Genomic DNA, 56778 nt, shown 5'->3' on the forward strand with positions numbered 1-56778 from the left:
ATCTGTTCGAGAAGAAGCTCTTCGCCACCGGGCGCCATACCTACATTCTGGATGGCGACAACGTCCGTCACGGCCTCAACCGCGATCTCGGCTTCACCGACGCCGATCGCGTCGAGAACATTCGCCGCGTCGCCGAAGTGGCGCGCCTGATGGCCGACGCCGGGCTGATCGTCATCGTGTCGTTCATTTCGCCGTTCAGCGCCGAGCGGCGCATGGCGCGCGAACTGCTGGCCGACGGCGAATTCATCGAGGTGTTTGTCGACACACCCTTCGAGGAATGTGCCAGGCGCGATCCGAAGGGCCTCTATGCGCGGGCGTTGAACGGCGAAATCAAGAATTTCACCGGCGTCGATTCACCGTATGAGGTGCCGGAAAAGCCCGAAATCCATCTTAAGACACTCGGCAGATCGGCCGAGGAGATGGTGGACGCCCTTGAACACTGGCTGAACGAGCGGGACATTGCCGAAGACCAATATGATAGCGGCGGCGGTATCTGACGACGAAGCGATGCTCGCCGTCTTCGAGCACCTTGCCTTGGCGGCGGGGCGCGAGGTGATGCGCGTCTTTCGTGCCGGCTGTGCGGTCGACAGCAAATCGGACAGTTCGCCAGTGACGGAGGCGGATCGCGAGAGCGAAAAGATTATCCTTACCGGGCTGCGCGCCGCATTTCCGGAGATTCCATGCGTGGCAGAGGAGGAAGCGTCGGCCGGCATCATGGCGCCGCACCTCGGCGACGCCTTCTTCCTCATCGATCCGCTCGACGGCACCAAGGAGTTCGTCAACCGGCGGACCGATTTCACCGTCAACATCGCACTGGTTCGCCATGGCGTGCCGGAGATCGGCGTCGTTTTCGCACCTTGCACCGGCCGCTTCTTTTCCGGCCGGCCGGGCAAAGCGGAAACGATCGAGATCAATGACGACTACGAGATCGTCGATCGCCAGCCGATTTCGGCGAGGGCCGGCATGGTGCCGCTGACCGTCGTTGCCAGCCGGTCCCACAACACGCCGGAAACCGACGCCTATATCCGCGCGCTTGGCGCTGCCGAGATCGTCTCGGTCGGCTCCTCGCTGAAATTCTGCCTCGTCGCCGGCGCCGAGGCCGACGTGTATCCACGCTTCGGCCGCACCATGGAGTGGGATACGGCCGCGGGTGACGCTGTGCTACGCGCCGCCGGCGGCATGACGCGCACGCTGGATGGTGAGCCGCTCGCCTACGGCAAGCGCAACCAGAGCGACGACGAGGATTTCGCCAACCCGCATTTTATAGCCAGCGGCAAGGCTGCTGGATTTGGCTAGACGATGACTGCGCAGTTCCAGACCCGTACGAAAGTGCGGATGTACCAGTGGACTTATGGAAGCGACCTCAGATACTGCTCGAGGTCTGTAAACACAACGGTACGATCCCCATCCAGCCTACAGTTGGGTCGGCGTGGCCGGTTCGCTTCGTGTCCGGTCGATACTGCGGGGCCTTCACTCGGTGTATCCAAATTGCTGTATACCGATACACTTGAACGGCTATACGAGCGAGTGATGGCGTTCCACATCAAGAATCCCGAGACCGACGCGCTAGCCCGCCGGGTCGCCGCGCTTAAGAGGACTGGTCTGACAGAGGCCGTTCATCCCGCGCTCAAGCATGAGCTTGAGAGCGAACAGGCTAGACCGTCCCTGGTGGAGATCGGCGTCAGGTTCTGCCGTGATCTGCGAGCCCGGGGCAAGCCTGATCACGGCAGGCCCGCCGACAAGGCGTTTCGCGACAGCCTGTACGAGAATGACTGATGTTCATCGACGCCTCGGCCCTGACGGGGCTGATGACCAACGAGGATGATGCGCGCGAACTCCTGGCCGGCACCCGGCGCGGCTGAACGGCATTGAATCCGACTTTATGTGGCTGGCCACGGTCTAGATTGCATCACGTTCAAGAACCTAAAATGCGGCGGGCTTGCTTCGGATGGTTAAGGCCAGGAGCGCCTCCGAAAGTCGTTTCTTCGCCCGCTCGACCCCGTTCTCGTCGATTGCCTCAACATCGAGGAACAAGTCGAGGCCAGTCGCGTGCTCGCTGATGACCTGAGGGCGCTGGGCGAGTTCACCCAGGAGGCCCTCGACTTCGTAGGGGACAACCTCCCGGCTGATCCCCTTCATGGCAATCGGTGCTAACGGACGCGCCCGGACAAGGTCGCGCACGAGCGCGTAAGTCTCATAGCTGAGGCAGATGCCGCCGGGCTCGGCAATCGACTGCAGACGGGCCGCCAAGTTCGCTTCGGCTCCAATGATCGTGTAGTCCATCCGATCATCGGAACCGAAGTTCCCAACATTGCAATAGCCCGTGTTGATGCCCATGCGAGCTCGGAAGGGCCGTTCAACTCCGCGGTCACGCCACACCCTGTTCAACTGCTCCACCCGACGCTGCATGTCGACGGCCATGCGCAAGCAGGCTCTCGCGTCTTCCTCGACGCCTTGCGTCTCGGGGTCTCCGAAGAACACAAGAAGCGCGTCGCCGATGAACTTGTCGACGGTGCCGCCGTGTTTGAGCGCGATCGTCGACATCTCGGTGAAGTACTCGTTGAGGAGAAGCGTCAAGTCCTCGGGCTGGAGCCGTTCCACGATCGCGGTGAAATCCTTGACGTCGGAGAAAAAGATCGTGAGCTTCTTGCGCTCGGTCGCGATGGTGACGTCCTTCTGGCCGCTGAAGATGCTTTTGTAAATTTGAGGCGAAAGGTATTTGGCGATCTTCAATGAAATCGCGGCCAGGAAGTCGTTTGCCTCGGAAAGCTCCTTGTTGATGCCTTGAATCAACGCGGACTGCCGACGCTGCAGGAGAATGAACGTCAGGCCCGCCGCCGCCGCGAAGCCGAAATATAGGAGCAGATACTTGAAGGTGAGGACGTTCGCAGCAATAGGCTGATTGACTGATATCTCCTGGATCCCTCGGACATCCCCTACCTTCCAGTCCGTCTTGGGGCTGTCCGGGTGTGAGTTATGGCAGGTCACGCAGACTTGTCCCATTACAACAGGGGCCGCCGCGCGGACCTGCCGGTCAAACAGTGAACCCGAGACTTCGATGATCGGCTCCCTCGGGTTGGCGCGCAAAGCAAGGATTGCATTCCGCTCGAACGCATCGAGCTGGTGGGGGGCGCGACCTTTGAAAGGCAGATCCGAGACGAACCGATATTTGACCGACCCGTCATGAGCGCTGATGCGCTTGCCGAGTTCGATCGAGAGGGTTGCTGGAATAGGGATCGCACCTGGCACGTCCCGGTAGTTGTGCGTCGCAGTCACGGCGCCGTCTGCTTGCAGCACGCGTCCCACGACGTCGCTGCCGTAGAATCCGCGCATTTCGTCGATGATCCGGCTGATTTCGCTGGCTTGCCTGCGCAGCATCCGTTCGGATAGGTCTCGGAGGTCGAGCCAGGCTGCGACGGGCAGACCGATAAGACCGATGACCACTGCCGCCACCAGGAGCGGCCCCATGGTGCGCTGCTGACGCGCAATCTGTTCACCCAGTCCAGCCATTGTGCAAGCGCCCGGCCGTCACAGTATCTGAACTATAGCTCATTCCCGGCACGGTGCTAGAGTCAGTCTTGGCTCGATGAAAACACGTCAGCCCTGCAACGTCGGACCGACCTTGAGCGGTTGGTGCTAAGCCCCGACCCTCACAGCGGATTTCGCATTCTAGCGCTAGACGGGCGGTGAATCAGTGAAGGGGATGTCGCAAAGTCGGTGGCCCGGAATGCGCTCCGCGATAACCGCTCAGGGGTCAAAAATTCACCTCTGGCAAGGTTGAGACTTCTGCGGCCGGAGAGCGCGTCGGAAAAGAAAGTGTCCCGCGAAGCGTATCCGCGTTTCGGCCGCACTATGGAATGGGACACCGCGGCGGGTGACGCGGTGCTGCGCGCTGCCGGCGGCATGACGCGTACGCTGGACGGTCAGCCGCTCCCTGCGGTAAGCGCAGGTTGGATTGGAATGCTCTGGATCGCTTGCACGAGAAGGGGCTGATCGCGAATCCGGAAAACAAGGCGAAGTCAGTGGTTCTGACAGATGAAGGACTGCGGCGTGCTGAGGAGCTATTCCAAACCCTGTTCACTCGCGCGGCGCCGTGAGCCAGAGCGCTGGACGGGGCGCCTGCGAGCTGATAGCGCACGTGGCTGAATTTCGACACCGGCGGCGCGCCGACCGCAGGCGGGACGGCCAGTGCTCTCGTCGTGACGGCCAATTGGTATTCGTCACCTACGCCAACGGGCGCATCCGGTCTGTTAAGGCAGTGGAAGAGAACACCGCAGCCGCCGCCCTCAATGTCAACGGCAGCGGCGCGAAGTCCATCCGCAAAATGCTTTCTGCCGGCGAATCGGCGCTCCCGGTCTGAGTTGCAGCCAGCAGCGGGTCGGCGCCCGCTGCTGACACATGGGATGTTAGTGGGGCAGATTGCCACTGGCGATGCGAAATCCCTATGGCTGCGGATTTCCTAGGGTGGGTTTCTCAAGCACCAGCACATGACTTCCAAGAGGCGACGTGTGAGTGCTCTTGACCTGGAAACCTTCGTCCGAAAGCGTCTCGATGAATTCGCCATCCGTTCCAGGCGGAACGCGGGCGACGACGTTTGAGGTGCGCCTCACAATATTGGAAAGCACCCTTCGCGCCTTGCCTGGGCCGATGTTGCGCTGCATGTGCTGGTAGACGGCCAGCAGCAGGACGATATCGTATTTCGGTAGAAGGATATTGCCGAGGCGCCGGCTGCCAAGATTCAGGCGATCGAACCGGGCATGCACCGGGGAGCCGCTCAATAACATTTTTGCAGTCTCGATGTGCGGCTTAGCAATGTCGATCCCGTGGATCGAGCTGGGTTTCAGTTTGGATATCTCATAGGCGACAACACCCATATTGCAGCCAACATCGAGAATGGATTTTCCGGCGTAGTCGACCTTTGCGGAGAATAGCCCGTCCAGTCTGTCATCCCACGTTCCGGCAAAACCCCTTTTGAATCTTGACCACCACAAATCATCAGCTCCTTTGAGAAGAGCCCCCTTGAGCGCCTCCTACCACGAGAGAATTAACGGTCGATACCCATTCAACTGGAATTGATCACATTGACGAACCAAGGCAGGGACGTGTGCGGCCGCGTTACAACCCCATCACCTTGAGTGCCGCTGGAACCGGATAGCGGTTGCCGTCATAGCGCAGCCGGTAAGTCCGCTTCACGGGCTTGCCGGGATGGGACTGGCATTCGCCGTCCTGGTCGGGGGAGGGATTGTCGGTATCCGTCCGCTCAACCGCGGCGATGTCATGATAGCCATGATGGCTCGCCGGGCTCATCGCCAGGCTGACCTGGCTGGAATGAAAGGATTCGGCGCAGCTACCATCGCTGTCACCGCCAGAGCCGGCCACCACGAGGCCGTCGAGAACCACGCGCAGCGTATCGCCGGCGAGAGCGTAGAGCCGCAGGTCGGTTTCCGTGAAGGGAGCGGTCAGCGAATGGTGTGCCATTTCGATGCGCAGTCCGAATGCGCTGACATCCGGGGCCAGTGCATAACGGCCGGTGTCGAATTCCACCTTTTCGATGACAATCATGTCATCGGTCATCAGACCGGGCTGGAGCAGGCGCTGGCGCACCCGCAGGCTCTTCCTGTCGACGACCAGAAGCTCGATATCGCCGACATGCAAATGGTCGCGGTTAGCGCTGTCAATCAGCGGCACTGCGACCAGCAGCAGGTCGTCATGGGCGGGCCAGATCTTGCAGACCAAGCCGAATGGCGCAGCGCTCTCCGGGAGCGTCGAGGCGATGTTGGTATGGGGTTCAAGCGTGAACGAGATACCGTCGGCGCTCTTTCGGGCCTTGGGATAGGCCTGCTGCACCAGCGCGGCGGCATCGCCGCAATCGCCCGCCGCGGCCCTGGCGGGCGACAGGCTGGTCAGGCAGAGGAAGAAGACAGGCAACAGGATTCGCATGAGGTTCTCACGTCCCCGCGCCCGATGCGGGCAGGCATGTCTACGCGAGATTGCTGGTGACGCACAGGGGGCGCGGAAAAGTCGGCCAAGGCGGTCGATCAAACGCTGGATCGAGAGAGCTCGTTTGACAATCCAAGATCCGGCACTAACTGCCGAATTCTTACCGGTTAAGTGCCACGCGACGGCCGCTCCAGGGCTGAAACCCCGTCGTCCACAGACCGACTGTACTGGTGGCTCGAGATGTATGACTTAGCGGGGCCGCAGGGTCCAGCTCTGTACCGCCGACAATGCACATCAGCCAGGCTGCTGTATTGCGGCGAGTTTCCACCCATCGCCGTCCTGGCGCATGAAGGTCCACAGTTCGGTTGTCTCCGTCGGCCGATCGGCCTGGCCCTCAACGATCTTGCCGCTGATGCGATCGCGGGTCACGTCGCGAGACTCATAGCGCAAAGCAGCCGTCGCGTAGTCGCGATCACCCTCTCGCCAACTTTCCGCAATATCGGCCTCCAGCAGGCTGACGTCCGATACGTCGTTCCTGACGCCCTTTTTGGCATTGTCGGCAAGTTCCTCGGACAGATAGGACACCATCTCGGGCGTCACCAACCGGCGCAATGCAGAATGGTCCTCACGCCCGAATGCTTCCTGAACTTCCGTCAGCCGTTGCTGGAACGTGTCGAGGTCGGTTTGGGTGAGTGTGACTTCATCGGAAGCACTGGCTTGGGAAGGACTGGCTTGGCTCGTTCCGCCAAATCCCGACCCGATGCCTGAAATGGGGAAAACTTCGACGTTGCTCGGCTCGGGCCGGGCTGCTGCGTTGCGCCCAAAGCTCGCTGTACCGCGCGAGGCACCGGCCATAGCGGGCGCTGGGCTTTGCGCCGCCTGCGAGCGGAAAAAGCGGATCGCCAGCATGATCACGCCGCCGATCAGCAGTACTTGGAGCAAAAGACCCAACATGCCGGCCAAGCCGCCGAACCCATGGCCCAGAAGAACGCCGATCAAACCGCCGAGAAGCAGCCCCCGCATCATCGATCCGCCGAGGCCGTTGAAGAAGCCCGGGCGTTGGAATGCCTGCGGCTGACGGGCCGCATTGTTCGTTGCGGCATTCGGCGTCATCGAGCGCTCGACCGGTTGCGGCGCAACTCTGGTCGGCGGGACCGGCTGGAAAGTGCGCATGCCGCGACTGCCGAAGCTGCCGCCACGGCGCGCATCGGCGTGATCCACAGCGACCATGGAAAATGCCAGGAACAACCCCACAAACAAAACTGCAAATCGTCCCCAACGCGAAATCAGCATAGGCAAATCCTCAAGTGACGCTTTGTCCACCCATATGGGGTGCGTCGATCGATATATCAGTGAATCGTGCGCCGAGATATTTTCGGACGGCATGGTCGGCCGCCCGCCGGTGTTCACCACGAGAATGTCCAGCCTACCCAAGCGAGATGATCGCCTGAGGAATCCCGCGCCCGGCCGACCGGCATCGGTCGCGTCAAGAGCATCGGTCATGCAAGCCTCTGATCATCGGTCTCCCGGCGATGATGCCGACGGTCTCCCTGCGATGAACTCGAGCTTGACATACAGCTTTCCTAGGTACTATCAACACATCTGGAAAACATGCCATACAGGTTTGCCCACTTCTGAACTGGAGATTGCGTGAGCACGGCGGTATCCGCAAAACATTCCGACGCTGCTAGCCTGGTCAGCAATACGATCGGCGAGATCACGCGCCATATCCGCGCGCATGAACTCGGGCCCGGCGACCGGCTGCCCAGCGAGGCCGCGCTTTCGAGACAATTGAGCGTCTCGCGTACCGTGGTTCGCGAGGCCTTCAGCTCGCTCGCCGCCATGCGGCTTATCGACCTGAGGGCGGGCAGACGGGCTACCGTCGCCGAGCTGGATTATGGCGCCATGTCACTGGTGATCGAGCATGGCGTCCACACCGAGCAGATCACGGTGCAGCAAATCTACGACGTGCGCCGCACGATTGAGACCCGCACCGCCATGCTGGCGGCCTTGCGCAGAACGGCCGACGAAGTGGAAAGGATCAGAACCCACGCGCTCGCCATGCGCGAGAATTTCCAGCGGCCGGAGCAGGTCATGGAGCATGATCTCGCCTTTCACCTCGAAATCGCCAAGGCTGCGAAGAATCCGGTTTTCAGCCTCATCGTCGGCGCGTTCGAGCGCGTATCGCGCCAGACCTGGCCGGTCGGCTGGCGGACCCGCCCTTCGGATGCCGAGCAGTTGGAGATGATCCAGATCCACATCGACCTCGCCGAAGCAATCGAGACCGGTGATCCCCAGTCGGCGCGTGACCTGATGGCGAGGCATTTTGACGAGAGCGTCAAGGCCCTGCTGGCGGCCGGCATCGCCTGAGGAGCAGGGGCGCAATGAAGATCACGAAACTGGAAACGCTGCGGCTCAAGGAGCGGCCGAACCTTCTCTGGGTCCTGGTTCACACGGACGAGGGCCTCGTCGGACTCGGCGAGACCTTCTTCATGGCTGAGACCGTCGAGACCTATCTGCACGAATACGTTGCGCCGTGCGTGATCGGGCGCGACCCCTTGCAGATCGACCTGCTTGCCGCCGACCTCGTCGGCTATCTCGGTTTCCGATCGACGGGCGCGGAAGTCAGGGGCAACTCCGCTTTCGATATCGCGCTTTGGGATCTGTTCGGAAAGGCGACGGGTCAGCCGATCGCACAGCTCCTCGGCGGTTTCACACGGCACGAGATCAGGACCTACAACACCTGTGCCGGAACCGAATACATCAAGAAGGCCACCGGCCAGACGACGGCCAATTACGGGCTCGATAAGGCCGGCGACGCCTATGATGATCTGAACGGCTTCCTTCACCGCGCCGACGAACTGGCGCTTTCGTTGTTGGAGGAAGGCATCACGGCCATGAAGATCTGGCCCTTCGACATGGCCGCCGAGAAAACACGCGGCCAGTATATATCGCAACCCGATTTGAATTCCGCGCTGGCGCCATTCGAGAAAATCCGCAATGCGGTCGGCGACAAGATGGACATCATGGTTGAATTCCATTCAATGTGGCAGCTGCTGCCGGCCATGCAGATCGCTCGCGAGCTTGCCCCCTACAAGACATTCTGGCACGAAGATCCGATCAGGATGGACAGCCTGTCCAGCCTGAAACGCTATGCCGAGGCTTCGCTGGCGCCGATATCGGCTTCGGAAACGCTCGGTTCCCGGTGGGCCTTCCGCGACCTTCTCGAAACCGGAGCGGCCGGTGTCATCATGCTTGATATCAGCTGGTGCGGCGGGCTCTCAGAGGCGCGCAAGATCGCCGCCATGGCTGAAGCGTGGCACCTGCCGGTCGCGCCGCACGACTGCACCGGTCCAGTGGTGCTCGGCGCATCGACCCACCTGTCGCTGAATGCGCCGAACGCGCTTGTCCAGGAGAGTGTCAGGGCCTTTTACAAGACTTGGTACCGCGACCTTGTGACCGCGTTGCCGCAGGTGAAGAACGGCATGATCACCGTGCCTCCCGGACCGGGCCTCGGCATGGAACTGAACCCGGAGATCGATCGCGCCTTCACTGCGCTTCGACGGGTAACTGACGCATCTACGCTCTGAAAATGAACCTGAAGCAGCTTTCTACGGAGGAGGAGAACCATGAAGAAGCTACTTATCTCGGCAGCCTTGGGAGCAGTACTGGCTGGAGCCTCGGCAATCGGCTCACGCGCGCAGGAGCCGATGAACATCGTCTTCACGCATCATTCGTCGGCGTCGAACCCGTTCTGGCAGGCGGTGAAGAAGGGGTTTGACGACGCCTGCGCCAAGATCCAGGCCAATTGCCAGATGGTCTTCACCCAGACCGAAGGCTCGATCGAGCAACAATCGGCCAACATGCAGGCGGCACTCGCGGGAAAACCGGACGCGCTGATCACCTCGATCGTCGACAACAATGCCTTCGACCAGATCATCGCCGACGCCCGCGCCGCCGGGGTCACGGTCATTGCGTCCAACGTCGACGACACCGAGGGTGCAGCCGGCAATGCCCGCCAGGCGTTCATCGGCCAGGGCTTCATTCCCGCCGGCTACGAACTCGGCAAGAAGATGTCCGAGTTCTTCCCCAAGGAAGGCAAGATCAGGGCGCTCGTCGGCGTCTCCGCGCCCGGTCAGAACTGGTCGGAACAGCGCGCTGCCGGCGTCATGAAATTTCTTGAGGAATACAAGGCCGCGAATGCCGGACGCGAAGTGGTCATTGAACGGCTCGACACCGGCACAGATGGCGCCGTCGTCGCCGATCGTGTTGGCGCCTATCTGTCCGCCCACCCGGACACCACGGTGTATTTCGACACCGGCCTTTGGCATGCCTACGTCGCCCAGGTACTGATCGATCGCGGCATCGAGCCGGGCAAGGTGCTGATGGGCGGCTTTGATATCGTCTCGGAAGTCCTGCAACAGATGGAAGCGGGTTATATCCAGGTCCAGGTCGACCAGCAGCCCTACATGCAGGGCTTCATGCCGGTGATGGAAGCCTATCTGGCCAAGAATGTCGGTCTGCTGCCAGCAGACATCGACACCGGCAAGGGCATCATCGTCAAGGAAGACGTGCCGAAGCTGAAGGAACTGGCCGCAAAAGGCGTGCGGTAGGCGGCGAAGCCGGCGTCCTCTCCTCGTTCTTTGCGGGAGGGGCAGGGGTGAGGGGCAGGCCGCGTGGCCTTTGGGCGTTTTAGCTCCGCCCCTCATCCTGCTACCGCATCTCCCCGACAAGGGTGGTAGAGGACAGACTGCCACCATCCCCCCCTTGCCGATGCGACAAGCCAGCGCAAACAATCCCAAGCCGGAGCAAATGATGAAGCGCTTGATGAAGATTTATCTGGAGAAGCCGGAGCTTGCCGCGGTTGTGTTCCTGCTCCTCCTCCTGCTCGTCTTTCAGATTCGCTCGAACGGCGTATTTTTGAACACACAGAACGTGCGCGGAATGCTTGGGCTGCTGCCTGAAATGGGGCTGGTGGCGATCGGCGTGACCCTGCTGATGATATGCGGCGAGTTTGATCTTTCCGTGGGCTCGGTCTTTGCGCTGACCCCGATGACCATGGCGGTGATGCTGGCGGCCGGCGTGCCGTTCGCGCCGGCCTTTGCCGCCGGCCTCGCGATCGCCGCCCTGATTGGCTTCTTCAACGGGTTCATAACGATTCGTTTCGCGATACCAAGCTTCATCACCACGCTTGGCATGCTGTTCATCGCCCGTTCGCTGACGGTGGTAATCTCCGGTGGCTTCCCTCCTGTTATCCCGGCCAACGCTCTGCCCAAATGGCTGTTTACGATCTATGTCGGGCCGGGCGACCTCTTTCGCATGTCGTTCTTCTGGTTTGTCGCCGTGGCAATCCTGGTGACGGTGCTCCTGTCGCGCACGAATTTCGGCAATTGGGTGCGCGCCACCGGCGGCTTTCTGCCCGCCGCCCAGTCGATGGGCATCCCGACGGCCCGGGTGAAGGTCGCCTGCTTCATGATCTGTTCGGTGCTCGCCGGCTTTGCCGGCACCATTCAGGTGATGCGGCTCGGCGCGCCGCTGCCCTCGATCGGCGAGGGGCTGGAGTTGCAAGCCGTGTCGGCTGCCGTCATCGGTGGCGCCTCGCTGGCTGGCGGCATCGGCACCATCTTCGGCGGCATCATCGGGGCTGCCCTTATCCGCGTCATCGACAACGGACTGGTACTGAGCCAGGTTGACGCCAACTGGTTCAAGATGGCAATCGGCTTCCTGACTATCTTCGCGGTCGTCGTGAATGCCTGGCTTCGAAAGCGGGGCAGGGCAATGAAGGTGGAGACCTGATCATGGCGGCACCCATCATCGCGATCAAGGGACTCCAGAAATGGTATTCCGGCGTCCACGCCTTGAAGAACGTCACTCTGGACATTTATCCAGACGAGGCACTGGGCCTCGTCGGCGACAACGGCGCCGGCAAATCGACGCTGATCAACATCCTGTCAGGCACCCAAAAGCCGGATGGCGGCGAGATCAGAATCGAAGGTGAACCGGTCCGCTTCTCGAACCCGCGCGACGCCATGGATCGCGGCATTGAGACGATCTACCAGTACAATTCGATGGTCCCGACCATGACCATCGCCCGCAACGTTTTCATTGGACGCGAGCCGGTGAAGGGTTCGGTTTTCGGTATCGGCATCCTGGACCAGAAGCGCATGCGTGACGAAAGCGTCAAGGCGATCGCCGACGTTGATCTGCATCTGAGGTCGCCCGACGCGCTTGTCGGCGAACTGTCAGGCGGCCAGCGCCAAGGCGTGGCGATCGCCCGGGCCATGCACTTCAAGTCGAAAGTCATGATTCTCGACGAGCCGACCAATCATCTCTCGGTGAAGGAGACGCGAAAGGTGATCGGCTTCGTTCGCGCCCTCAAGGCCCAGAACATCACCAGCGTCTTCATCAGCCACAACATGCATCATGTTTTCGAATGCTGTGACCGGGTCGTTGCCATGGCGCGCGGCGAGATCGTTCTCGACAAGCGGATCGGCGAGACTTCGATCGAGGAAATCCACGAGGTTCTGTGACGTGAGAAGCGATCACCTAGAGGTCAGTCTGGCTACGGCTTTTCCGCAAGGATCGCCTCAGCGGTTTTCTCGTCGGTGATCAGCACATCGACGACTCCCAGACGCAACACGGCGCGCAGCACCGGAACCTTGTCGAGGCCGCCGGAAGGCAGGATCACAGTCTCGACCTCGCGCAGATGTTCGGGGGCGAGGCCGATGACGCGACTGTTTAGCGGGTGATCGACAAGTTGTCCGTCGGCACCGATCCAGTGGCCGCAAATATCGCCGACGGCTCCGGCTTCGCGGAGCGATCTAAGATCATCGTCTCCTACCAGTCCGATCCGAAAGATGGTGGCGTCCTTGTGCACCGCGCCGACCGAAACAAAAGCCGCGTCAACGTCGCGGGCATGGGTGAAGGCGTCTTCCAGAATAGACTGGCGCATAAGCAGATCGCGCGTGGCCTCCGTGTCCGTGAACACCGGTGCCGCGATGTAGAAGCATTCCGCATCGAAAAGCGCCGCGAGCCGCGAAGCGATTTCATAGATGTTGATCGCCGATCCACGCGTGAGCCCGCCAAGCAGGGAAACGACCGACATCCCTTTGACCGGGCGTACTGTCACTGACCGCAGACTAAGCTGGAGCGTCCGTCCCCATCCCACGCCCACCGATATCCCGTCATGGATTCTAAGCGACAGGGCTTCACCGGCAGCGGCTGCGATGACCTGTGGCACCAGGGCAGGATCGGGCGGTGTCGGAACCACAATCGGGTCGGAGACGCCATAGGCGTCCCGCAGCCGGTTCTCCAGCTCGATGCAGTTCGCCACCTTGGAATTGATGCGAATCTGAACGATCCCCCGCTGGCGGGCATGCGCCAGCATCCGGTTGACGCGAAGGCGTGTCAGGCCAAGAGATTTGGCGATTTGCGCCTGGGTAAGGTCACCGACATAAGCAAGCCAAGCGGCGCGCACGAGCAGCCCTTCCTCGCGATCGGCCGTGACGGAACTCGTTACGGCTTGGCGGCCGTCGCGCTTCTTTCGTGCTGGTTTCTCCATCAGATCATCCTGTCCACTCCGCGGCAGCGGGTCCAGAGCGGGCTCGGCGGAGCCATGTGCTCATCGATATGAGGCATCAATCGAGTTTCCCCGGCTCCGCTAGCCTCGATGATAGCGGTCGAAGGACAAAACCAGCGGAGCATCATGGCAAATCGCGTCGATGATGGCAGTCGTCAGCGGCAGGCGATCGTGGGGAAGTACACCCCGGTCCATCATATTCTTCAAAGTCGGACCAAGGTCCAGCGCCAGTTGCGCGCCCTCGACCGTGTCCGAACTCATATGTTCGCGCTTCGCCACGGAATAGGGCAGGCCGCGGCCGAGCAGGCGCCCCATGCGACCGTTACGGCCCGCCTGGCAGGTCACATAAAGATCGCCGGAGCCGGCCAGGCGCAGCACCGTTTCGATTTTTCCACCCAGAGCTTCGACCAGAATCGCCATCTCGGCGAGGGACTGCGAGAAAAGTGACGAGGCTAGGTTGTGCATGAGCGCGCCATTGGACGCCTTTCCGTCGCGCTCAAGCAGCCCAACCGGAGCCCCAACGGCGAGTGTGTAGAAATTCTTGAAAGCGGCGCAGATCTCGACACCGACGAGATCGGATGACGATCGCGCGTGATAGAAAGGCGCGCGCAGAATGCGGGACGCCGCGGTCACCTGGTCGGGATCGTGCCCGGCCACGATCACAGACGTGTCGCGCTGTGCCGCCAGTTCGCCGGCAATGCACGGTCCGCCGACGGCCATTACCGGGACAGACAAGCCAGTGCGCTGCTCGATCTCGCGAGCAAGCAGATGTGGCAGGATTTCAATGCCTTCGTCGCTCGCTGCAAGCCCTTTCGTAATCATCAGTATAGGCACGGGCGACTTGATGCTTTCCGCAATGCGGTCGATCGCCCAAGGAACGCCGGCCGACGAAACACCGAGTACAAGCAGATCGGGTCCATCGTTCATCGCCGCCCCGAATTCGGTCCAGGAACAGGCGGTTACCACATCAGGCAGAGTGATGTTGAGGCGTGGGTGATGACTTATGCTGGCCACCGAGCCGACGATCTCCTCATCGAGATGGGTCCCGACAAGAGTGATGCGGTTACCAGCGTGAGCGGCCGGAAGCGTCATGGCAGAGCCCATGACGCCGGCGCCGAGGATGATGATCCGCGCCATTCAACTTCTTCCCTTGTCCAGCCGCTCGCCGCTACCTTGGTCGAACAGGTGGATTCGCTCAGGCGCCGGCTCCAGATGGATCACAGCTCCAGGAGAGAGCTCCATGCGGTCATGCAGCACCGAGCAGATCGCGACGTTGCCCATGCTGGCAAAAATGTGGATTTCGGGGCCAGTCGGCTCGACAACCGTAATCCTCGCCGGAATGCCGCGCCCGTCGGCCACTGGTCGAAGATGTTCGGGGCGAATGCCGTAGATCACCTTTTGGCCGGGCCGGACCGCAGCCCCTGGCGGGAGCGGGAGGGATAGCTCGTCGGCCCGCACCACCCAGGCGCCGCGCTCGGAAGCCACCTCGCCATGGAACATGTTCATTGCGGGCGAGCCGATGAAAGAGGCGACGAAGAGGTTTGCCGGGCGATCGTAGACATCGAGCGGGCGCCCGATCTGCTCGATATGGCCGTCGCGCATGATGACGATGACATCGGCCATGGTCATGGCCTCGATCTGGTCATGCGTGACATAGACGGTGGTGGTCTTCAGCCGCTGGTGGAGCTCCTTGATTTCGGTGCGCATCTGCACGCGCAGCTTGGCATCGAGATTGGACAGCGGTTCGTCGAACAGGAACACAGTTGGGTCCCGCACGATGGCGCGGCCCATGGCGACGCGCTGCCGCTGACCGCCCGAAAGCTGGCGGGGGTACCGTTCCAGATAGGGGGTCAGATTGAGGATCGCCGCCGCCCATCCGACCTTCTGTTTGATTTCATCGGTTGGGCGTTTCTTCAACTGCATGGAAAAGGCCATGTTGTCGAAGACTGTCATGTGCGCGTAAAGCGCGTAATTCTGGAAGACCATCGCGATGTTGCGGTCTTTGGGATGGAGCGTGTTGACGACCCTGTCGCCTATAGCGATCTCACCGGACGTGATGGGCTCGAGACCGGCTATCATACGCAACAGCGTGGACTTGCCGCAGCCGGACGGTCCCAACAGAACGACGAACTGGCCATCCTCGATCGAGAGATCGAGTCCATCGATAATCGAGACGGCGCCATAGTCCTTCTTTATGTTGCTGATGGTGACAGACGCCATAAATTGCTACCCTTCGATTGCCCTTGCCGGTTGGATCTCATTTTCGCCATGCGAGCCATTGGCGATCGGATGCTCTCACCCTTCGTTCTCCAGAAACTCTTCCAGCAACCCCCCATCGGCGGCCAGGTTGACAAAGGACCATCGGCCGCGGATTTCTCGCGAATAGCGAATGGCATCGTGCCAAAGCGCACGCGGCAGGCCTAGTTCCGCGCCGGTGACCGGCCCCCCCGCAGCCTTGAGCGCCGCCTCCATGCGGGCGACCGGCATTGCCATCGGCCGAACCTCCTGGCGCAACGCCGGCCAGATTTCCGCAAGCCTGCGGTTGAAGGTTTCCGTCTGGCTGGCGTCGAGTGCCGTCTTCCTCATCTCGGCAATGCAAAGCGGTCCAAGTTGCCCGCCATAGCGCGCCAGCATTGCCGCCTCGTCGATGAAGGTCGGCCTTGCCTGCGGCGGCTCTTCCATGTCCAGTAGCCGCGCTTGCAGTCGCGCCATGACCAGCGAGGCAACCCCGACCTGCTGGCCGTGCGTGGTGCCGGGATGATGGGCTTGCGCGAACATGTCGATCCAGTGGGAGATTTGGTGCTCTCCCATGGACCCAGGGTGGGAAACGCCGGCGAAGCACACACCCATCGAGCACAGCGTCAGGATGCGCTGGAGGTGCCCGACGGCGGTGATGTCATGCTTGGCAAGGCCAGGCGCATGGGCCAGCATCGGTTCCTCATCGCCCGCCTGCAGCAGGTAAGGCACCTCGGAATAGTAAGTGTCGAACAGCCGATGCGAAGCCCACCAGTCGATCTGGGCGGTGGAGCGGCAGAGGCTGTCGCCAAGCCCGGCGGCGCTGAGCCAGGGGGGTGCTGCAGCCGAAACACCAAGGTCCAGGAAGATGCCCCGCGGAGCATGCGAGGGCAGCGAGATCTTGAGCCCGGAGGCCAACGTCACCGACGCTGTCGAGGCGCCGTAGCCATTCATCGAGGCGGCCGTGCCGAAGACGGCATAGGGCCGCTCGTCGAGGAAGGTTGCATGCTTGCAGCTGTCGTTGAGGACGCCCGACCCGACGGCCACGACCCCGTCGGCGTGACGCGTCTTCTCCCTGACCATCTGGATCGTTGCCTCATCGCAGTCGAGGCCGTCAGGCAGCACGATTTCGTCGACGTCGGCGATGGCGCGCAGCGCCTTCGCGACGCGCCGGCCCATCACATCGACGGTGTTGACATCGGACACAACAGCGATGCGGCTGCCTAGGGCCAGGGGCGCAACGAGATCCGCCTCCCGGCCCTCCGTCGTCTCCCGCAATTCGATCGTCTGGAACGGCAGGTCCGCGGCCGCGCCTGTCTTGGGATCCGTCCAGCGTCCTGCGACAACGTCCTCGATCAAGGCGTTCCAGTTGGTCGTTTCAGCCATGATCGGTCTCCACGAAGGCCGCGAGTCGCTGGTTCCAGGCTGAAAGAGTTGGCCAAAGATCGGCATGGATCGCGAGAAGTTCCGCGTAACGGCCGGCCCGTTTCGCGTCCGGTTCGAAGGTTTTGGCCGGCTCGATGGCCATTGCGAGCGACGCTTCGGCGATGGTGGAAAACCAGCCCACGCCCTTTGCCGCTGCCATCGCCGCGCCAAGCGAGGAGGCTTCCACCGTCCTCGAACGTTTTACGGGACGATCGAGTGCATCCGCCAGAATCTGCATCCACAGATCGGACTTCGCTCCTCCACCGATGGCTATGAACTGGTCGATGGTCTGGGCGGCAGCCGCAGCGGCCCGCTGACTTGTCGCGGCCTGATGCAGCGCTATGCCTTCCAGCACGGCGCGATAGATGTCGCCGCGGCGGCTGGAGCCGGATAGCCCGGCAATCACACCTCGGGCCGCACTGTCCCAGTGCGGATCCATGACGCCCTGCCAGTAGGGCAGGAGCATTATGCCGCCTGCGCCGATCGGGCTGGTAGCGGCTTCGGCCTCGAGCGCCTCCAGGACGTCGCTTGCGCCATGCAGATCGACGCCAAGCATTTCGCATGCCATCCAGTCGACAAGAAAAGTGCCGGCGCGAAGGCACGTCTCGTAGATATAGCCATCATCGGCGACCGCCGTTTCGGTGCGGAAGGCCAAATCATGCACGTAGTCGATGCCGAAGCTGCCAGAGACGACTGCCGTACCGAGGTTGATGTAGGCGCATCGCGGCTGCAACACGCCCGCGCCCGTGCCGGCGCATTGACCGTCGCCGCCGCCGGCGACGATCGGCGTGCCCTCCCGCAGGCCCGTCAGCATGGCCGCTTCCGACGTTAGTTGGCCCAGAACGGTGCCGGGTCGCGCCAGATCCAGCATCATTCGCCGGGCGACGCCTGCCGCGTCCAGTATATCGTTCGACCAGTCCATAGCTCGCATATCGAGTATGCCCATCGGGTCGGCGGATGCGGTGGATGTCACCCACCGGCCGCTCAAGCGAAACACCAGATAGCCATGGACTTCGGCCATTCGCTCCACGCGAGCAAAAATCTCGGGCTCTTCCTCGCGAAACCAGATCATGCGGTAAAGGCAAGGAATGACGTCCAGCGGCTTGCCGGATATTGCGTGGACGCGTGCCGCGCCGAAGCTCTCGCCGAAGCGCCGTGCTTTCACACGGCTGCGCTCATCGAGCCAGAGGGTCGCGGGCCCGACCGCCTGGCCCTGCTCGTCGAAAAGTCCGAAGCTTTCGCGTTGGTTGGCAATCGCAAGGGCGGCAATGCGTGCCGGCGAAACCGTTGATGTCACGGCGCGCAGCGCTGCGACCGTCGAGGTCCACCATTCGGCCGGATCCTGCTCGAAATAGCCCGAACGCGGGTTGGACATTGCAAGCGGTGCACGACCTTCGGCCACGGCAAGACCATTGCGGTCCCAGGCGATCGCCTTGGTTGCCGAGGTCGAGGAATCAATGCCGATGACGAGATCAGGAACCATTGCCGCCACGTTGCCAACGGGCGAGGGCGGTCGAAACCGCCTTCGCCCAAATCACCGATTAGCCGCTAAAGACCGGCATCCTTGACTTTGCCGTCGACAATGCCGGCAATGGCATCCAGGCATGCTTTGGCGTCGCCGCCATAGTCTTGGCCCGTAAGCAATTTGCCGAGCTCAACCGGGATGTCGTTGTTCGACAAATCCGCCCAGATCGGCATGTCCGGCTCCGATCCCATCTGGTTGTCGATAGTGTATTTGATCGCGTCGAAATGGCGTGTCGTTCCGGGGCCAACAACGGCCTTCGCCTTGACCCGAGGATCGGTAAAAGAGGAATTGCGCATCGGCGAGGCGCCGCCGCCGAGCGTCGATACCCGCGCCATCACATCCTTCGAGCAGACCCACTGCATGAACAGCCATGCCGCTTCCTTGTTCTTGGAATATTGCGACAGCGAGATCGTCGAGCCGCCCTGGTGGCCGACGGCCGGGATTTCGTTGAAGCCGCAATCGGCGGCGGCGCGACGGCCAGGAACCTCCTTCGGCGCGGGCAGGGCCTCGAACAGGCCCTTGACCTTGGAATCCTTGGCGTCAAAGCCGGGGAAATCCTCGCCCCAGGTAATTGCCATCGCAGCCTGACCCTGGGTCAACGCCTGCCCCTGACCGTCCCAGGTCCACGTCGTCGCAGACGGCGGCGAGTTCTTCACCAGCTCCTGATAGAATTTGAGCCCGGCCACGCCGCGCTCGTCATTGCCGACAAACTTCTTGTCTTTGTTGAAGATCGAACCGCCATGGCCCCACAATGCGAAGGTCCAGTCGCATTCCAGCGAATAATGGCCGGACTTCGCCTGGCACGCGGTGCCGAAGATGCCGTTGCTTTTTTCTGCCTCTGTGAGCGCCTGCACGGCCTTGAGGTAGGCGTCGAGATCTGTCGGCAGCGCGATATTGTGCTTGTCGAAAAGATCCTTGCGGTACATCAGGATGAAGATCGGAATATCGAATGGAATTCCGCACTGTTTGCCGTTGTACATGGCAATGCCGTCGACCAGCGGCTTGGAGAAATCGTCCCAGTCGAAGTTGGGCATCGCCAGGTCTTTGTTCTGGTCATAATACTCGCGCGGATCGACGACATCCTGTGCAAACGTCGCCATCCAGGACTGGTCGAGATAGTAGACGTCGTAGGTGCCCAGTTGGCCCTGTACGTCTTGCGTCGCCTTGGCGAGAACCTGCTCCAGCGGCACGATCTCGACTTCCACCTCAATGCCGGTTGCCTTGGTGAATTCACCCGCGACAAGCTGGTTGGCTACGATCGTTGGCGGCGTCGCTTCCGAAGTGTAGCGGATTTTGGTGCCGGCATATGGCTTGCCGACATCAGCCAGCCACTTCAGCATGTCGGCGTCCTGGGCGCGGGCTTCCTCAACCCCGAGCCCCAGCATCCCCCGATTGGTGCGGCCGCCTCCTAGCATGGCCGATCCGAAGGCAGAAAAGCCGACACCAGCGAGCGCCATCTTCCTCATAAAGTCGCGTTTGGTTATTCGGCGCGCCGTAAAATCGTTGCAGGTATCGGCGACGAATGTCTTCTTGTCGTGTTCACTGAAGCTCATGATCGTTCCTCCATTGCGTTTTGTCGTCGTTCTTCTCGTCTGCGCCTCACTCCTTTAGCGATCCGAGGGTGAGGCCGCGGACCAGATGCCGTTGAACCAGCAGGATGAAGATGAAGCTGGGTATGATCGCGGACGTGCCGAGCGCTGTAATGTAGCCCCACTCGGTCGCGGTCGAGGTGACAAAGGTCGAGATCTTCACCGGCACGGTGCGGATCGACGTTGTCAGGAACAGTGAGAGCAGGAACTCGGTCCACGAAAAGATGAAACACAGAACAGCTGTCGCAGCGATGCCGCCCTTGACCATGGGAAGGACCACGCGTCGGAACGTCTGCCAGCGCGTCGCGCCGTCAATCAGCGCCGCCTCATCAACCTCGCGCGGAACATCGTCGAAGAACGATTTCAAAAGCAAAACCGCCAGCGGCAGGTTGATCAAACTGTGAACGAGGATGAGGCCCGTATAAGTATCGCGCAAGCCGAGATCGCGGAACATGAAAACGATCGGAATGACGATCGCGATTGGCGGCATGAAGCGCTGCGAGAGAATCCAGAACAGGAAGGACTGCTGGCCGCTGAACTGCATTCGCGACAGGCAATAGGCGGCCAGGGTGGCCAGCAGCAGCGTCAGCGCCGTCGATCCGACGGCTATGATGGCGCTGTCGAGCAACGACTGGCGGGAATCGTAGGAGCTGGCGCCACCTTTGATCACACCCGCCGCCTCGCCGCCCTGTTCCATGCCGATGTCGACGCGCGAAACGCCAAGCAACGTCACACGGTAATTGTCCGGCGTCGGCGTGAAACCGGTGTAGACCGGTCCGCTGCGGTCGAAGATCGCCGAGTAGGGTTTGATGGACGACAGAGCCCACCACGCGATCGGGAACATGAAGATCGCCACCACCAGGACGGCGAGCACGTCACGGGCGATCGTTTGGGCGCGCGACGACTCCATCAGAACCTCACCTTGAACAGCCGGACGAACAGGTTCGACACGACGATCAAGACGACGAGCACGATCAGCGACAGGGTCGCGGCATAGGGAAAGTCTCCGGTGAAGTAGATTCGACCCGCGTAGAATGAAAGTGTCTCGGTGGCCGTGCCTGGCCCGCCGGCGGTGATGATGTAAACGTAGTCGTAGATGCGAAAGAGATCGACGCCGCGGATCAGCACCGCGACCGCTATCACCTTGCGCAGCATCGGCAATGTGAGCCGCAAGAACGTCTGGATGCCGTTGGCACCGTCGATCGCGGCTGCCTCGAAAGGTTCCTTCGGCAGCGCCCTGAGCCCTGCCAGGATGATGAGCACCATGAACGGCGTCCATTGCCAGATGTCTGCAAGCAGGATCGCCGCCAACGCGGTTCCCGGCTGCGTCAGGATCGGCTGTGCCGGCGAGATCAGGTCGAGGGCATAGAGGTAGAACGACAGGACGCCGAAAGAGCCGTCCTGCATCAGCAGGAACATCATTCCGGTTACCGCAGGCGGCACCACCAGCGGCAGTGTCATCAGCGCCCGCAGCACGCCGTAACCTTTGCGATCGGTGTCAAGCAGAAGGGCAATGAGGATGCCGAGCGCAAGCTGAACCGCAAGCGCGACGAAGGTGTAGATCAGCGTGGTTTCCAGCGAATGCCACATACGCGCATCCGAGAATGCGCGCGTCCATTGGTGGAGCCCGGCGAAGTCAAGTTGCCGGGAAACGACATTGCGTTTGTGAAACGACAGCCAGACTGAATAGGCGAGGGGATAGATGCCGAAAACGAGAAGCATCACCGTGATCGGCGCGAGCCAGGGAAAAGGATGCTCGGCCGTCATGAACCGGGGCAGGGCCCACCTGGAACTCGGCCGGGTGAGGATAGCGCTGCTCACGTGCAAATCTCCGCTCGGTCACAGAGACGCATCGGCCTTCTCCCTATCGGCCAGATTGTGCCAACTTGAACTTTTGTAAGTTTGTTGTGTCTTTTGTTAAGAACGTGTCGGACGGCCGCCGATTTGTCAAGTGTCGGTTTCACCAGGGCTCAAGGGATTTGCTCGTGGTCCCAGAGGATGCGGTCATCGCCGGGTATGGAGATTTTTTGGAGGGAGCGCCGCCGGCAAATGCCGTGTACCAGCATCAAAAGCGCTCGGGGTCGCCGCCAACTTTGGCAGCCCAAGGAAAGCTACGGAAAGCATCGAGGAGATCGGGAGGACAGCCCGGGGGTCTTGGAACTCCCCTTAATCCGGCAATCGGATCTGAAGCTTTACGTCCGCCGGCCGGGCTTCGACTGCGCGGTCGAAGGCGGTGATGGAATCTTCGAAGGGGAAGGTCGCCGAAATGAGTGGCTTTAGGTCGACCCGGCCCGACCCCATCAGCGCGATTGCCCGCTCATATTGGTGGGCATAGCGGAACACAGTCTCGATGCGGACTTCCTTGGTCGAGGCGGTGGCGACATCGAATGCGATCGGCGCAACCGGCAGGCCGACCACCACCACCGCGCCACCGGGCCGCGGCAGATCGAGCAGGGTCTCCCATGCCTTGGACGAGCCCGAGCATTCGAAGACGACGTCGGCGCCCCAGCCATCGGTCAGGCGCTTTACCTCCGCCGCCAGGCTCTTGTCGCGGATGTTGACCGGGATCACGCCTTGATAGCCGCCGGCGATGTCGAGCTTGGGATGGGCGAGATCTGCAACAATGGCGCGGGCGCACCCGCCGGCGAGTGCCGCGATCGCCACCATCGTCCCAATCGGCCCTGCGCCAATCACCACCGCCGTGTCGCCCGGCGCGATCTTTGCTTTGGCCGCTGCCTGCATGCCGACAGCGAAGGGCTCGACCATGGCGCCTTCGGCGAAGCTGACATTGTCGGGCAGTTTGAAAGTGTAGTTGGCGGGGTGGACGACATAGGGTGTCAACACACCGTGGATCGGCGGCGTTGCCCAGAATCTGACAGCCGGGTCAATGTTGTAGAGACCGAGCCGGCTCGCCCGCGAATTGGGATCGGGGATACCCGGCTCCATGCTGACGCGGTCGCCGACCTTCAGATGCTCGACGCCTTCCCCTGTTTCGACGACAGTGCCGGCGGCTTCGTGACCCAAGACCATCGGCGCTTCGACCACGAACGGGCCGATGCGGCCATGCGTGTAGTAGTGCACGTCCGAGCCGCAGATGCCCACCGTATGGATCTTGATGCGAACTTCGCCCGCGCCTACGGTCTGTGGCAGATCGATCTCACGCAGCTTGAGTTCGTGCTGGCGTTCAAGGACAAGGGCGCGAACGTTCGTCATCGACGTAATCTCCTCTAATGCCGATTGTTCGAGGCCTCCTCGACCTTGCTTGCACTCGGCACGTTCATCATAGCCGCTCATTCACGGCTTCAAAATCCAGTTCGGAAACGGGTGTTGCAAGATTCCGACTATACTTCCCGGCCAAGGGACTTTGAAGGCCGACCATGCCGCTGCCGAATTTGCGTTTGGATCATCCAGCGTGCTCTGAGGTATCCAGTGATAGATTCGGCATCAGAATAGAACCAGTGTTTAGAGGGCGACGTGCACACTCGCTGCACACAAAGTTCTCCCATCTTTCGGTTCTGTTTTGGCGAAGAGGCGCAACAGGCCACGCTGTGACGCGATGTTTGAGAGATTGTCGCCTGGCTTGGGCTGCCCGAGCGACAGAGCACCTGACAGGGCGCCGTAGCACGACGAAAGAGGGTCTTTTTACTGGTTGTGCGAGATGCTTCTGAGGGCTTCGGCAAAGCACAGGGTGGCCGAACCCGTCGCGGTCCGACGGCGAAGGCTCCGCGTTAGGCGATGTAGGTGCTGCGTCGATCATGGCCCCACCAGTTGCCGGATTGCGTGCATCGGTAGGACCAGCCGGAGCGATTCCGGCAGCCGCACGAAGCCGTTTCCCTCGTAGAAGGCAGCGGCGCGCTCGCTGATGGCATCCACCACCAGCATCGAGGAACCGACTGTGGCCGCGCTCGCATAGGCGCGCCGCACGGCGTCGGCGAGAAGCATCGCACCCAGGCGTTCGCCCTGACGGCCTTCCGAGACCGCCAGCCGTCCGATCAGCGTGGCGCTGACCAGCGGATAGCGCGGGATGTGCTTGCGCGCGGTGGCCGGCACGTCGCCGTGTGCAACCCCGGTTGCGCAAAGCGTATAATAGCCCAGCACGACGTGTTCGGGGTTCGAGTCGTAGACCGCCATATCGCAAGACCCACTGTTGAGGAGGCGTCCTTTTGCTATGGTCGGCAAGCGGCCCGACACCTAATCGAGCGCCATGAACTCGAAATTTCGAGTTGGAGCGCCCGTTTTTCGCGATACATGCCGGTACTGCGATGCTGTTCTCAGTGATAGCTCGCAGTGGCCGTCGGTAAGCTCACTATCTTCAAATTCGGCATACGAGAAATGAGGTCGGCGGGTGCGATCGCGTTCTATGAGGTCGCCCGCCGCCGCGATGGATGCCGCATTTCGGTGGCTCCTTGAAAAATTGTCTCAACCATGTTATGTTGGACGAAATCGTGAAATGTCGGACATTAGAGGCTGCGTCATGGCGAAGGCAGCGAGGAAGAAATACACGGCTGGTGGCGCGGAACGGCAAGGCAGATTTGCCATTCAGAAGCGCGCCGGTATGGCCGGTATGATCGAAATGACGACGAAGGCCGGCGAGCCACTTCCGAAGACTGGTCGGGCAACAAAGACCGGCAAGTCTGTCACGATCAGCAGAACCCGTTTTGAGGCCGTCATGAAGGCGGCGGAACGTTCCGGCCTGCTGGGTGAGAAGAGCACGCGAATCGGTGGTCGTATCAGTCCGGCGCTGATCGAAAAAGCAAAGAAGCAGACCGGGATCGAGACTGACACCGACCTGATCGAATTCGCCCTCGCCAATGTCGCACTCGACGACAATTTCGGACAGACGTTCAGAAAGACGAGAGGCTCCGTCGATCCGACGCTTAAGCTCGGGTTCTGAGTTGACGGACTTTGATTTTGCCAGTTCTGTCCGCTGGGCACGATTTGATCCTCAGGAGAGGCTGTCTCGCCGCAAGGACGACGACCTTCCGTTCCTCGGTGATACTGCCGAGGCGGGGCAAGCCCTGATGCTCGATACCTGTGTCTACATTGATGGTTTGCAGGGCCACGCCCCGGATGTCGTTGCCGATCTGCTCGATCTCAGACTGAGTAATCATTCGACGGTTGCCATCCAGGAGCTCATGCACACCGTCGGCGTGCTAGACCCCAAGCATCCCGGTACAAAGACTGCAATCAAACAGATTGGCGCGACCATTCGCGGCATGCACCCCCATCGTGTCTTCGCACCGGATCCGGACGTGCTTGGAAAAGCTGCGCTGCTGTCAGGCATCATGTGCCGCCTTCAGGGCTACCAGAAAGATGCTCGCCTCCGCGCGCTTCTGGATTGTGTCTTGTTCCTGCAGGCGCAGAAGCTAGGGTTCACGGTACTCACGGCGAACATCAGCGACTTCGATTATCTTCTTCAGCTAATTCCGACCGGACGGGCGCTGTTTTACCGGCAAGCCTGATCGTCACTCCCGGGACACCATCAATTGAAAGCTCTGCTTAGGGCCCGGCAGCTCAGCGTGAGCCATTGCCCGCATCACCTGACGGAAATGTGAGCGCGTGGGTTTTTTCTAGCACTGCACCATATGCCATTGAGCCTGTGTGACGTTCTGGACCGTATTCGGCCACTGAGGCCAGCTCTCGGCCTCTGACAAGGCACGCGCCGAACGCGTACCTCCCCGACAGCGGAAGACTGGTTATAGCGGTACCATGCTTGGCTTTGCACGCGATAACCTCGTCTTTCTGCGCGAGAAGACGTTGAAGGCGGCACCGCGGTGCGAAGCGCGAGTGCGAAGTATGTGGAACTATTCTGACACTGCCCCAATTTGTTTTGCATGTCCCAAACAGCACACGTCGAACCGCCCCTTCTCTCCCAGGACAGCCCCCGACAGGAGCGTGAACTGCGCAGTCGCCCTCGAAGGCGCATACGCCGCTCTGGTGTCCTCTTGCATCGAGGAAGGCTGGACGGCTGAAGAGACTGCCACCGCACTTTTCAACCTCGCCAAGGAACACCTCGAACAGCTCAAGGCGACGCCATCGACTTAAGCTAGCTGTGCGTGTTTTGACATTTCGACGTCGCGGTGTCGGATTATTTGCATGCAAACCAGTTTTACGACGCTATCCTCCCATCCTCAACGGAAGATTCTGGGAGGAATGCATGGCTGCGCATGAGCAACATGCCGTTGAAATTGTTAGGGACAAAGAGTGGTCGGTTCGCGTGACGGTCAACGGCACCACCACCACGGTCCCTTTTACATCTGAGAGCTACGCGCGTTCGTTTGCAGACGGTCAGGCGTTCCGACTGGGTGTTCAGGTCGCGGAGATCAAGAAGGCGGCCTAGCTGCGCGCTTGGCCCAAGGGCGCATGGCGATTGAAGCCCGAGTGACCAAAGTCGGTTGAAATTAGCCGTTGAGCGGCATAAGAGGGCTGCTGTTTCACCGTGGGTGTTGAGATAACTCGCTTCGATTGCGGCCTCACTCGCTCATCGCATGAAGCACGTCGTGCTTGATGATCTCGATGCTGCGCAGATTGAGCAGCCGGATGACGCCCTTGTCCTTCAGCCGGGTGAAAACCCGCGACACGGTCTCGATGGTGAGGCCGAGATAATCGCCGATATCCATGCGCGACATCGGCAGTTCGATCTGCCGCAACCCGCCCTGCCGCTCCCCCATGTCGACCAGGAACGCGGCGACGCGTTCGATGGCATTTTGGCGGCCGAGGACCAAGAGATGTTCCTGCGCTCTCGTCAGGCCCTTGAGAGCCAACGGCAGCAGCTGGCGGGAGAGATCCGCACCAGTGGCAAAGCGGAAGACGCGGACACCCGTGGCGTTGATGGCTTCGGCGAAGAAATGATGGGTGGTGTCGGCTTCGAAACCGAACGTCTCTCCAGCCAGATGGAAGGCGCTTATCTGCCTGCGACCGTCGGCAAGCAGGCGGTAAACACGCACGGCGCCAAACTCGACCTGATAGAAGGCTCCGGCCTTTTCACCTTGCGCATAGATTTCCGAACCGGAGGGAAAGAAGCTGACCGGCTGTAGCGGTGTCGGATCGAATGCCGTAGGCAGGCTCGACTGTACGGGGTGCGACGGCAGTGAAATTCTGGAGGTCGATTGGGCGTGCATGGCTGTTTCCCGGTTGATCCGTAACGCAGCAATCGCTCGAATCCGCAGGTCGCGAAATTCGGTTATGTCCCTACGGGAAACTACGTAGCACTTGAGAGGCGATGCCGCGGCTGGGGAAGGCTTAGTTGATAGTGTCTCGTCCGACGCGGCCTCGATGGTTCCAGTGCGCGAAATTCGGATGGGCGGACGTGAGACAGTATCATCGTGGGCGCTCCACCGAGGTCACCGTCAGGGTAGGGGCCCGGCCGACACCTTGTTTGGCCCCCACAAAGACTGCTCAGAGCTGCCGCGGCGGACAAGGCCGGGTGAAGTCGCGCGGCTTGAGCGATCTACACTCACTGGCTGGACAACCACGGCCGGCTTTGCCGTGCCTGATTGATCGTGGCTAAAGCGCCAGCCCACCGAGCTTGCGCATTTGTTCGATCCACTTTCTCCGCGTCGTATCGCTGGCACCCGCGACCATGCCGAACAACGTCTCGTGTACCGGGCTGATGCCGGCAAAATAAAGGATGCTGCGCCGCATGGCGGCAATGCCGTGGCCGAGGAACCAGAGCCGGTAAACAACGGAAGGCATGCCCATCGTGACCACGACGCGAGCGGAGCGGCCGCGGAGCAGTTTCCTGGGCAAGCCGCCACCCTTGTCCGGGTAGGTAAAGGCAGTTCCCGGCCGCATCACCTGTTCCAGAAAAGCCTTGAGCAGAGCCGGCACGGTCCCGAGCCACAGCGGAAAGACAAATACAATGTGCTCCGCCCAGACTATCGCTTCGGCGGCATCCTCTAGGCTGTCGGGAATCGCGCCGTGCTCGAACTCCTGCACCGTCCGAAGCATTGGAAAATCGAGTGCCGCGAGGTCGACCCGGCGGACGATATGCCCCGCCAGTTCCGCACTTTCGCCATAGGCCCTGGCGAGATTACGGCAAAGCCGGTGCGGCGATGGATCGGGATGGCCGACAATAATCAAGATGCGCCGCGGCATGGGTTACCTCCGAGGCGGCTTGGCAAGCAACCGGACGCGTGCCGGAATTTCGGGGTGAGACCCTTCAAGCTGACCATGCGTACTCCTTCGCGGAGTTTCATAAAGCGGTTGTCCGGCTTGGCCCTTGATCGGCATCAAAAGAGGCCGGTTGTCGGACTACCAGAAGGTCAGTGCCAGCAACACCGCACCGTAGCCGGCCATTGCGGCGACCACGGTTGCGCCTGCCAGCGGCAACCAGAACCTGATCGGACCGGCAAACACTGCCAGCGACAGGCGGCCGATCGCGTTTGCTGCCAGCGCCGCGAGCACCGCCTGGCCAACGGTCTCGACAGGTACCAAATGCTTGACCAGGCGCAAGGCGCTGAGCACCGAGACATCGACATCGAATGTACCCGCAAGCGTCGAGCTCGCCAGCAAGCCGCGTCCGCCGAATTGAGCAGCCAATGCTGCGCTCGCGGTCGCGACGATCGCAAACAGTAGGGCGAAGAGCAGCAACGGGCCTAGATCGAAGGGATTGCGCGCGACGGCGGCACCCTTGCGATCCCCGCTGTCCCGAGCCAGCAGCAATGCTCCGCAGACAGCGAAGGAGAGCGCCGCGACAATTGCGGGAATGCCGACCGAAGCGAACACGCTTGGCTCGACGATCAGAACCACGGCGCAGACGCGCAGCAAAGAAACCATTGCGGCCAGCGACGCCGCGCCAGCGAGCGGCAGAGGATTGCTTGTCGACACGGCGTTTCGGGCCAGCGCCACGGTTACGGCGGTGGAAGAGACGATCGCGCCGGCGAGCGAGCTGACGAGCAGGCCGCGTGCGATTCCCAGGACGCGAACGGCGACATAGCCGGCGAACGATATCGACGCCATCAGCACCGTGAGTAACCATACTTCCCACGGGTTGAAACCGCCCCATGGGTCCAACGTCCGGTTTGGCAGCAAGGGCAGGACGATCGCGCTCATCACAGCCAGGATCAGCGCGGAACGAAGCTCGATCCAGGTCAGTCGCTTCAGGAGGCCGTGCAGTATTTCGCGACTGGCAAGGATGGCCGCGAGTGCTGCTCCTCCTGCAGAAGCGGCGCGGTAATCGCCTGCGACGGACAATGCACCGAGCGCGAATACGCAAAGGGCTGCTATTACCGCCGTAACACTGAAATCCTCATCATGGGCTGCCTCACGCGCCTTGTACCAGGCGAAGATTGCCGCAAACGCGATGAGACCACCGACAAGCACGGACACTGCGTCGAACGCATCGGCCAGCGCTGCGAGAATGCCGCCGAGCAGACCAGATATGCCGTAGGTTCGAATTCCGGCCGTCCGGCTACGATCGGGCGCGTCCCGCTCTCGCCAGCCGCGCTCCAGTCCGACGAGCAGGCCTATAGTCAGTGCAAGTCCGAGCCGGGCGATGAGCGGATCCACAATTAGGCGCCGGCCATCGGCAGGTGGTCGCGGATCCACCTGACGATCTGCCCCGCCGTCATTGCGCCGGATGTGCGTGCAACCTCATGTCCGCCATGGAACAGGATCATGGTCGGGATGCCGCGAATGCCAAGCCTGGCTGATACGGCCTGCTCATTATCGGAGTTGAGCTTGATCAGCCGAACATGCGGTTCCAGTTCGTTTGCTGCGGCTTCATATGCGGGCGCCATCATCTTGCAGGGCCCGCACCATGGCGCCCAGACACCCACGACAACGGGAAGGGTGCCTCGCTTGACCTGACGATCGAAGATTCGTGCGTCGACGTCTTCGGGGTGGCCTGAGAACAACTTTTTCCCGCAGTTTCCGCATTTTGCGTTTTTGGCATCGCGCGCTGGCGGCAGTCGATTGATTCCGCCGCATTTGCTGCACACCACCAGATTTTCCTGCGCCATCGCCCTTCACCACTGGTATACATGCGCCATAGAGTGCCTATCCCCAAGCCGGCTCGGACTTCCAATGTTTTTTTGCGCGATGGACGATTTAGCGTGAAAACGGATTGCCCGGCACAATCCACGGCGGCTGTGCGCCCGCGGTGTTCGGACGGGAAAACACGCTATTCCTTTGCTTCCCGACCCGATGCCTGCTTGATAACGATCCTGAAGAAAACATGCGGAGTGCTGTCCGAAACAGGAGGCGTAACCGGCTTCAGAGCGCCAGGCTCCCACCAGTCGACGTGTTTGCTCAACACCGACCACGCATGGTCGCGCTGAACCTTGTAGCCGATCCGGTCAGGCAGTTCTTCATAGACACCGTCGACAACCACGCTTCTCCATGCCCGTCCTTGGCCGCGTTCATCGACCTGGACGCACACCAGCGCATTGACACGCATCCAGTCGACCTTTTTGCCCGGAATGGAAAATGCATAAAGGTGATTGTCGGCGTGGGCATAGTAGAATGGCACGACGTAGGGCTGTCCATCCTTGGCGCATGCCAAGTGGCCGACCCGATTCGCCGTCAGCAATTTTGTACATTCCAAAGCAGAAAGCGTGCGGATCAGCATCGGCGCGATCTCCTGTTTTTCGTGACAGAACGGTGTCGCCGGTGCTCCATCGACTCTGATATCCGGCATCGCGGATCGTAGCCCTGCCGCCATGGAGGTCATTGATCACGATCAAGGAGTCGGTCGGCCGACAGACGAATCGACAACCGTGGCTGGGCCCGCCGGCGACTCGCATGGCGGCCCATGTCAGTTGTCAGCGTCCATGCCGGAGTGGGGATTTGGAAAATGATCCAGATCAAGGCGAGGCCTGCTGCTCCCACCCATCATAGGGGATGATGTGGAAGCCGATCTCAAGCGCTCCGTTCGATCGTGAGCTGGAACTCGCCGTCCTGGACGAGGACGGCGAACATGCGCTTGTCTTTCCTTGCATCAAGGAGCGGGAAGGCTGGAAGAACGCCGCCACCCGCGCACGCATCGACGTTCACCCGACCCACTGGCGAGACTGGGTGCCGGATAGGGTTCCGCTAAACGACGGGAAGTCTCTCCGCGACTCGCTTTAACGTTTGGACTCCACAACCAAAGCCATGCGCACGAGATGCGACAGACTGCTCGCGGCCATCTTGCTCATGAGATTGGCGCGATGGATCTCGACCGTGCGCGGGCTGATGCCGAGGTCATAGGCAATCGTCTTATTGGGCAGGCCGGACACAAGGCCGTCCAGCACTTGTCGCTCCCGCTCCGACAGGGCCGCCAGACGACCGCGGATTTCCGCGCTTTGTGGGTGTGTCGCCTCCGTCCGATTGCGACTGTCCAATGCGGAGCGGATCGCTTCGATCAGCACCTCGTCGTCAAACGGCTTTTCGATGAAGTCGGCGGCACCTTCCTTCATCGCCTGAACAGCGAGGGCCACATCGGCATGACCCGTCATGACGATGACCGGAAGCGTATGCCCGCGGGTCCGGAGCTGTCGCAGGAACTCGATGCCGTCAATGCCCGGCATGCGCACGTCGGTCACAATGCAGCCGTCGAGGTGGCTCGTGGCCGTAGCCAGAAAAGCTGTCGCCGATTCGTACAGGCGCACGGCGAAATCAGCCGTCGCCAAGAGAAAACCAAGCGATTTGCGAACGTCGACGTCGTCGTCGACCACGTGCACAAGATGGTTACCGGTCATTGGCGACCTCTTCCGTCTCCACGATGCGCAAGGTGAACCGGAACGCGGTTCCTCCAGTCGGTATTGCCTCGGCCCAGATGTGGCCACCATGCGACTCAACGATTGTACGGCAAATAGAGAGGCCGACGCCCATGCCCTGTTTCTTGGTGGTGACAAATGGCTGGAAAAGCTGTGCGGAGACTTCCGGCGCGAGACCAGTGCCTGTGTCGATCACGCTTACCTCTGCCATGCCGTCGTCAAGGGCCACGGTCATGACTTGCAACTCGCGGCGTGGCACGCCTTGCATGGCTTCTATCGCGTTGCGCATCAAGTTGAGCAGAACCTGCTGAATCTGGATGCGGTCGGTCAAGACCAGTTCGGCGGCGGGATCAAGCTTGTAGCTGACGCGCACGTCTACTTCTCTTGCACCGACCAGGGCCAGGGACGAGGCTTCCTCGATCAGTGTGGGCAGGCGTTCGACCTGGCGCTCGCTCTCGCCTCTTGCGACGAAGTCCCGAAGGTGGCGAATGACGTCTCCGGCCCTCAAGGCCTGTTCCGCTGCCTTTTCCACGGCCTCCCTCAACATCGGCGCGTTCTCTTCCGTGCTTTTTTCGAGAAGCCGGCGGCTGCCTTTGAGGTAGTTCGTGATTGCCGTGAGGGGCTGGTTGATCTCATGCGCCAGTGTCGAAGCCATTTCGCCCAGCGCGGTAAACCGCGCCATATGGAGGAGCTCCTGCTGCTGCTCCTGTATTCTTGCTTCCGCTCTGTAGCGTTCGGTCAAGTCCCGGCAGAAGCCGGTAAAGAAGCGGCCGGTGCCAGGATGCATTTCACCGACGGCAAGTTCCATCGGAAAGGTTGAGCCATCCTTACGCATTCCAGTGACGGTGCGGCCGAGCCCGATGATGCGGCGTTCACCGGTCGTCAGATAGCGGTGGAGATAAGCGTCATGCTCTTCGCGATAGGGCGACGGCATCAGCAGACTGACATTTTGTCCGAGCACCTCGCTCGACTGGTAGCCGAACAGCGTTTCGGCAGCGGTGCTGAAGGATTGAATACGGCCCTGTTCGTCGATGACGACCATCGCATCGGGCACCGTTGCCAGGATCGAACGCAAATGATCTTCGCGCAAGCGGAGGGCGGCGTTCGCAAAGGAGAGCTCGCTAACATCGGTGCCTTCGACGAAAATAGCCGTGACGCGACCGTCGTCGGCCTTGATGGGCTGATAGACGAAATCGAGGATGCGCTCTTCGACCGGCTCGTCATGGCTGTTGCGAAGGGCGACCTTCACGCCCTGACCCCTGTAGAGTTCGCCCGTTTCGCACACCTGGTCCAGCAGTTCGTAGAAACCTTGACCTTCGAGCTCGGGCAGGGCCTCGCGTACCGACTTTCCTATCACTTGCCTTTGGCCGATCAGGCGCTGATAGGCGGCGTTGGTCAACTCATAGACATGACCCGGCTCACGCATCAATGTCATGAAACCGGGGGCTTGCTCGAACATCTGGGCCAGCCGGTCGTGTTCGGCCGTGGTCTGCCCCTGGCCGCGAACGTCGGTCGACAAGTCACGTGTTTGTCTGTCGTCCAAATCAAGTCCTTTGATCAGGGAACCCGCAACGCAGTCTAGTTATCATTCATCGCTCTTTCTGCACACGCAAAACCATGATGCCAAATAGTCACGATCAAGCCGGTTGCTAATGCAATTTGACGCGCATCAAGGCGCCGCAGGCCAATGCACCCCATGCTGCGTTCAACTGCTCCAGCGAAAGGCGCCTCCAGTGTCCTACAAATCAATTGCGGTGAACCTCGCCATCGATGCACCTCCTGCGGCCATGGTGAGCCTCGGGGTTGAACTTGCTGAAAACTTCGGCGCTCACCTTATCGGCCTCGCGGCTGCGGATGTCCCGCCTCTGGTCGCGACTGGCGACGGTATGGTCTACGAAGGCGAGATCATGCAGATCCAGTGAACGGAAATCGAAAACGGCTCGCCGAACTGCGCGCCGACTTCGAGAGGCTGGTTCCTGCCTCGATCTCAAGCGAATGGGGTCAAGCCGTCTGCAGCCCGACGCGCTTCCTCAGCGTTTGGGCCCGTGCGGCCGACCTCATCGTGACCGGCGGCGACAAAGGAGAAAATGTCTATCGCACCGTCGATATCGGTAGCCTTGTACTCGGCACAGGCCGGCCAGTACTCGCCGCTGCAAGCCATATCGAACATGTCATGGCAAATACCGTGCTGGTCGCCTGGAAGGACACCAGGGAGGCGCGACGGGCGCTGACCGACGCATTGCCCTTCTTGGCCAAGGCCAACGACGTCGTCATCGCCACAATCGACAGCGAGCGCGACGACGGCATCCGTGACAGCCTCGCTGATGTCGCAGTCTTTCTTGAGCATCACGGCATCATGGCGCGGACCGAGTTCATCCGCGGCGACGCTGACGGTGAGCATCTGTTGGCATTTGCGAGCTCAATCAACGCCGATCTGATCGTTTCCGGCGCATATGGCCACAGCCGCCTGCGCGAATGGGCATTCGGTGGAGTCACGCGCACGTTGATCGAAGAAAGCAGCATCAACCGACTCATGTCGTATTGACCCCCGGCCGCATCGCAAGTCCGCCAGTTGCGGCATTCACGCGAGGGTCATCGTCCGCAGACGGCCCGTTGACCGAGATCAATGCAGCGGTCGCCGAGATGACAATGATATGGCGGGAAACGGGAGTGACCGACATGACTTTTCTCGACTACCTGATCTCAGTTGACGCTAGGACAGCCTTGATGGGCCGCATGATGCGGAAGCTGGGCGTCGACAAACAATTGAAGATCGTTCCAGACAATATAGCCGTCACCAATCGGGCGGTGGACCGCTGCCGCGCCTGCGGACACCAGGACGAATGCTCGACCTGGCTCGACGAGCAGCAGCAAGCCGACGATCCGCCAGACTATTGCCGCAATCGCGACCTGATCGCGCGGCTGCAGCATGCGGCCGGTCAGCGATAGGAGCGTCTCCGGCCAAATGGCAGTTTGCGTCACTAACGTCGCGCTGGCCGCCTCATGGCGGTCAACCAACACGAGACCATAAGAGATTGTCACTCACGGCACCTCGGCCAGCGATGCGCCCAGGATCACCTCTTCAAGCCCTCATCCGCGCCCTGATCTTCATCAGTTTCAACGGGTACTGCCGGCGGCATCGCCATCATGTCGGCACCGCGGAGCCAGTCAGCTTTCAGGTCTGTCATCTCGGTCGATGAGGATGCGCTCCGCGGCTCCGTCGAGGTCCTCGTATTGCCCGCTCCTCAAAGCCCACAGAAACCCAGATAGCCCAAGAGCACCGAGGAACAGGGCCACAGGTATCAGATAGACGAGCGTCGTCATGACGATCGCGCCAGTGCGCCGATGGCGGACCGGTTGCCGCGCCTGCCCACCGTCTCCGGTGCGTTCGTCGCAAAGGACGCCAGGCGTAATGCATTTCCGATGACAAGCAGCGACGAGGCGGACATGGCGATTGCGGCGATCAACGGTGTGACGTGCCCCGAAATGGCGATCGGCACGGCGACGGCATTGTAGATAATCGCGATGGCGATGTTTTGCCGGATCAGTCGTCCGGCCTTGCGCGAGACGTCGAGGGCAAGGGGTACGGCCGAAAGGCTTTCGCGCAGGAACACGAAGTCCGCTGCCTTGCGGCCGACATCGGCGGCCGTGGCTGGAGCTATCGAGACGTGTGCCGCGCTTAGCGCAGGGGTGTCGTTGAGGCCGTCGCCAACCATCAGCACCTTGTGGCCGTCCTTCGCCAGCGTTTCGATATGTTCTACCTTGCCCGAAGGAAGCAGCGCCGGAACAAAGTGATGGATGCCCAACGCCGCCGCCACCTCGCCGCAGGCAGCGGCGGTGTCGCCCGACAGCATTTGCGCGGAAACCCTCGCGTTGTTTAATTGCTCGATGGCCGCTCTGGCGTCTGCACGCAACGCGTCCTCGAAGACGAAGGAAGCCACAATGATCCCATCTTTCGTCAGAACCGTTCCGCCATATCTGCTTTCGCCCCCGGTTCGGGCCTTCCACCCGGCCCATCCGCGCCTACCCAGCCGCCAGGTGCTGCCCGCGGCAGTGGCTTCGATGCCGAATCCGGGGTGCTCGCTGACAGCCTCGAGCTTTGGCTGGCCGGCGAAACCTGCAAAGTTGGCAATGGCCTTTGAAAGTGGGTGACGGGAATGCGAGGCCATATCGGCTGCGATTGCCAGCATAGTCGGGTGGATGGATGGTGCGTTGACGAGTTGGGGCTGTCCGAGCGTTAGCGTGCCGGTCTTGTCGAACACCGCGACGTCGATTGCCGCCAAGCGCTCCATGGCGGAACCGTCCTTGACCATGACGCCAGCTTCGAACAGCCGGCGCGCCGCAACAACCTGCACGATCGGTACGGCAAGGCCGAGCGCACAGGGACATGTGATGATGAGGACGGCGATGGCGATCGTCGTTGCCCGGTGCCAGTCGCCGATGGCCACCATCCAGCCGAGAAACGTCACGAAGGCGGTCAGATGGACCACCGGCGCATAGAGCGCCGAAACGCGGTCGGCGATCCGGCGATAATGCGCGCGACCGCCCTCGGCCGCTTCCATTAGTCGGACCATCTCTGCCAGGAAAGAGTCTTTTGCGGCGGCTGTCGCCTCGACCGTCAGTGGGCCCGTGAGATTTAGAATGCCTGCCTGTACGGCTTCTCCTGACGCCACGGTTCTGGGAGCGCTCTCACCGGAAACCAGCGAACAGTCGAGATCCGAGGAGCCTCGAATAATCTTGCCGTCGACCGGAATCCGCTCACCCGCCGCGATCAGCAACTGCATGCCGGGTTCTATCTCGCCAACCGGCCGGTAGTCGCGCGTGCCATCATCACGCATCACCAAGGCGCCACGCGCCGCGAGCCGTGACAGGCCGTTCACCGCGGTCCGGGCACGCTCCCGCATCACGTGATCAAGCGTGCGGCCGATCAGCAGGAAGAACAGCAGCGATACCGATGCGTCGAAGTAAGCGTGGTCGCCATGGTTGATGGTTTCGTAGAGGCTCATCGCGTAGGCGAGTGAGACCCCAACAGCAATCGGCACATCCATGTTCATGCGGCCGTGGCGCAACGCGTTCCATGCCGAGCGGAAGTAAATGCCGCCGGCGAAGGCGAGGGCAGGGATGGCAATCAGCGCCGAGATCCAATGGAACAGGTCGCGGGTCGGACCTTCAGCGCCGGACCAGACCGAGACCGAAAGCAGCATGATGTTGCCCGCCGCAAAGCCGGCAACCGCGACGGCGCGGATCAGTTCCGAAAGCGTCTTGTCTTTTTCATCAACCTCGGGCTCCAAAAGATGCGCTGGGTAGCCCAGCCGCTCAAGCGCAGCGACGAATGGCGGTGCCTCATTCCCACGCCATCGGATCGAAACCCGTTTCGTCGACAAGTTGACCCTTGCGTCTTCGAGGCGATCGAGCTTTTCGAGTGCTGTCTCGATCGTCTGTATGCAGGCGCCGCAGTGAACAGTCGGCACTGAGAGATCGGTCTGGTGAAGATCATCGCCAAGCGAGCGGCTCGCCAATTTGACTTCATGGTTCGACGGCAAGACGGGTGTGACCCTATCGAGGGCCAGCGCCATTTCAGCGCCCGGCGCGCAGCAGCTCATTGCAGCGCTCCTTGGGAAATCATGATCCGACGGACATCGCGGTAGGGTTCGGCGAGACCAGCATCGGCATCGACTTCGACGATCCAGACGCCATCTCTCGGCGTGTGCTGCGTCGCAAATTCCTGGCCTGTAGTTGAGGCCAGAGTGAGGGACTTGTCCTCGGCCTCGTAAGCGGGGTGGCGAAACAGAACCTTCACAGAATGCAGGGGAATGGGCTTGCCGGCGGCATCGCTGAGGCTGTAGCGGACCTCGCCCCATGCGATGGTGAGTTTGCTGGTCCAGCCGAGTGCGGTCTGCGCGCGCCCCTCCTCGGCCTTCTTGTTGAACTGCTGGCTCGCCACATAGGTGTTTTCAACGACAAGACCGGTCCAGCTCGTGCTGGCCAGCGTCGCCATGGTCACATTCACGCCAACAACCACGCCGAAAAAGCCGAGAATGGTAAGCAGCATATGCCTTCCGGTAAATTCGCGGGGCCTTCGCATATTGACGCTCATCTAAGGATCTCCGGTGCGTTGAACGTGGCCGTGTATTCATCGACTTCGAAACTTGCCTTGTCTTCGACCCGGAACTTGAATGTCTGCGCTTGCCCCTTGAGCTGTTCAGCCGGCTGGCGGACGAAAACCTTCAGCATCTTCAGCCGGTCTGGTTCGACGGCGATGGCAAATGAGCGATCTGCAGGCAGGTCGATCCCGACGACGTTCATTTCGGCGCGTTGTAAGCCCTGCATGGTGACGACAATCGTCCTTGGCTCGGGGATCATGTTGAGCAGCTTGACGGTGTAACCATTGCGGATCGAACCATCGGACAGCGTCACGAACTGCGGATTGCGGTCGTGCAGAACGCTGACGTCGAGCCGGTCGCGCGTCAGCAGCGAATAGAGCAGGGCAAGGCCGATCGCCGACCACGCGCCCATGTAGACGAAGGTGCGTGGCCTGAAGATTTTACGGAGATGGAAATGGGCCAACCTATCGGAGAAAGCGCCGCCGTCGGTCCGCACGAGCGACGGGTTCACCGAGCAAGAGCCGCCTGCGGTGGCTACCGCCATGTTGGCGCTGTAATCGGACAGCGTCGCATAGGAGATCAGTCCCCGCTCCTTGCCGAGCTTGTCCATGACGCCGTCGCAAGCATCGATGCACAGCGCGCAGGTGATGCATTCGAGCTGCTGGCCGTCCCGAATGTCGATCCCCATCGGGCAGACGGCGACACAGGCATTGCAATCGACGCAGTCTCCAACCGGCTGCCCCGCGGCAAGCACCTTCTTGGCGTGGCGCGAACGCGGCTCGCCGCGCCAATCATTGTACGTTACGGTGAGCGAATTCTCGTCGAGCATGGCCGCCTGGATACGCGGCCATGGGCACATATAGGTGCAAACCTGCTCGCGCATCAGTCCGCCGAACGTGTAGGTGGTCGCCGTCAGCACCGCGATGGTGATGTAGGCGATGGGCGCTGCGGTCCCGGTGAAGACCTCTCGAATTAAAGTTGGCGCATCGGCGAAATAGAAGATCCAGGCACCCCCCGTTGCCGCGCCTATGACCAGCCAGATAGCGTGTTTGGTTAGACGCAGCACAAGCTTGCGCGCGGCCCAGGGGCCGGCATCGAGTTTCATGCGAGCGTTGCGGTCGCCCTCGATCGCGCGTTCGACAACCAGAAACAGGTCGACCCATACGGTCTGTGGGCAGGTATAGCCGCACCAGGCCCGGCCGACCGTGGAAGTGACCAGGAAAAGGCCGATGCCGGCCATGACCAGCAGGCCGGCAACATAGTAGAATTCCTGCGGCCAAATCTCGATGAAAAAGAAGTAAAAGCGGCGATTGGCGAGATCGATCAGCACAGCCTGGTCCGGGGCAAACGGCCCCCGATCCCAACGCAGCCAAGGCGACAGGTAGTAAATGCCCAGCGTGATTGCCATCACCAGCCACTTGAAGCGACGAAAGCTGCCTGAAGCGCGCTTCGGGAAGATCTTCTTGCGTGCGGCATAGAGCGGCTGACGCGTTTTGGCCGAGTTGACCGCCTCGGCCTCAAGTCGCTCTACCTGAATGTTGTCCAGCACGAATATCTCCAGTCGCGCAGCCGATCATTTTGCCGTGCAACCGGACATCTCTGATGTGGAGCGACGTCCGGAATGCAGCGTGCTAGCCAAGCTTTGCCGCATGATGGGCCGCGCCGCGTTGATGCAAGTCAATCGCCGATGCCGCAAATACGATCGAGGCCCGGCGCAAGCCGGGCCCCGTCGCTTAGCCGGCGGAGGGCCGGGAATAGAACCCCCCTCTATTCCCCACCGCCAAGCGAATGGATGTAGACGGCGAGCTCCTTGACTTTGGTGTCGCCAAGACGTCCGCCCCAGGCTGGCATCACGCCCTGTCTGGGCGCGCGAACCTGGGCAGCGATCGATGCTTCCCCGGATCCGTAAAGCCAGATGGCATCGGTCAAGTCGGGCGCGCCAAACTCCTTGTTGCCTTTTGCATTTTCGCCATGACACGCCACGCAATTCTCCGCGAAGACCTTGGCACCCGGCTCGACCAGACTTTCGTCTTGAACAGGTCCCGACAGGCTGGCGACATAGGCGCTGACCTTCCTGATCTGGTCAGCTGTGATAATGTCGCCAAAGGCCGGCATTTCGGATTGGCGTGTGTCCGGGTCCGATGAAAAACGGATGCCATGTGTGATCGTCTGCTGGATCTGCTCGGCACTTCCGCCCCACAGCCAATCGTCGTCGTTGAGATTGGGAAAGCCGCTGGACCCTTGAGCGCCGGAGCCGTGGCACTGCACGCAATTGACCTTGAACGCGGCGCCGCCGGCGGCACCCGCGAATTCGCGCAGCGCGTCGTCGTCGGCAATCTCCAGGACAGTTTTCGACTGTACAGCCGCAACATACTTGCCCTTGGCGATTTCCGCTGCGGCGAGCTCGTTCTCCACATCATTTCGGCTCGAATAGCCGATTACGCCTTTGGTCGCGGAGCTCAGCATCGGCCATGCTGGATAGGCGATGGTATAGCCGATCGCCCAGAGGATGGTGATGTAAAAGGTCGTGATCCACCAGCGCGGAAGCGGATTGTTGAGCTCCCGGATGCCATCCCACTCATGGCCGGTGGTTGAAATGCCCGAGACTTCATCGATATGCTCGTTGCTCATTGTCAATCGTCCTTGAGAGGTATCCGGGCGGCTTCGTCAGCTTGCCTGCGGCCGCCGGGGCGAAGCGCGAAGGCAATGCATCCGACGAAGAAAAGCGCCATGGCGAGCAGGCCCCAGCTGTCGGCAAATTCCCGCATCAGATTGTAATTCATCGATATCTTCCTCAGCGGTAGCCGGCGGCCTCGTCATAGTTTTTGAAGTCGACCAGCGTGCCGAGCATCTGGAGGTAAGCGACAAGGGCATCCATTTCGGTGACCTGCTGCGGATTACCGTCGAAATCACCGAGCTTGGCTTTCGGATAGCGGGCTTCGAGGCCGGACGTGTCGACGTTGGCATCCGCTTGTGCCATGAGATCGGCATTGGCATTAGCAATCATGTCATCGGAGTAGGGGACGCCGACACGCTTGTTGGCGATAAGATGTGTCGAGAAGTCCTTCACCTCGATCGGTGTATTTTTCAGGAATGCGTAGCTTGGCATGATCGATTCCGGCACCACAGAGCGCGGGTCGGTAAGATGCTGGACGTGCCATCCATTCGAATAACGGTCGCCCACCCGCGCGAGGTCCGGTCCGGTGCGTTTCGATCCCCACTGGAACGGGTGGTCGTACATCGACTCGGCCGCCAGGCTGTAATGCCCATAGCGCTCGACTTCGTCGCGGAACGGCCTGATCATCTGGCTATGGCAGAGGTAGCAGCCCTCGCGCACATAGATGTTGCGGCCGGCGAGCTCGAGCGGCGAATAGGGCCGCATGCCTTCGACTTTCTCGATCGTATTGTCGAGATAGAAGAGCGGCGCGATCTCGACTATGCCGCCGACCGTCACCACCAGAAGGGAGCCCACGAGAAGAAGCGTGGCGTTCTTCTCGATCACGGCATGTTTGTCCATCAAGCCCATTTTCTGGCTCCTTATTCGGCAGGCTGGAGGGCGGGAACAGGATCCGGCATCGGTTGCTCCTCGCGCTGGTAGCCGAGGATCGTCATCGCGATGTTCCACGCCATGATCAGCATTCCGGCGAGATACATCGCGCCGCCCAGAGCGCGCATGACATAATAGGGATGCATGGCTGCGACGGTCTCTGCGAAGGAGTAGACCAGGAAGCCCTGCTCGTCGTATTCGCGCCACATCAGGCCCTGCATGACGCCGGAGACCCACATCACCGCGGCGTATACGACGATCCCAAGCGTCGCCAGCCAGAAGTGCCAGTTGACGAGCCGCAGCGAATAAAGCCGGTCGCGGTTCCATAACTTCGGGACCATGAAATAGATCGCGCCGAACGAGATCATGCCAACCCATCCGAGCGCGCCCGAATGGACGTGACCGATGGTCCAGTCGGTGTAGTGCGAGAGCGAGTTGACGGCCTTGATTGACATCATCGGGCCTTCGAAGGTCGACATCCCGTAGAAGGCGATGGCCATGACCATCATACGGATGATCGGGTCGGTGCGCAGCTTGTCCCAGGCGCCCGAGAGCGTCATCAGGCCGTTTATCATGCCGCCCCACGAAGGCATCCAGAGCATGATCGAGAACACCATGCCGAGCGTCTGGGCCCAGTCCGGCAGAGCGGTGTAGTGGAGGTGGTGCGGACCGGCCCAGATGTAGAGAAAGATCAAAGCCCAGAAGTGGATGATCGACAGCCTGTAGGAATAGACAGGTCGGTTGGCCTGCTTGGGCACGAAATAATACATCATGCCGAGGAAGCCGGCGGTGAGGAAGAAGCCGACGGCATTGTGGCCGTACCACCACTGCGTCAAGGCATCCTGGACGCCGGAGAAAGCTGAATAGCTCTTTGAACCCACGAACGAGACGGGCATCGATAGATTATTGATCACATGCAGCATCGCGATCGTCACGATGAAGGACAGATAGAACCAGTTGGCGACGTAGATGTGCGGTTCCCTGCGCTTCAGGATGGTGCCGAGGAACAGGACGAGGTAGGCGACCCACACAATGGTCAGCCACAGGTCCACATACCATTCGGGCTCGGCGTATTCGCGGCTCTCGGTGATTCCGAGCAGGTAGCCGGTTGCAGCCATGACGATGAACAGCTGATAGCCCCAGACTACGAACCAGGCGAGATCGCCGCCGAACAGCCGGGCACGACAGGTCCGCTGCACGACATAAAGCGACGTGCAAATGAGCGCATTGCCGCCGAAGGCAAAGACCACGCCGGAAGTATGCAAAGGCCGTAAGCGGCCGAAGTTGAACCAGGGCTCGATGTTAAGATCCGGGTAGGCAAGCTGCAGCGCGATGACCACGCCGACCAGCATTCCCACCACGCCCCAGAACATAGTGGCGATGGCACCGTAGCGGATCGGCCCATCCATATAGGCGGACGGATCGATTGCCGCGGGCGCTGCGAAGCTCGTGTTGCGAAGAAGGATGGTGATAAAGCCAAGCAGCACGATGAGCAGCACCCACATGTGCTGCCGAAAAGGTTCGTCCACACCAAAGCCGGCAGCCACCAGCGCGACAAAGGCGAAAAGGCCCAAAGCGACGATTTCTGTGCCGAACTTCATGACATGTCCCCGAGGTCGGATTCCGATGCGGACGCCAATCCGCGTGAATACCAATTCAGCAGTCTCCCCATCGCCGCCTTGATCCATGTCAAAGCCATTTGCTTTTGGATTGGGCAGCGTTGATCTCGCAAACGATCGGGAGGCTGTCATTGAACAGGGACAGGGAATGGTCGCGGTTCGAAACAGGCCGCGACAGTTCGTCATCCGGCAGAGAGGCGGTAGCAGCGGCGGTCATGAAGCGCGCGCATCTGGACAAGCTGCAGCTCTGTGATGCCCTGGAAAGAATCGCCGACACCTTGCCGAATGTCGACCGCCTGAACTGCCTTGGCACAGCCAACGCGATCGTCCCGTTATTGCGCAACATTCATCAATATGAAGAGACGGTCATCTTTCCCGCCTACGAGGCCACTGTCGCTGGCAGCGATGCCACCCTGGCCTCAGTCCGGCGGCTGCGCGCCGAGCATGTCGAGGACGAGTGCTTTGCCGGTGAGGTGACCGAAATTCTGCTGGCGATCGGCCATGGCGAGAGGTTGCACAACCCGGAAGCCGTCGGGTTCATGCTGCGGGGGTTCTTCGAAAGCATGCGCCGGCATATCGCGTTCGAACGCGAGCACGTCTTGCCCATGATCGGGGTGACCGACGAACGCTAGGCGCCTGAACGCCGCTCCAGCCGGCTCAAGCTGTCCACCCTCACGTGCCGATTGTTCTCGATCCGGATCACGCCGTCAGTCCGCAGCCTGGTCAACTGGCGGCTAACCGTCTCGATCGTCAGGCCAAGGAAGTCGGCGATGTCGGCGCGTGTCAGCGGCAGATCGAAACTGGCCGACGTTGCGGCTGAATCAATCGTGGGATCGATGTTCCTGGCGATCATCAAGAGAAAACTCGCCAGCTTTTCCGAAGCGGTCTTGCGCCCCAGCGTCAGCATCCAGTCGCGTGCATGGTCGAGCTCGTTCAGCGTTTGCTTGAGCAGGCGATGCTCGAGCTCTGGTGATTCCTTCATCATCCGTTCGATAGCCGCTTTTGGAAATGAGCACAGGGAAACAGCTGTTGCGGCTTCCGCGTTGATTGCACTTTCCACCTTGAACGGCCGTCCCAGAAAGTCGGGCGCAAACTGGAGGCCGACAATCTGCTGGCGACCATCGGAAAGGCTCTTTGTCAGCTTCACCACACCCGAAAGCACGTTCGAATAGCTGTCGACGGTCTCTGCGTCGCCGATCAGTTCGAACCCGGGGTCAACGCTGTGTCTTGCTGAGGTCTTGGCGAGTGCGACCAACTGGTCGGGATCGAGCGCTCCGCAGACACCCCGATGCCGTGCCTCGCAAGACTGGCAAAGTACTGGACTGCCGGAAGTGAACATCTTGGCGCACTGTCATCATGATCGTCCGAAACATTCAAAGTTACCGGCAAGATAGCACCGGCGGCTGCAAATCCCTTGCGGCAGTTTGTTCGCAAAGGGCCTTGATCGAAATCAAGGCGGCGATGGGGGTTGTGCAGCCAGAATTCAATCTTGCAAGGATGATGGAAGGCGAAATGCGACCGGAATTGGCTGCCAGACTTGGCGAGAATGTGCCCCGCTATACCAGCTATCCCACCGCGCCGCACTTCCATCACGGCGTCGACGCGGTTGTCCAGCAGGGCTGGTTGGAGAGGCTCGAATGTGGGGACGAGATCTCGCTCTATCTGCACATCCCTTACTGCGACAGGCTTTGCTGGTTCTGCGCGTGCCATACCAAGCAGACACGCCATTACGAACCGGTGACTGCATATCTTCGTTCGCTGCATGCTGAGATCGCGACGGTTGCGGGTCTTGTCGCCAGCAAGGGCCATGTCCGCGCAGTGCATTTCGGCGGCGGTTCGCCAACCATGCTGAAGCCCGAGGATATGGTGGCGTTGGGGACTGCCTTACGGAACAGCTTCGATTTTGTTAAGGACGCAAAAATCAGCGTCGAGATCGATCCCAACGACATGGACGAGGCGCGCCTCGATGCGCTCGCCGAAATCGGCATGACCAGGGCAAGCCTCGGTGTGCAGGACTTTGACCCGAAGGTGCAGAAGGCGATCAACCGCGAGCAGAGCTTCCTGCAGACCAAGACGGTTGTCGACGGAGTTCGTTCACGCGGCGTCGGTTCCGTCAATCTGGACCTGCTCTACGGCTTGCCGCACCAGACCAGCGAGAGCGTCTGTTCCACCGTAGCGCAGGCGCTGACCCTGGAACCAGACAGGATGGCGCTGTTCGGCTACGCGCATGTGCCCTGGTTCAAGAAGCACCAGACGATGATCGACGAAGCGTGGCTGCCTGCCCCTGCGGAGCGGTACGCTCAATCGCAAATTGCCGCTGACCTCGTACTGAATGCAGGGTATGAGGCGGTGGGCTTCGACCATTTCGCCAAGCCAAGCGATGCGTTGGCGCAAGCAGCCCGTACAGGCACCTTGCATCGCAATTTCCAGGGCTACACCGAGGATCGCTGCGAGACACTGATCGGGCTTGGCCCTTCATCCATCAGCCGTTTTCGCCAGGGTTACGCGCAGAACATGCCGGCGACGGCAGAGTACGGTCGCATGGTTGCAGGGGGCGGACTGGCCGCGGTCCGCGGCATCGCATTTTCCGATGATGACTGCGTCCGGGGCTGGATCATCGAGCGACTGATGTGCGATTTCGCCTTTTCGGCGATCGAACTGGTCGAGCGCTTCGGCGAGCGTGGCCAGCGGCTCCTTTTCAAGGCAAGTTCCCTGGCGATCAACGATCCGGCCCGGTTGCTGGAGCTCGATGGCGACAATTTTGTCGTCCCGGCGGAAAGTCGCCCGTTTGTTCGCAGCATCGCAGCAATGTTCGACGCTTATCTTGAGAGCGGCAAGGGCAGGCATTCGGTGGCAGTTTGAGCGCTGCCGCGGTCAGAAATGCTCGCCGGCTTTGAACGGGCCGATCCGGGTCCCCGCCGCGATCAGGTACGCGGTCGACCAGCCTATCAGCAGGAATCCATTCACCCCCTCAAGTGCCGCCAATACGCGCCATGCGTGAGCGGGTACGACGTCACCGTAGCCGACCGTCGAAAAGGTGATGGTGGAAAAGTAGAGTGCGGTTTCGAAGTCGGCGAAGATATCGAGCAACCGGTAAAGTCCGGCCCAAACCCAGACCTCCGCTGTCATCACGGCGAAGAGCCCCATGACCACGCTGATCATCGCGACTGTTCGGCTGCGGTGCCCATGCATGCGAAATCGCGCCACCAGATGTCCCATCGCGCGAGTGACTGCGATAAGGCCAAAAGTGTGAATTACTACCGTCAGGCTTATGACGATCGTACCGACGAAGAGGTTGAGAGCCATCCAAGGAAATTACGAAATTCGAAGGAAGCATTCCTTGCGCGAAGTCAATCCGGCCGGGTTTCGCCGAAGCCTGCCGGTTCGCCATCGCCCGTCACAACGGGAGCGAGACGAAAGAACATCGCCAGCTTCAGGCTTGTCGCGATCCGTTCAGCGCGGTCGACGAACACCGCAGCCGTTTCCGGGGCGAAGAGTTCGACCGCCGTCTGCCGGAACAAGGCCAGCCAGACATCGAAATCGGCCTCGGTGACATCCTTGAGTTTGAGGTGCGTCGGCACCGGTCGTCCTTTGGTAGTCGCCGCTCTTCAGGATAACGGAACACCAGAAATCCGTCATTTTCTCGAGATGAGGTTCCCAATCGCCGGTGATTTCGCGCGCGAAAATCGGTCCAAGACGCCTGTCCTTCCTGACCTTTGCATAGAATTCGCGGACCAATCTTCCGATCGTCGTGCGCTCGACGCCGGTATGGTCCAGCGGCCGTTCCGCGACGGGACCCGCCCGATCGGCAGAAGCTGATTTCAATGTCATCATGCACTCTTGTATGCGTCAGGAAAATGTGTTTGTGCGTCAGGAAAATCCCAGGCGCCGAAGGGCAGCCTGCACAGGGCTGGGTCGGTCGCGGACAAGCCGGAAACCCAAATTGTCAGGCGGCGTCCCGACTGCGCAACCGCCGCTTTTTCCATCCCGAATGAAGTTGGACATGTAGGTGCGGTGAAATCCCTCGACAACGTGTACGCCGCAATTGTCGATAGAACTCTCGATCCGCTTGCCATCAATCGCTATTATGGCGTGGGAATAGCATGTCGAGGTCCATTCCCAGACATTTCCCGCAATATCTGCCACGCCTTTTGAATTGGTGCCGAAGGACCCCTGAGCCCTCGGTTCCGGATCAGGTTTCCGCCCAAGCGCAGTCTCGAGCCGATACCGGGTGAGCCATCGCCGCGCCGGGTTGTTCGGGTCGCCTTCGCCCTCAATGTCACCTCGGAACTTTTCGCTGGCCGCATAAGCCCACTCGACGTCCGTTGGCAGCCGCCATGCCTGTCCCGTGCGGGCTGACAGCCAGGTCGCATAGACTTCGGCATCTATGTGGCTGACCCCGGTGACCGGAATGTTGCTGCCACTCTTGCGTGAGTCGGCGGGCTTGCAGGCGCCCTCCGCCACGCAGCGTCCGTATTCCGAAATGCTAACCTGGTATTTCATGATCTCAAGCGGCGCCTTCATGGTTTGCTGCACGATGGGCGCTGCGACGGGATGGTTCCCCTTGAGGAACTCCCCAGCCTGGGGGTGTTCGAACGAGCCGGATCCCAGGACCACCAGTTCGCTCACTGCGGTCTGGTGGGGGAGGTCAAAAGGGTGCGTGTCGAGCGCATGGCTTACGCCCCAACCGATCAACGCGACGGCCGCAGTTGTTCCGAAGGTAATGACGGGTTCAAAGGACATGGCGCCAACTCCGCCCGCAAGCGCAACCCCTTTGGCTCCGCCGCGGGGTCGCACCGAGGACCAGATCTCCGGTCTACGAGGTGATTGCCCTCGGCGCTTCGACCTGCATCATCAGATCGTCGTCCCAGTTTCCCTCGACCATGAAATGCGCGGTCGCGCCGAGTTCGACTGCCTCGATCAGATTGTGGTTGACATAGGCATAGATGCCCGGCTGCAGGAACGTATACAGCGCCGCCCCTGCCGACCCGCCACGGATGAACCAGGTTTCCAGATCCTTGGCCGGTGGGTTGGCGAACTTGCCCTGTTCCCAGACAAAGTCGCCATGACCCCCGATCAGGTGCGGACGCGTGTCGCGGTTGGCCTGCGAATGAACGAGCAACATGGTTTCACCGACCTTTGCCTTCATGGCATTGTCGCCGGTCAGCGAACCAGCCCTGCCATTGAACACCACATGCGTCGGAATCAGCCCGCGCATCACCTTGAGGGTATCGTCGTAATTATCGCCGGCGATTTCATATTTCTTGAATTTTCCCTGCTCGTCGCTAGGGATGTAGAAGTCGTTCTCGCCGATGTAGTAGATGAGATCATACCGAACGGGATTGCCCTTGTCGTCCTTGAGGCCGTCGCGTGGCAGCACCATAACCGCCCCGCACATCCCCGATACGACGTGCCAAGGGATCATCGCGCCGCCGGGTGCGCAGTGATAGACGAACGTTCCGGCCCGCGTGGCCTTGAAACGCAGCGTAACCTGCTCGCCCGGATTGACCAGCGTTAGCGCGCCGCCGCCGAGCCCGCCAGTGGCAGCATGGAAATCGATATTGTGGGCGAGGGTATTGGTATCTGGATTGATGAGGGTAAGCTCAAGATAGTCGCCTTCATGCACGACCATCAGAGGGCCTGGGATCGAACCATTGTAGGTCATCGCATTGAGCTGCGTGCCGTCGGCGTCAATGACCATCGGTTTCTCCTCGATCGTCATGGTGAATTCGATGATCTTTGGACCGCCCTTGGCGACCTGATCGTGAGCATGCACGAATGGCGGCGGGACCAGCGTTATCTTTTCACGGGGCAGCCCGGCGACATCCTTGACGCTTGCCACTGCCGGTATTGCACCAATGGTGGCGACCGCGGCTGCGGTAAGAACAGAACCCAACAAAGCTTCGCGTCTCGTAAGCATTTCCATCTCCTTGGTGTCGGCCATTCGATGTCATCAGAATAGCCTCGGCTGCGGTCAAGTCTTTGCGCTAGCGCAAATCCACTGCGTCATTCAGGTTTCTGTGTTTTGGAGACTAATGTACCGACGGAAGGCATCGGCTTTGCTGCATGAAATCGGGAATCAAATAGGCCGGGCTGGACCTCCCCTCGGTCCACCCGGCCTTCCCCCGGCCGCCGAAGCGGAGAGGATCTGCGAGATCTGCAATGAAGGTCAGTTAGAAGCGGTTTTGGTCGCCTCGGCGAATAGATCGGCGAATACCGGCTTGGCTTTCCCGACCTGCTTGACGGCTTCCGCCGCCGCCAGGTTGACGGGCTTGCCGACGACGATCAGCGCAACCATGCCCATGCCATAATGTGGAGCGCACTTCACGCCATAGACCCCCTCCTGCGTAACGGTCACGGCAATTTCCGTGCTGGGCTTGCCCTTGAAGGCTTCAGCTCCGTCCGGAATCATGCCCTTGATGCTTTCGGCGTTGTGGGACTTGTCGGTGGGTACGAACTTGACCGTGTCTCCGGGCGCCGCCCGAACAAAGGCAGGCTGGAAGACCATTGAGCCTTTCTCTCCCTTGTTCAGCATCTGCACGACATGTTCTTCGGCATTTGCCGCACCGGCGATTGAGAGCAGGGCGACAGCGGCGGCAATCAGGGGCAGTTTCATTAGGAATTCCTTTCTTGACTTCGTCACGGCACTAACCGTTGCGCTCTTCTACTGGACCGGCAGACGTGGTGATTTGCGCTGGCGCAAATTGGCGTGCGAAATGTGCGTGGGAGAGCCCGTCTCGCCCGGCGAGCCGGCTCCCGCCCGCCTTCAGGCTGCGGTTCTTGACTGCCGCACTTGCAAGCGTGGTCGAACCAGCATGCCGCCGAACAGGCCCGCATAGCCAACGAAGGATGCGATCCACAGTGCCGCAGAGATATGAAGGAGCACTGCCTCGGTGGGCGCGAACGCAGCTGCGATCCGAAAAATGGCCGAAAGCAGGACCGCGGCAAAGATTCCACATGTGCCTGTACTTGCCCGAAGTTCACGGCCCGTATGTCCGAGCGTGGCGCGGGTCATGACGGCCAGCGTCATACAGGCCACCGCTCCGACGCCGAACGCATGAATGCCGGCCACCGCGGGCACTCTCTCGGGCACGAAGACAGCGAGGCCGGCAATCAGGAGGCCGATCGGCACGAAGGCGAATGCCACATGCAGGACCAGCACCAGAGGATCGCGCAGCGTCCGGTCCCCAGCCCAACGAGCAAGCCGGACCGCATTGAGGACCGCTCCGGCGATCAGCACCGCGCCGGTGCCTGAAAGGGTGGGAAAGAAGGCCCAGGCCGCCAATCCGGCCGCAGAGAGTGCGATCGTTCCCACGTCGAACCTGCCGAACGGGACTGGCAGGCGCCCCGGTCTCTCACGCACCAGCCAGTTCCGGGTGAAGGAAGGAATGATGCGGCCGCCTATGATCATGACAAGGACGACCGCCGCGCCAAGACCGAGACGGCGGCTGATGTCAGACACGCCTTGATAGTGCGCCTCGGCATGAAACATCATATTCGCCGCCAGAAGTGCCGTCACCGGCAGGAGCACCTTGAGGTTTCGCCAGTTTCGGCCCGCGATGATTTCCGTCGCGGCAGCGGCAACGACTGCGAGAAGAAAGGCGCAGTCTACGACGGCACTGAGCAGCCAGCCTGCCTGCGCCGAAAAGAAGACGGTCAACCGCCCCGCGCACCAAAGCAATGCGAGGCCCAGCAGGGGAAGGCCCTGCACGGGAAGCCTTCCGGTCCAGTTCGGGATTGCGGTCAATAGGAAACCGGTCACAACGGCCGCCACATAACCAAACAGCAATTCGTGGATATGCCAGTCCACGGGCGAGAAGCTGCTGGACGTCTCGAGCCGGCCGTAAAACAGAGGCAGCCAGAACAGCATCGCCGCACCGCCATACAGTGAACCGATAAGAAAGAACGGCCGGAGCCTGTAGGAGAGAACAGCCGGATAGGTGCTCGGCCGTGTTCGTGGAATTGCCATGACGTCCCTTCAAGGAGAAAAAACAGCTGGGCGTGATAGGTGACATGGACAGCCGCAACTCCGGTCCTTCTATCGTGACCGGGCAGACGGAATTTGCCGCAGCGCAAACAAGATTTGGAATTTCAGGGAAAGGCGGCGAATACGCGCCTCTTGCCGCACGAGGGCCGCCCATGACACATTCTATGACCGGGCTGCCCTAACCAGGGCGAACCTGGATGCATTGGGCGAATCAGCACTTGGGAGGGCACAGCGTTGGGTAGCCTCGATCGCTCGCTGATTGCCGGGCTTCCTGTCTTTGGGGCATAGCCCCCACGGATCTCGACCGCATAATCGCACAGGCCAGGTCGTTGAGGATTGCCAAGGACCAGCCGGTGTTCGAGCAGGAGCAGGAAGCAGATTCCTTTTTCCTGTTGCTCGACGGACATGTGCGCGTGGTGAAATCAACTCCCGACGGTCACGAGGTGACGGTGCGATACATAAGTCCGGGTGAGTTGATGGGCATTGCCCATGCGCTTGGCCTCACCAGCTACCCGGCAAGTGCCATTGCCGCGGTTGATTGTATCGTTCTTGCCTGGCCGAGTCGCTTATGGCCGACATTTGCCGCCGATTTCCCCAGTTTCGGCTCCAATACGTACAAGGCCGTGGGCAGCAGGCTTCAGGACGCTCATTCGCGCGTCATCGAGATGTCCACCGAGCAGGTGGAACAGCGCGTCGCCCGTGGGCTGCTCAAGTTGGTCAAGCAATCGGGCAAGAAGACCGATGAGGGCATCCTCATAGATTTCCCGATCTCACGTCAGGACATTGCCGAGATGACCGGCACGACACTTCACACAGTCAGCCGGCTGCTCTCGGCATGGGAAAATCAAGGATTGGTCAAAAGCGGACGCCAGAAAGTGATGGTGGTCGAGCCTCACCGGCTCCTGGTAATTGCGGAAGGGCGTGGTGAAAAAGCCTAATCCGGGCCACCGGCATTCGTCACCGCCAGCAGGTCGCGACGGAGTTCCTCTTCACTCAGATCGTGCTCTCGTGCCGCGTCGGAAACGGTGTGAAACGAAGCAATCGGGCAGCCGACGCAAAGCATGCCGTGCTGGAGCACCACGCGGATGGTCGCCGGCGACCCATGCATGATTTCGTCCATCGTCGCATCGTCGCTGAATTTGCGTTTCATGCCGCTTGTCCGCGTTTGGAGAGCGACATCCTGCTGCTGGTTTCAGGGATGTTCGTTGCGCTGAGGCAAACAACAAGCAGTTCGGCCTACCTCACGCCTGAACGACGCAGATCGTCGAGCGCGTCAGGAACCTCTTCTCCCGCCCATTGTCGAGCGAGAACATGCCGCCGCGGCCAGGCACCACATCGATAACAAGATTCGTATGCTTCCAGGCCTCGAATTGCGAAGCCCCGATATAGAACGGCGCGCCGTGGATGTGGCCGAGCAACACGTCGTGATCGCCGATGATGAAACCGGCACGCGGATAGCACATGGGCGAAGAGCCATCGCAGCAGCCGCCGGATTGGTGGAACAGCACCGGTCCATGCTCGGCAACGATCTCCGCGATCAGTTCGAGCGCTGCCGGCGTTGCCGTGACTTTCGCATGCATGGCTATTCCGATTTTTTACCCCCTGGGGCGCGGCCCTCGCGGGGCCGCGCAGTAGACGAAAAGACGATCAGAAGAAGCCAAGCTTTTTCGGGCTATAGCTGACAAGCATATTCTTGGTCTGCTGGTAGTGGTCGAGCATCATCTTGTGCGTCTCGCGACCGATGCCCGACTGCTTGTAGCCGCCGAAGGCGGCATGCGCGGGGTAGGCGTGGTAGCAATTGGTCCAGATCCGGCCGGCCTGGATCGCGCGGCCAAAGCGGTAGGCACGGTTGCCGTCACGCGTCCAGACACCGGCGCCAAGGCCGTAGAGCGTGTCGTTGGCTATTGCCAGCGCGTCCTGGTCGTCCTTGAAGGTCGTGACCGAAACCACCGGTCCGAAAATCTCCTCCTGGAAGATGCGCATCTTGTTGTTGCCCTTGAACACCGTGGGCTTGACGTAGTAGCCACCCGCCAGGTCACCCGGCAAAAGATTGCGGGTGCCGCCGGTCAACACTTCCGCGCCTTCCTGAAGGCCGATGTCGATGTACGACAGGATCTTTTCCAACTGCTCGGACGAGGCCTGGGCACCGATCATCGTCGCCGGATCGAGTGGATCGCCCTGCACGATCGCCTCGACACGCTTGAGGGCACGTTCCATAAATCGGTCGTAGATCGACTCATGGATGAGGGCGCGGCTGGGGCAGGTGCAGACTTCGCCCTGGTTCAGGGCGAACATGACGAAGCCTTCGATCGCCTTGTCGAAGAAGTCGTCGTCCTCGGCGATGACATCCTTGAAGAAGATGTTGGGCGACTTGCCGCCCAGTTCCAGCGTGACCGGGATCAGGTTCTGGCTGGCGTATTGCATGATCAGGCGGCCCGTCGTGGTCTCGCCGGTAAAGGCGATCTTGGCAATGCGCGGCGAGGAGGCGAGCGGCTTGCCGGCCTCGAGGCCGAAGCCGTTGACGATGTTGAGCACGCCCGGCGGCAACAGATCGCCGACGAGATCGGCCCACAGCAAGATGGCGGCGGGGGTCTGCTCGGCAGGCTTCAGGACCACGCAGTTTCCGGCGGCAAGTGCTGGTGCAAGTTTCCAGCAGGCCATCAGCAGCGGGAAGTTCCATGGGATAATCTGTCCGACGACGCCGAGCGGCTCATGGAAATGATAGGCGACGGTGTCGTCGTCGATCTGCGAGAGGCTGCCTTCCTGGCCTCGTAGGGCGCCGGCGAAATAGCGGAAATGGTCAATGGCGAGCGGCAGGTCGGCCGCGGTCGTTTCGCGGATCGGCTTGCCATTGTCCCAGGTTTCAGCGCACGCGAGCAGATCGAGGTTTTCCTCCATGCGATCGGCGATGCGGTTGAGGATGAGCGACCGCTCGGCTACGCTGGTGCGCGCCCAGGTGTCTTTGGCCGCATGGGCCGCGTCAAGCGCCGCCTCGATGTCGTGGGCATCCGAACGCGCCACTTCGCACAGCAGCTGGCCGTTTACAGGTGAGTGGTTCTCGAAGTAGCGGCCGGAGTGCGGCTCGGCCCACTTGCCGCCGATGAAGTTGCCATAGCGCTTGTCGAACGGCGCCTTGACCGCACGTGAGAATTCTACCTTGTTCATGTGTCTTCCTCCCAAAGTCGACGCCGCGGGATGCGACGCTTAAGGGGAGAGACTTGCGATTTCCGCCGCTATTGTCACCGGGGCGAGGACAGTGGCCGGGCGCGGTGTGTCGCAGAATTGCGACAGTCATCTGCGTTTTCGAATGGTCAGTGGGACCTATGGACGTCCAGGCGGTTGAGCTTGCGGTGAAGCGTCGCGCGGCTGATGCCAAGCGCCTGCGCAGCGGCCGACACATTTCCGTCTGCTCGCGCCAGCGCCCGCTGCAGAACGCCGCGCTCCGCCTCGGCGAGAACTGCGGGGCCGCTCTCCGTCCAACCGAGCAGATCGGCCGCGGGCATCGGCTTGTCGAGACACAGCTGGGTAATTCCAAGCGCCAGGCGAGCCGACCGCGTCGCGCCGACCACAAGGTCGTCCGCATCAACCGCGATCAGCGCGCCGGAGCCCTTGTCGGCTACTGGCGCCAGAAGGATCCGCGCCTTCGGGAAGGCCATCCTGAAGTTCTCCGCCTCAATCCGACGCACCGCGTCGACCACGGCCACCGAAATGAGATTGGCGAAGGCTTCGGTCAGATCGGCCCGGCAGGAAGACACGTCAAGCGCAGCCACAAGATCTCCCCGGTGATCATAGATCGGTGCCGTGGTGCAACTCAGCCCCGTGTTGCGCGTGTGGAAGTGCTGGTCGCGATGGATTGTCAGCGCTCGCTGTTCCACCAGGCAGGTGCCGATCCCGTTGGTGCCCTGGCTTTCTTCGTTCCAGATAGAGCCGGTCCACAAGCCCCAGGAATGAAAAGTCTCGTCGTCGACGGGCGCGCCGCGCCGCTCGACCGGCACGCCGTCACGATCGGCAAGAAGCACGCAGCAGCCAACCCCGCCCACCGCGAGATAGAGTCGGTCCAGGCTGGATTGGGCCGCCCGGACGAGCGGTTCAATGCGTTGCCGGGCCGCGATCAACTCCATTTCCGTCAGGTAGCGTGGGGGCCTGCAATCGGCGGGATCGAGCCGGTGCAAACTGGAAGAGCGTCGCCAAGAGGCGACCAGCGCGGACTTCGCGGCGGCGTCCGAAGCGATCGCGGCCTGAATGCGGTCGGCATGACGACCGGACAGATCCTCGCTCATGTCCATCCTCCCTTTCAGCTTCTGGAACAGCCTGCCTCAGAAGAGGCAACGTTGGCATAGCACCAGGTTCCGCCTTCAATCACCACGCTGTCAATTCGACAGAAGCACCAGAAGGCACATCCTTATGTTTCCCGTCAGTTAGTGATGTTTGGCAGATCGATAGTCATTCCTCGCCAGTGCACCTTTCGGTGTTGATGCCCCAAAGCCTACAAGTACGAATTACGAATTCATTGATCGAGGGCAAAGACGAACCACTATGTTCAGCCGCCGTACCGTGCGGAACGATGCGGGAAGGTTCTGATATTGGCCGGCCCATGAAGGCAAGGATCAGATACCTCGGCTTCATTACAGATCAGTGCTATCAAAGCATGTTCGCCCGGCACCAGTTCAAAAGGAGCCCTCACGGGCGCCGGCATGTGGCTACAAGAAGGGCAGCGACCGATATTTCTCGATCGTGAAGCTCGGCAGGGCAGCCATGAGCTTCCGAGCTGCCCAGCGGGCGGTCTCCAGATCTCCGTTCATCGCCGACCAGGGGGCGAGGTATCGATAGAAATGATGATGCCGGCAGGGGCGGCGATGACCTTACGGGCGGAAAGGCTGTGGCCATAGGTGCCCGCTCGCTTTTTCGCCGCGACACCCTTGCGTCAAATATCATTATACATTATATGCAATTGTATATTGACGTTAGGAGCAGACATGAGAATGATCCGTGTGAACGATAGGCTTTCCGTAGGTCCGCAGCCCGCACTGTCTGAAATTCTGTTGCTTACTGATCAGAAGTTCGCAGGAGTGATAAACGTTCGGCCTGATTTGGAAGAGCCCGCCCAGCCCGGAAACGAAGCTGAACGAGAGGCCGCCGATCGAGCGCGCATCTCCTACAAATTCATACCTGTCACAATGCCGACCATCACAGAAGCGGACGTGCGGTCCTTCCAGGCAGCTATGGCCAATGTTGGTGGCGCGGTCTTTGCCCACTGCAAGACCGGCACCCGCGCATTGAGCCTATATGCCCTGGGCGAGGCGCTCGATGGCCGAATGTCGCCTGTCGAGATTACTGCACTCGGCCAGAAGCTCGGGGTAGACCTGTCGGCAGCAAGCCGATGGTTGGAAGGGCACAGGCGGACCCGACCGGCAGTAAAAGGGTTTTTCGACCCCCGAACATGGAGCGTGCAATATGTAGTTTCGGATCCCAGTACCCGCAAATGCGCGATTATCGACCCGGTGCTCGATTTTGATGAGAAGTCCGGGG

Annotated in this window: 57 protein-coding genes and 4 pseudogenes (2 of these 61 running past the window's edge); 21 read left to right on the forward strand and 40 right to left on the reverse strand. The window is 60.8% G+C overall.

The features are described 5' to 3' along the window. The 3 genes from cysN to NKJ40_RS01080 all read left to right on the forward strand — a co-directional run. Positions 1–497 carry the 3' end of a sulfate adenylyltransferase subunit CysN gene (cysN, locus tag NKJ40_RS01070; RefSeq protein ID WP_352464034.1) on the forward strand. It extends 1441 nt beyond the left edge of the window, so 497 of the gene's 1938 nt are visible here — the last part of the coding sequence; the start codon falls outside the window, past its left edge; its stop codon occupies positions 495–497. A gap of 10 nt (positions 498–507) precedes the next feature. Continuing rightward, on the forward strand, positions 508–1296 hold the full coding sequence (gene cysQ, locus NKJ40_RS01075; protein WP_352464257.1) for a 3'(2'),5'-bisphosphate nucleotidase CysQ: 789 nt from the start codon (positions 508–510) through the stop codon (positions 1294–1296). A 234-nt stretch (positions 1297–1530) separates the two neighbouring features. After that, positions 1531–1776: a type II toxin-antitoxin system VapB family antitoxin gene (locus NKJ40_RS01080; RefSeq protein WP_352464035.1), complete on the forward strand. Its 246-nt coding sequence runs from the start codon at positions 1531–1533 to the stop codon at positions 1774–1776. 147 nt (positions 1777–1923) lie between these two features. Here NKJ40_RS01080 and NKJ40_RS01085 read toward each other — a convergent pair whose 3' ends face one another. Next, a complete protein-coding gene (locus NKJ40_RS01085) occupies positions 1924–3510 on the reverse strand; it encodes an adenylate/guanylate cyclase domain-containing protein (protein WP_352464036.1) in 1587 nt (528 codons plus the stop codon). A gap of 315 nt (positions 3511–3825) precedes the next feature. Between NKJ40_RS01085 and NKJ40_RS31845 the strand changes: the two are divergent. The 3 genes and pseudogenes from NKJ40_RS31845 to NKJ40_RS01100 all read left to right on the forward strand — a co-directional run. Then, positions 3826–3993: pseudogene (locus tag NKJ40_RS31845) on the forward strand (inositol monophosphatase family protein); the annotation flags it as partial. Further along, positions 3954–4097 (forward strand): annotated as a pseudogene (locus NKJ40_RS01095) (DUF6429 family protein); the annotation flags it as partial. The pseudogenes NKJ40_RS31845 and NKJ40_RS01095, both read left to right, overlap by 40 nt. Before the next feature lie 41 nt (positions 4098–4138). After that, on the forward strand, positions 4139–4360 hold the full coding sequence (locus NKJ40_RS01100) for a hypothetical protein (protein ID WP_352464037.1): 222 nt from the start codon (positions 4139–4141) through the stop codon (positions 4358–4360). An 82-nt stretch (positions 4361–4442) separates the two neighbouring features. Here NKJ40_RS01100 and NKJ40_RS01105 read toward each other — a convergent pair whose 3' ends face one another. The 3 genes from NKJ40_RS01105 to NKJ40_RS01115 all read right to left on the reverse strand — a co-directional run bounded on the left by NKJ40_RS01105 (position 4443) and on the right by NKJ40_RS01115 (position 7230). Continuing rightward, positions 4443–4991, reverse strand: a complete 549-nt coding sequence (locus NKJ40_RS01105) for a class I SAM-dependent methyltransferase (RefSeq protein ID WP_352464038.1) — start codon at positions 4989–4991, stop codon at positions 4443–4445. A 124-nt stretch (positions 4992–5115) separates the two neighbouring features. Next, positions 5116–6042 (reverse strand): PA3715 family protein, encoded by a 927-nt coding sequence (locus NKJ40_RS01110; RefSeq protein WP_352464039.1) that lies wholly within the window; start codon positions 6040–6042, stop codon positions 5116–5118. A 192-nt stretch (positions 6043–6234) separates the two neighbouring features. Beyond that, a complete protein-coding gene (locus NKJ40_RS01115) occupies positions 6235–7230 on the reverse strand; it encodes a Tim44 domain-containing protein (protein ID WP_352464259.1) in 996 nt (331 codons plus the stop codon). A gap of 360 nt (positions 7231–7590) precedes the next feature. Between NKJ40_RS01115 and NKJ40_RS01120 the strand changes: the two genes are divergently transcribed. From NKJ40_RS01120 to NKJ40_RS01140, 5 genes are all read left to right on the forward strand, one after another. Further along, the gene (locus NKJ40_RS01120; RefSeq protein ID WP_352464040.1) at positions 7591–8310 is read left to right on the forward strand and encodes a FadR/GntR family transcriptional regulator; all 720 of its coding nucleotides are present in this window, start codon (positions 7591–7593) and stop codon (positions 8308–8310) included. 14 nt (positions 8311–8324) lie between these two features. Continuing rightward, positions 8325–9530 (forward strand): mandelate racemase/muconate lactonizing enzyme family protein, encoded by a 1206-nt coding sequence (locus NKJ40_RS01125; protein ID WP_352464041.1) that lies wholly within the window; start codon positions 8325–8327, stop codon positions 9528–9530. A gap of 39 nt (positions 9531–9569) precedes the next feature. Beyond that, a complete protein-coding gene (locus NKJ40_RS01130; protein WP_502903673.1) occupies positions 9570–10553 on the forward strand; it encodes a sugar ABC transporter substrate-binding protein in 984 nt (327 codons plus the stop codon). 202 nt (positions 10554–10755) lie between these two features. After that, positions 10756–11736, forward strand: coding sequence for an ABC transporter permease (locus NKJ40_RS01135; protein ID WP_352455503.1), 981 nt, complete (start codon positions 10756–10758; stop codon positions 11734–11736). A gap of 2 nt (positions 11737–11738) precedes the next feature. Further along, positions 11739–12470: an ATP-binding cassette domain-containing protein gene (locus NKJ40_RS01140; protein WP_254819755.1), complete on the forward strand. Its 732-nt coding sequence runs from the start codon at positions 11739–11741 to the stop codon at positions 12468–12470. A 32-nt stretch (positions 12471–12502) separates the two neighbouring features. Here NKJ40_RS01140 and NKJ40_RS01145 read toward each other — a convergent pair whose 3' ends face one another. The 10 genes from NKJ40_RS01145 to NKJ40_RS01190 form a co-directional block, all read right to left on the reverse strand. Further along, positions 12503–13327, reverse strand: a complete 825-nt coding sequence (locus NKJ40_RS01145; protein WP_352464042.1) for a sugar-binding transcriptional regulator — start codon at positions 13325–13327, stop codon at positions 12503–12505. Between the two features lie 273 nt (positions 13328–13600). Next, positions 13601–14656, reverse strand: a complete 1056-nt coding sequence (locus NKJ40_RS01150) for a hypothetical protein (RefSeq protein WP_352464043.1) — start codon at positions 14654–14656, stop codon at positions 13601–13603. Next, positions 14657–15739, reverse strand: a complete 1083-nt coding sequence (locus NKJ40_RS01155) for an ABC transporter ATP-binding protein (RefSeq protein WP_352464044.1) — start codon at positions 15737–15739, stop codon at positions 14657–14659. A gap of 75 nt (positions 15740–15814) precedes the next feature. Beyond that, a complete protein-coding gene (locus NKJ40_RS01160) occupies positions 15815–17140 on the reverse strand; it encodes an iron-containing alcohol dehydrogenase (RefSeq protein WP_352464045.1) in 1326 nt (441 codons plus the stop codon). After that, positions 17133–18662, reverse strand: coding sequence for a xylulokinase (locus NKJ40_RS01165; protein WP_352464046.1), 1530 nt, complete (start codon positions 18660–18662; stop codon positions 17133–17135). The genes NKJ40_RS01160 and NKJ40_RS01165 overlap by 8 nt, the downstream gene beginning before the upstream one ends. Positions 18663–18727: 65 nt before the next feature. Next, the gene (locus NKJ40_RS01170; protein ID WP_352464047.1) at positions 18728–20257 is read right to left on the reverse strand and encodes an ABC transporter substrate-binding protein; all 1530 of its coding nucleotides are present in this window, start codon (positions 20255–20257) and stop codon (positions 18728–18730) included. A gap of 46 nt (positions 20258–20303) precedes the next feature. Beyond that, positions 20304–21203 carry a carbohydrate ABC transporter permease gene (locus NKJ40_RS01175; protein WP_031212286.1) on the reverse strand — a complete coding sequence of 300 codons (900 nt, stop codon included), beginning with the start codon at positions 21201–21203 and terminating at the stop codon, positions 20304–20306. After that, a complete protein-coding gene (locus tag NKJ40_RS01180) occupies positions 21203–22114 on the reverse strand; it encodes a carbohydrate ABC transporter permease (protein ID WP_352464048.1) in 912 nt (303 codons plus the stop codon). The genes NKJ40_RS01175 and NKJ40_RS01180 overlap by 1 nt, the downstream gene beginning before the upstream one ends. A gap of 345 nt (positions 22115–22459) precedes the next feature. After that, positions 22460–23506 (reverse strand): NAD(P)-dependent alcohol dehydrogenase, encoded by a 1047-nt coding sequence (locus NKJ40_RS01185; RefSeq protein ID WP_352464049.1) that lies wholly within the window; start codon positions 23504–23506, stop codon positions 22460–22462. 540 nt (positions 23507–24046) lie between these two features. Beyond that, positions 24047–24424, reverse strand: coding sequence for a GNAT family N-acetyltransferase (locus NKJ40_RS01190; protein WP_352464050.1), 378 nt, complete (start codon positions 24422–24424; stop codon positions 24047–24049). 229 nt (positions 24425–24653) lie between these two features. On the opposite strand from NKJ40_RS01190, the gene NKJ40_RS01195 reads away from it, so the two are divergent. From NKJ40_RS01195 to NKJ40_RS01205, 3 genes are all read left to right on the forward strand, one after another. After that, positions 24654–25187 (forward strand): hypothetical protein, encoded by a 534-nt coding sequence (locus NKJ40_RS01195; protein WP_352464051.1) that lies wholly within the window; start codon positions 24654–24656, stop codon positions 25185–25187. Position 25188: 1 nt separating this feature from the next. Further along, positions 25189–25755, forward strand: coding sequence for a type II toxin-antitoxin system VapC family toxin (locus NKJ40_RS01200; RefSeq protein WP_352464052.1), 567 nt, complete (start codon positions 25189–25191; stop codon positions 25753–25755). 695 nt (positions 25756–26450) lie between these two features. Continuing rightward, the gene (locus NKJ40_RS01205) at positions 26451–26633 is read left to right on the forward strand and encodes a hypothetical protein (protein WP_352464053.1); all 183 of its coding nucleotides are present in this window, start codon (positions 26451–26453) and stop codon (positions 26631–26633) included. Between the two features lie 133 nt (positions 26634–26766). On the opposite strand, the gene NKJ40_RS01210 is transcribed toward NKJ40_RS01205, so the two are convergent. The 7 genes from NKJ40_RS01210 to NKJ40_RS01240 form a co-directional block, all read right to left on the reverse strand. Beyond that, a complete protein-coding gene (locus NKJ40_RS01210; RefSeq protein ID WP_352464054.1) occupies positions 26767–27414 on the reverse strand; it encodes a helix-turn-helix domain-containing protein in 648 nt (215 codons plus the stop codon). A 385-nt stretch (positions 27415–27799) separates the two neighbouring features. After that, on the reverse strand, positions 27800–28390 hold the full coding sequence (locus tag NKJ40_RS01215; protein WP_352464055.1) for an NAD(P)H-dependent oxidoreductase: 591 nt from the start codon (positions 28388–28390) through the stop codon (positions 27800–27802). Positions 28391–28546: 156 nt separating this feature from the next. Then, positions 28547–29803, reverse strand: coding sequence for an MgtC/SapB family protein (locus NKJ40_RS01220; protein ID WP_352464056.1), 1257 nt, complete (start codon positions 29801–29803; stop codon positions 28547–28549). Between the two features lie 2 nt (positions 29804–29805). Further along, a complete protein-coding gene (gene trxC / locus NKJ40_RS01225; RefSeq protein ID WP_352464057.1) occupies positions 29806–30255 on the reverse strand; it encodes a thioredoxin TrxC in 450 nt (149 codons plus the stop codon). A 161-nt stretch (positions 30256–30416) separates the two neighbouring features. Then, a complete protein-coding gene (locus NKJ40_RS01230; RefSeq protein ID WP_352464262.1) occupies positions 30417–30863 on the reverse strand; it encodes a pyridoxamine 5'-phosphate oxidase family protein in 447 nt (148 codons plus the stop codon). A gap of 496 nt (positions 30864–31359) precedes the next feature. Continuing rightward, positions 31360–31974 (reverse strand): response regulator FixJ, encoded by a 615-nt coding sequence (gene fixJ / locus NKJ40_RS01235; protein WP_352464058.1) that lies wholly within the window; start codon positions 31972–31974, stop codon positions 31360–31362. After that, positions 31964–33451 carry a PAS domain S-box protein gene (locus NKJ40_RS01240; RefSeq protein ID WP_352464263.1) on the reverse strand — a complete coding sequence of 496 codons (1488 nt, stop codon included), beginning with the start codon at positions 33449–33451 and terminating at the stop codon, positions 31964–31966. The genes fixJ and NKJ40_RS01240 overlap by 11 nt, the downstream gene beginning before the upstream one ends. Before the next feature lie 274 nt (positions 33452–33725). On the opposite strand from NKJ40_RS01240, the gene NKJ40_RS01245 reads away from it, so the two are divergent. The 3 genes from NKJ40_RS01245 to NKJ40_RS01255 all read left to right on the forward strand — a co-directional run bounded on the left by NKJ40_RS01245 (position 33726) and on the right by NKJ40_RS01255 (position 34941). Continuing rightward, on the forward strand, positions 33726–33914 hold the full coding sequence (locus tag NKJ40_RS01245; RefSeq protein WP_352464059.1) for a hypothetical protein: 189 nt from the start codon (positions 33726–33728) through the stop codon (positions 33912–33914). Positions 33915–34054: 140 nt separating this feature from the next. Then, on the forward strand, positions 34055–34537 hold the full coding sequence (locus NKJ40_RS01250) for a universal stress protein (RefSeq protein WP_352464060.1): 483 nt from the start codon (positions 34055–34057) through the stop codon (positions 34535–34537). Between the two features lie 134 nt (positions 34538–34671). Then, positions 34672–34941, forward strand: a complete 270-nt coding sequence (locus NKJ40_RS01255) for a DUF6455 family protein (RefSeq protein ID WP_292656670.1) — start codon at positions 34672–34674, stop codon at positions 34939–34941. Between the two features lie 219 nt (positions 34942–35160). Here the strand turns inward: NKJ40_RS01255 and ccoS are convergent, their stop codons facing one another. The 8 genes from ccoS to ccoN all read right to left on the reverse strand — a co-directional run bounded on the left by ccoS (position 35161) and on the right by ccoN (position 43244). Continuing rightward, a complete protein-coding gene (gene ccoS, locus NKJ40_RS01260) occupies positions 35161–35316 on the reverse strand; it encodes a cbb3-type cytochrome oxidase assembly protein CcoS (RefSeq protein ID WP_292656569.1) in 156 nt (51 codons plus the stop codon). Continuing rightward, positions 35313–37595 carry a cation-translocating P-type ATPase gene (locus tag NKJ40_RS01265; protein ID WP_352464061.1) on the reverse strand — a complete coding sequence of 761 codons (2283 nt, stop codon included), beginning with the start codon at positions 37593–37595 and terminating at the stop codon, positions 35313–35315. The genes ccoS and NKJ40_RS01265 overlap by 4 nt, the downstream gene beginning before the upstream one ends. Beyond that, positions 37592–38089 carry a FixH family protein gene (locus tag NKJ40_RS01270; RefSeq protein ID WP_352464062.1) on the reverse strand — a complete coding sequence of 166 codons (498 nt, stop codon included), beginning with the start codon at positions 38087–38089 and terminating at the stop codon, positions 37592–37594. Before NKJ40_RS01270 ends, NKJ40_RS01265 begins: the two co-directional genes overlap by 4 nt. Then, on the reverse strand, positions 38086–39645 hold the full coding sequence (gene ccoG / locus NKJ40_RS01275; RefSeq protein ID WP_352464063.1) for a cytochrome c oxidase accessory protein CcoG: 1560 nt from the start codon (positions 39643–39645) through the stop codon (positions 38086–38088). Before ccoG ends, NKJ40_RS01270 begins: the two co-directional genes overlap by 4 nt. 218 nt (positions 39646–39863) lie before the next feature. Then, positions 39864–40727 (reverse strand): cytochrome-c oxidase, cbb3-type subunit III, encoded by an 864-nt coding sequence (gene ccoP, locus NKJ40_RS01280; RefSeq protein ID WP_352464064.1) that lies wholly within the window; start codon positions 40725–40727, stop codon positions 39864–39866. A 2-nt stretch (positions 40728–40729) separates the two neighbouring features. Next, on the reverse strand, positions 40730–40879 hold the full coding sequence (locus NKJ40_RS01285; RefSeq protein ID WP_292656579.1) for a cbb3-type cytochrome c oxidase subunit 3: 150 nt from the start codon (positions 40877–40879) through the stop codon (positions 40730–40732). An 11-nt stretch (positions 40880–40890) separates the two neighbouring features. Continuing rightward, positions 40891–41622 carry a cytochrome-c oxidase, cbb3-type subunit II gene (gene ccoO / locus NKJ40_RS01290; protein ID WP_352464066.1) on the reverse strand — a complete coding sequence of 244 codons (732 nt, stop codon included), beginning with the start codon at positions 41620–41622 and terminating at the stop codon, positions 40891–40893. Between the two features lie 11 nt (positions 41623–41633). Continuing rightward, positions 41634–43244 carry a cytochrome-c oxidase, cbb3-type subunit I gene (gene ccoN, locus NKJ40_RS01295; RefSeq protein WP_352464068.1) on the reverse strand — a complete coding sequence of 537 codons (1611 nt, stop codon included), beginning with the start codon at positions 43242–43244 and terminating at the stop codon, positions 41634–41636. Between the two features lie 233 nt (positions 43245–43477). Between ccoN and NKJ40_RS01300 the strand changes: the two genes are divergently transcribed. Beyond that, positions 43478–43894 carry a hemerythrin domain-containing protein gene (locus NKJ40_RS01300; RefSeq protein ID WP_352464070.1) on the forward strand — a complete coding sequence of 139 codons (417 nt, stop codon included), beginning with the start codon at positions 43478–43480 and terminating at the stop codon, positions 43892–43894. On the opposite strand, the pseudogene NKJ40_RS01305 reads toward NKJ40_RS01300, so the two are convergent. Then, positions 43891–44617 (reverse strand): annotated as a pseudogene (locus NKJ40_RS01305) (Crp/Fnr family transcriptional regulator). The gene NKJ40_RS01300 and the pseudogene NKJ40_RS01305 overlap by 4 nt on opposite strands. Before the next feature lie 157 nt (positions 44618–44774). On the opposite strand from NKJ40_RS01305, the gene hemN reads away from it, so the two are divergent. After that, positions 44775–46124, forward strand: a complete 1350-nt coding sequence (gene hemN, locus NKJ40_RS01310; protein WP_352464072.1) for an oxygen-independent coproporphyrinogen III oxidase — start codon at positions 44775–44777, stop codon at positions 46122–46124. A gap of 12 nt (positions 46125–46136) precedes the next feature. Here hemN and NKJ40_RS01315 read toward each other — a convergent pair whose 3' ends face one another. The 6 genes from NKJ40_RS01315 to NKJ40_RS01340 form a co-directional block, all read right to left on the reverse strand. Next, on the reverse strand, positions 46137–46568 hold the full coding sequence (locus NKJ40_RS01315) for a potassium channel family protein (protein ID WP_352464073.1): 432 nt from the start codon (positions 46566–46568) through the stop codon (positions 46137–46139). A gap of 44 nt (positions 46569–46612) precedes the next feature. Then, positions 46613–46843, reverse strand: a complete 231-nt coding sequence (locus NKJ40_RS31850; protein ID WP_502903674.1) for a globin family protein — start codon at positions 46841–46843, stop codon at positions 46613–46615. A gap of 289 nt (positions 46844–47132) precedes the next feature. Continuing rightward, positions 47133–48005 (reverse strand): SUMF1/EgtB/PvdO family nonheme iron enzyme, encoded by an 873-nt coding sequence (locus NKJ40_RS01325; protein ID WP_352464075.1) that lies wholly within the window; start codon positions 48003–48005, stop codon positions 47133–47135. Positions 48006–48078: 73 nt separating this feature from the next. Beyond that, positions 48079–49182: a copper-containing nitrite reductase gene (nirK, locus tag NKJ40_RS01330; RefSeq protein ID WP_352464077.1), complete on the reverse strand. Its 1104-nt coding sequence runs from the start codon at positions 49180–49182 to the stop codon at positions 48079–48081. A 249-nt stretch (positions 49183–49431) separates the two neighbouring features. After that, positions 49432–49878 carry a pseudoazurin gene (locus tag NKJ40_RS01335; RefSeq protein ID WP_352464079.1) on the reverse strand — a complete coding sequence of 149 codons (447 nt, stop codon included), beginning with the start codon at positions 49876–49878 and terminating at the stop codon, positions 49432–49434. 150 nt (positions 49879–50028) lie between these two features. After that, positions 50029–51231 (reverse strand): NnrS family protein, encoded by a 1203-nt coding sequence (locus NKJ40_RS01340; RefSeq protein ID WP_352464080.1) that lies wholly within the window; start codon positions 51229–51231, stop codon positions 50029–50031. Positions 51232–51483: 252 nt separating this feature from the next. Between NKJ40_RS01340 and NKJ40_RS01345 the strand changes: the two are divergent. Next, positions 51484–52187, forward strand: a pseudogene (locus tag NKJ40_RS01345) (Crp/Fnr family transcriptional regulator). Here NKJ40_RS01345 and NKJ40_RS01350 read toward each other — a convergent pair. The 4 genes from NKJ40_RS01350 to NKJ40_RS01365 form a co-directional block, all read right to left on the reverse strand. Continuing rightward, entirely contained in the window at positions 52184–52399 is a 216-nt protein-coding gene (locus NKJ40_RS01350) for a DUF1858 domain-containing protein (protein ID WP_352464082.1), read from the reverse strand. The pseudogene NKJ40_RS01345 and the gene NKJ40_RS01350 overlap by 4 nt on opposite strands. Before the next feature lie 91 nt (positions 52400–52490). Then, entirely contained in the window at positions 52491–52829 is a 339-nt protein-coding gene (locus NKJ40_RS01355) for a DUF779 domain-containing protein (protein WP_352464084.1), read from the reverse strand. 67 nt (positions 52830–52896) lie between these two features. Then, on the reverse strand, positions 52897–54414 hold the full coding sequence (gene adh / locus NKJ40_RS01360; RefSeq protein ID WP_352464086.1) for an aldehyde dehydrogenase: 1518 nt from the start codon (positions 54412–54414) through the stop codon (positions 52897–52899). Positions 54415–54560: 146 nt separating this feature from the next. Further along, positions 54561–55529 (reverse strand): helix-turn-helix domain-containing protein, encoded by a 969-nt coding sequence (locus NKJ40_RS01365; RefSeq protein ID WP_352464088.1) that lies wholly within the window; start codon positions 55527–55529, stop codon positions 54561–54563. A gap of 696 nt (positions 55530–56225) precedes the next feature. On the opposite strand from NKJ40_RS01365, the gene blh reads away from it, so the two are divergent. Further along, on the forward strand, positions 56226–56778 hold the beginning of the coding sequence (blh, locus tag NKJ40_RS01370) for a bifunctional sulfur transferase/dioxygenase Blh (protein WP_352464090.1). It continues 743 nt past the right edge of the window; the window shows 553 of its 1296 coding nt (coding positions 1–553); its start codon is at positions 56226–56228; its stop codon lies beyond the right edge, outside the window.

It is taken from the genome of Mesorhizobium sp. M0119 (assembly GCF_040322615.1).
Classification (GTDB): Bacteria; Pseudomonadota; Alphaproteobacteria; order Rhizobiales; family Rhizobiaceae; genus Mesorhizobium.

Coding starts and splice junctions, on each gene's coding strand:
- NKJ40_RS01135 (WP_352455503.1), top strand. CDS start 10,756: ATGAAGCGCTTGATGAAGATTTATCTGGAGAAGCCGGAGCTTGCCGCG.
- NKJ40_RS01160 (WP_352464045.1), bottom strand. CDS start 17,140: ATGGCTGAAACGACCAACTGGAACGCCTTGATCGAGGACGTTGTCGCA.
- NKJ40_RS01325 (WP_352464075.1), bottom strand. CDS start 48,005: ATGTCCTTTGAACCCGTCATTACCTTCGGAACAACTGCGGCCGTCGCG.
- NKJ40_RS01150 (WP_352464043.1), bottom strand. CDS start 14,656: ATGGCGCGGATCATCATCCTCGGCGCCGGCGTCATGGGCTCTGCCATG.
- NKJ40_RS01175 (WP_031212286.1), bottom strand. CDS start 21,203: ATGGAGTCGTCGCGCGCCCAAACGATCGCCCGTGACGTGCTCGCCGTC.
- NKJ40_RS01205 (WP_352464053.1), top strand. CDS start 26,451: ATGGCTGCGCATGAGCAACATGCCGTTGAAATTGTTAGGGACAAAGAG.
- hemN (WP_352464072.1), top strand. CDS start 44,775: ATGCGACCGGAATTGGCTGCCAGACTTGGCGAGAATGTGCCCCGCTAT.
- NKJ40_RS01190 (WP_352464050.1), bottom strand. CDS start 24,424: ATGGCGGTCTACGACTCGAACCCCGAACACGTCGTGCTGGGCTATTAT.
- NKJ40_RS01215 (WP_352464055.1), bottom strand. CDS start 28,390: ATGCCGCGGCGCATCTTGATTATTGTCGGCCATCCCGATCCATCGCCG.
- NKJ40_RS01300 (WP_352464070.1), top strand. CDS start 43,478: ATGAAGCGCGCGCATCTGGACAAGCTGCAGCTCTGTGATGCCCTGGAA.
- ccoS (WP_292656569.1), bottom strand. CDS start 35,316: ATGACGACGCTCGTCTATCTGATACCTGTGGCCCTGTTCCTCGGTGCT.
- NKJ40_RS01130 (WP_502903673.1), top strand. CDS start 9,570: ATGAAGAAGCTACTTATCTCGGCAGCCTTGGGAGCAGTACTGGCTGGA.
- NKJ40_RS01140 (WP_254819755.1), top strand. CDS start 11,739: ATGGCGGCACCCATCATCGCGATCAAGGGACTCCAGAAATGGTATTCC.
- ccoN (WP_352464068.1), bottom strand. CDS start 43,244: ATGAAGTTCGGCACAGAAATCGTCGCTTTGGGCCTTTTCGCCTTTGTC.
- NKJ40_RS01350 (WP_352464082.1), bottom strand. CDS start 52,399: ATGAAACGCAAATTCAGCGACGATGCGACGATGGACGAAATCATGCAT.
- ccoP (WP_352464064.1), bottom strand. CDS start 40,727: ATGAGCAACGAGCATATCGATGAAGTCTCGGGCATTTCAACCACCGGC.
- NKJ40_RS01240 (WP_352464263.1), bottom strand. CDS start 33,451: ATGTTCGAGCAAGCCCCCGGTTTCATGACATTGATGCGTGAGCCGGGT.
- NKJ40_RS01165 (WP_352464046.1), bottom strand. CDS start 18,662: ATGGTTCCTGATCTCGTCATCGGCATTGATTCCTCGACCTCGGCAACC.
- nirK (WP_352464077.1), bottom strand. CDS start 49,182: ATGCTTACGAGACGCGAAGCTTTGTTGGGTTCTGTTCTTACCGCAGCC.
- NKJ40_RS01265 (WP_352464061.1), bottom strand. CDS start 37,595: ATGAGCTGCTGCGCGCCGGGCGCTGAAATGGCGCTGGCCCTCGATAGG.
- NKJ40_RS01125 (WP_352464041.1), top strand. CDS start 8,325: ATGAAGATCACGAAACTGGAAACGCTGCGGCTCAAGGAGCGGCCGAAC.
- fixJ (WP_352464058.1), bottom strand. CDS start 31,974: ATGACCGGTAACCATCTTGTGCACGTGGTCGACGACGACGTCGACGTT.
- NKJ40_RS01085 (WP_352464036.1), bottom strand. CDS start 3,510: ATGGCTGGACTGGGTGAACAGATTGCGCGTCAGCAGCGCACCATGGGG.
- trxC (WP_352464057.1), bottom strand. CDS start 30,255: ATGGCGCAGGAAAATCTGGTGGTGTGCAGCAAATGCGGCGGAATCAAT.
- NKJ40_RS01315 (WP_352464073.1), bottom strand. CDS start 46,568: ATGGCTCTCAACCTCTTCGTCGGTACGATCGTCATAAGCCTGACGGTA.
- NKJ40_RS01170 (WP_352464047.1), bottom strand. CDS start 20,257: ATGAGCTTCAGTGAACACGACAAGAAGACATTCGTCGCCGATACCTGC.
- cysQ (WP_352464257.1), top strand. CDS start 508: ATGCTCGCCGTCTTCGAGCACCTTGCCTTGGCGGCGGGGCGCGAGGTG.
- NKJ40_RS01145 (WP_352464042.1), bottom strand. CDS start 13,327: ATGCTGGCGCATGCCCGCCAGCGGGGGATCGTTCAGATTCGCATCAAT.
- NKJ40_RS01335 (WP_352464079.1), bottom strand. CDS start 49,878: ATGAAACTGCCCCTGATTGCCGCCGCTGTCGCCCTGCTCTCAATCGCC.
- NKJ40_RS01355 (WP_352464084.1), bottom strand. CDS start 52,829: ATGCATGCGAAAGTCACGGCAACGCCGGCAGCGCTCGAACTGATCGCG.
- adh (WP_352464086.1), bottom strand. CDS start 54,414: ATGAACAAGGTAGAATTCTCACGTGCGGTCAAGGCGCCGTTCGACAAG.
- NKJ40_RS01230 (WP_352464262.1), bottom strand. CDS start 30,863: ATGCTGATCCGCACGCTTTCTGCTTTGGAATGTACAAAATTGCTGACG.
- ccoO (WP_352464066.1), bottom strand. CDS start 41,622: ATGGGCTTGATGGACAAACATGCCGTGATCGAGAAGAACGCCACGCTT.
- NKJ40_RS01195 (WP_352464051.1), top strand. CDS start 24,654: ATGAGGTCGCCCGCCGCCGCGATGGATGCCGCATTTCGGTGGCTCCTT.
- NKJ40_RS01185 (WP_352464049.1), bottom strand. CDS start 23,506: ATGACGAACGTTCGCGCCCTTGTCCTTGAACGCCAGCACGAACTCAAG.
- NKJ40_RS01210 (WP_352464054.1), bottom strand. CDS start 27,414: ATGCACGCCCAATCGACCTCCAGAATTTCACTGCCGTCGCACCCCGTA.
- NKJ40_RS01340 (WP_352464080.1), bottom strand. CDS start 51,231: ATGGCAATTCCACGAACACGGCCGAGCACCTATCCGGCTGTTCTCTCC.
- NKJ40_RS01155 (WP_352464044.1), bottom strand. CDS start 15,739: ATGGCGTCTGTCACCATCAGCAACATAAAGAAGGACTATGGCGCCGTC.
- NKJ40_RS01285 (WP_292656579.1), bottom strand. CDS start 40,879: ATGAATTACAATCTGATGCGGGAATTTGCCGACAGCTGGGGCCTGCTC.
- NKJ40_RS01270 (WP_352464062.1), bottom strand. CDS start 38,089: ATGAGCGTCAATATGCGAAGGCCCCGCGAATTTACCGGAAGGCATATG.
- NKJ40_RS01255 (WP_292656670.1), top strand. CDS start 34,672: ATGACTTTTCTCGACTACCTGATCTCAGTTGACGCTAGGACAGCCTTG.
- NKJ40_RS01365 (WP_352464088.1), bottom strand. CDS start 55,529: ATGAGCGAGGATCTGTCCGGTCGTCATGCCGACCGCATTCAGGCCGCG.
- NKJ40_RS01080 (WP_352464035.1), top strand. CDS start 1,531: ATGGCGTTCCACATCAAGAATCCCGAGACCGACGCGCTAGCCCGCCGG.